37 protein-coding genes and 1 pseudogene are annotated in these 41,838 nt (G+C 72.0%); 30 read left to right on the top strand and 8 right to left on the bottom strand.

Annotation, left to right across the window (positions count from 1 at the left end; all coding sequences use genetic code 11):
* Positions 1–144 precede the first annotated feature (144 nt).
* Positions 145–1,425 carry a DUF1015 domain-containing protein gene (locus ACZ4SA_RS33730; protein WP_468281727.1) on the bottom strand — a complete coding sequence of 427 codons (1,281 nt, stop codon included), beginning with the start codon at positions 1,423–1,425 and terminating at the stop codon, positions 145–147.
* Between the two features lie 72 nt (positions 1,426–1,497).
* Here ACZ4SA_RS33730 and ACZ4SA_RS33725 point away from each other — a divergent pair, with 72 nt between their 5' ends.
* From ACZ4SA_RS33725 to ACZ4SA_RS33710, 4 genes are all read left to right on the top strand, one after another.
* Positions 1,498–2,526, top strand: a complete 1,029-nt coding sequence (locus ACZ4SA_RS33725; RefSeq protein ID WP_468281725.1) for an HAD hydrolase-like protein — start codon at positions 1,498–1,500, stop codon at positions 2,524–2,526.
* A gap of 134 nt (positions 2,527–2,660) precedes the next feature.
* A complete protein-coding gene (locus ACZ4SA_RS33720; RefSeq protein ID WP_468281735.1) occupies positions 2,661–3,641 on the top strand; it encodes a FecCD family ABC transporter permease in 981 nt (326 codons plus the stop codon).
* Positions 3,642–3,649: 8 nt separating this feature from the next.
* The gene (locus ACZ4SA_RS33715; RefSeq protein ID WP_468281733.1) at positions 3,650–4,687 is read left to right on the top strand and encodes a FecCD family ABC transporter permease; all 1,038 of its coding nucleotides are present in this window, start codon (positions 3,650–3,652) and stop codon (positions 4,685–4,687) included.
* Positions 4,688–4,767: 80 nt separating this feature from the next.
* Positions 4,768–5,574, top strand: coding sequence for an ABC transporter ATP-binding protein (locus ACZ4SA_RS33710; RefSeq protein ID WP_468281723.1), 807 nt, complete (start codon positions 4,768–4,770; stop codon positions 5,572–5,574).
* A 331-nt stretch (positions 5,575–5,905) separates the two neighbouring features.
* Here ACZ4SA_RS33710 and ACZ4SA_RS33705 read toward each other — a convergent pair whose 3' ends face one another.
* A complete protein-coding gene (locus tag ACZ4SA_RS33705) occupies positions 5,906–6,253 on the bottom strand; it encodes an SCP2 sterol-binding domain-containing protein (RefSeq protein WP_468281721.1) in 348 nt (115 codons plus the stop codon).
* 44 nt (positions 6,254–6,297) lie between these two features.
* Here ACZ4SA_RS33705 and ACZ4SA_RS33700 point away from each other — a divergent pair, with 44 nt between their 5' ends.
* The 5 genes from ACZ4SA_RS33700 (at position 6,298) to ACZ4SA_RS33680 (ending at position 11,344) form a co-directional block, all read left to right on the top strand.
* Positions 6,298–6,543: a hypothetical protein gene (locus ACZ4SA_RS33700; protein WP_468281719.1), complete on the top strand. Its 246-nt coding sequence runs from the start codon at positions 6,298–6,300 to the stop codon at positions 6,541–6,543.
* Between the two features lie 7 nt (positions 6,544–6,550).
* Positions 6,551–7,366 (top strand): TlyA family RNA methyltransferase, encoded by an 816-nt coding sequence (locus ACZ4SA_RS33695; protein ID WP_468281717.1) that lies wholly within the window; start codon positions 6,551–6,553, stop codon positions 7,364–7,366.
* Positions 7,363–8,292, top strand: coding sequence for an NAD kinase (locus ACZ4SA_RS33690; RefSeq protein ID WP_468281715.1), 930 nt, complete (start codon positions 7,363–7,365; stop codon positions 8,290–8,292). The genes ACZ4SA_RS33695 and ACZ4SA_RS33690 overlap by 4 nt, the downstream gene beginning before the upstream one ends.
* 88 nt (positions 8,293–8,380) lie before the next feature.
* Entirely contained in the window at positions 8,381–10,123 is a 1,743-nt protein-coding gene (recN, locus tag ACZ4SA_RS33685; protein ID WP_468281713.1) for a DNA repair protein RecN, read from the top strand.
* A 138-nt stretch (positions 10,124–10,261) separates the two neighbouring features.
* A complete protein-coding gene (locus ACZ4SA_RS33680; RefSeq protein WP_468281711.1) occupies positions 10,262–11,344 on the top strand; it encodes a glycosyltransferase family 4 protein in 1,083 nt (360 codons plus the stop codon).
* A gap of 387 nt (positions 11,345–11,731) precedes the next feature.
* On the opposite strand, the gene ACZ4SA_RS33675 is transcribed toward ACZ4SA_RS33680, so the two are convergent.
* Both ACZ4SA_RS33675 and ACZ4SA_RS33670 read right to left on the bottom strand, forming a co-directional pair.
* On the bottom strand, positions 11,732–13,354 hold the full coding sequence (locus tag ACZ4SA_RS33675) for a PucR family transcriptional regulator (RefSeq protein WP_468281708.1): 1,623 nt from the start codon (positions 13,352–13,354) through the stop codon (positions 11,732–11,734).
* Between the two features lie 48 nt (positions 13,355–13,402).
* Positions 13,403–15,205: a glycoside hydrolase family 15 protein gene (locus ACZ4SA_RS33670; RefSeq protein WP_468281731.1), complete on the bottom strand. Its 1,803-nt coding sequence runs from the start codon at positions 15,203–15,205 to the stop codon at positions 13,403–13,405.
* A gap of 501 nt (positions 15,206–15,706) precedes the next feature.
* Between ACZ4SA_RS33670 and ACZ4SA_RS33665 the strand changes: the two genes are divergently transcribed.
* The 13 genes and pseudogenes from ACZ4SA_RS33665 (at position 15,707) to ACZ4SA_RS33605 (ending at position 31,112) form a co-directional block, all read left to right on the top strand.
* Positions 15,707–17,359: a CTP synthase gene (locus ACZ4SA_RS33665; protein WP_468281706.1), complete on the top strand. Its 1,653-nt coding sequence runs from the start codon at positions 15,707–15,709 to the stop codon at positions 17,357–17,359.
* Between the two features lie 88 nt (positions 17,360–17,447).
* Positions 17,448–18,074, top strand: coding sequence for an NUDIX domain-containing protein (locus tag ACZ4SA_RS33660; protein ID WP_468281705.1), 627 nt, complete (start codon positions 17,448–17,450; stop codon positions 18,072–18,074).
* A gap of 844 nt (positions 18,075–18,918) precedes the next feature.
* Positions 18,919–20,895: pseudogene (locus ACZ4SA_RS33655) on the top strand (tetratricopeptide repeat protein); the annotation flags it as partial.
* 144 nt (positions 20,896–21,039) lie between these two features.
* The gene (gene ald, locus ACZ4SA_RS33650; protein ID WP_468281729.1) at positions 21,040–22,152 is read left to right on the top strand and encodes an alanine dehydrogenase; all 1,113 of its coding nucleotides are present in this window, start codon (positions 21,040–21,042) and stop codon (positions 22,150–22,152) included.
* Positions 22,153–22,491: 339 nt separating this feature from the next.
* Positions 22,492–23,706: a ParA family protein gene (locus ACZ4SA_RS33645; protein ID WP_468281704.1), complete on the top strand. Its 1,215-nt coding sequence runs from the start codon at positions 22,492–22,494 to the stop codon at positions 23,704–23,706.
* A complete protein-coding gene (locus tag ACZ4SA_RS33640; RefSeq protein ID WP_468281703.1) occupies positions 23,691–24,293 on the top strand; it encodes a hypothetical protein in 603 nt (200 codons plus the stop codon). The genes ACZ4SA_RS33645 and ACZ4SA_RS33640 overlap by 16 nt, the downstream gene beginning before the upstream one ends.
* Positions 24,294–24,340: 47 nt before the next feature.
* Complete coding sequence (locus ACZ4SA_RS33635) at positions 24,341–25,669, top strand: segregation and condensation protein A (RefSeq protein ID WP_468281702.1); 1,329 nt, start codon at positions 24,341–24,343, stop codon at positions 25,667–25,669.
* On the top strand, positions 25,666–26,286 hold the full coding sequence (gene scpB / locus ACZ4SA_RS33630; protein WP_468281701.1) for an SMC-Scp complex subunit ScpB: 621 nt from the start codon (positions 25,666–25,668) through the stop codon (positions 26,284–26,286). The genes ACZ4SA_RS33635 and scpB overlap by 4 nt, the downstream gene beginning before the upstream one ends.
* A complete protein-coding gene (locus ACZ4SA_RS33625; RefSeq protein ID WP_468281700.1) occupies positions 26,286–27,389 on the top strand; it encodes a pseudouridine synthase in 1,104 nt (367 codons plus the stop codon). Before scpB ends, ACZ4SA_RS33625 begins: the two co-directional genes overlap by 1 nt.
* A gap of 204 nt (positions 27,390–27,593) precedes the next feature.
* The gene (gene pnuC, locus ACZ4SA_RS33620; protein ID WP_468281699.1) at positions 27,594–28,247 is read left to right on the top strand and encodes a nicotinamide riboside transporter PnuC; all 654 of its coding nucleotides are present in this window, start codon (positions 27,594–27,596) and stop codon (positions 28,245–28,247) included.
* On the top strand, positions 28,244–29,314 hold the full coding sequence (locus ACZ4SA_RS33615) for an AAA family ATPase (RefSeq protein WP_468281698.1): 1,071 nt from the start codon (positions 28,244–28,246) through the stop codon (positions 29,312–29,314). Before pnuC ends, ACZ4SA_RS33615 begins: the two co-directional genes overlap by 4 nt.
* A complete protein-coding gene (locus ACZ4SA_RS33610; protein ID WP_468281697.1) occupies positions 29,311–30,084 on the top strand; it encodes an NUDIX hydrolase in 774 nt (257 codons plus the stop codon). Before ACZ4SA_RS33615 ends, ACZ4SA_RS33610 begins: the two co-directional genes overlap by 4 nt.
* The gene (locus tag ACZ4SA_RS33605) at positions 30,081–31,112 is read left to right on the top strand and encodes an ADP-ribosylglycohydrolase family protein (protein ID WP_468281696.1); all 1,032 of its coding nucleotides are present in this window, start codon (positions 30,081–30,083) and stop codon (positions 31,110–31,112) included. The genes ACZ4SA_RS33610 and ACZ4SA_RS33605 overlap by 4 nt, the downstream gene beginning before the upstream one ends.
* Positions 31,113–31,145: 33 nt before the next feature.
* On the opposite strand, the gene ACZ4SA_RS33600 is transcribed toward ACZ4SA_RS33605, so the two are convergent.
* Positions 31,146–31,559 (bottom strand): Rieske (2Fe-2S) protein, encoded by a 414-nt coding sequence (locus tag ACZ4SA_RS33600; RefSeq protein WP_468281695.1) that lies wholly within the window; start codon positions 31,557–31,559, stop codon positions 31,146–31,148.
* Positions 31,560–31,674: 115 nt separating this feature from the next.
* Complete coding sequence (locus ACZ4SA_RS33595; RefSeq protein WP_468281694.1) at positions 31,675–32,004, bottom strand: DUF952 domain-containing protein; 330 nt, start codon at positions 32,002–32,004, stop codon at positions 31,675–31,677.
* A 135-nt stretch (positions 32,005–32,139) separates the two neighbouring features.
* On the opposite strand from ACZ4SA_RS33595, the gene aroH reads away from it, so the two are divergent.
* The 5 genes from aroH to der all read left to right on the top strand — a co-directional run bounded on the left by aroH (position 32,140) and on the right by der (position 36,650).
* Positions 32,140–32,502 (top strand): chorismate mutase, encoded by a 363-nt coding sequence (gene aroH / locus ACZ4SA_RS33590; RefSeq protein ID WP_468281693.1) that lies wholly within the window; start codon positions 32,140–32,142, stop codon positions 32,500–32,502.
* Positions 32,499–33,584, top strand: coding sequence for a prephenate dehydrogenase (locus tag ACZ4SA_RS33585; RefSeq protein ID WP_468281692.1), 1,086 nt, complete (start codon positions 32,499–32,501; stop codon positions 33,582–33,584). The genes aroH and ACZ4SA_RS33585 overlap by 4 nt, the downstream gene beginning before the upstream one ends.
* Positions 33,585–33,810: 226 nt before the next feature.
* Positions 33,811–34,494, top strand: a complete 684-nt coding sequence (cmk, locus tag ACZ4SA_RS33580) for a (d)CMP kinase (RefSeq protein WP_468281691.1) — start codon at positions 33,811–33,813, stop codon at positions 34,492–34,494.
* The gene (locus ACZ4SA_RS33575) at positions 34,491–35,150 is read left to right on the top strand and encodes a lysophospholipid acyltransferase family protein (RefSeq protein ID WP_468281690.1); all 660 of its coding nucleotides are present in this window, start codon (positions 34,491–34,493) and stop codon (positions 35,148–35,150) included. The genes cmk and ACZ4SA_RS33575 overlap by 4 nt, the downstream gene beginning before the upstream one ends.
* Positions 35,151–35,198: 48 nt before the next feature.
* Positions 35,199–36,650 (top strand): ribosome biogenesis GTPase Der, encoded by a 1,452-nt coding sequence (der, locus tag ACZ4SA_RS33570; protein WP_468281689.1) that lies wholly within the window; start codon positions 35,199–35,201, stop codon positions 36,648–36,650.
* Positions 36,651–36,744: 94 nt separating this feature from the next.
* Here the strand turns inward: der and ACZ4SA_RS33565 are convergent, their stop codons facing one another.
* Together ACZ4SA_RS33565 and ACZ4SA_RS33560 are read right to left on the bottom strand one after the other, a co-directional pair.
* Positions 36,745–37,104, bottom strand: a complete 360-nt coding sequence (locus ACZ4SA_RS33565) for a hypothetical protein (protein WP_468281688.1) — start codon at positions 37,102–37,104, stop codon at positions 36,745–36,747.
* A gap of 353 nt (positions 37,105–37,457) precedes the next feature.
* A complete protein-coding gene (locus ACZ4SA_RS33560) occupies positions 37,458–38,237 on the bottom strand; it encodes a hypothetical protein (protein WP_468281687.1) in 780 nt (259 codons plus the stop codon).
* A gap of 337 nt (positions 38,238–38,574) precedes the next feature.
* Here ACZ4SA_RS33560 and ACZ4SA_RS33555 point away from each other — a divergent pair, with 337 nt between their 5' ends.
* The 3 genes from ACZ4SA_RS33555 to ACZ4SA_RS33545 all read left to right on the top strand — a co-directional run bounded on the left by ACZ4SA_RS33555 (position 38,575) and on the right by ACZ4SA_RS33545 (position 41,715).
* Positions 38,575–39,861: a glycosyltransferase family 4 protein gene (locus tag ACZ4SA_RS33555; protein WP_468281686.1), complete on the top strand. Its 1,287-nt coding sequence runs from the start codon at positions 38,575–38,577 to the stop codon at positions 39,859–39,861.
* Positions 39,858–40,658 carry a hypothetical protein gene (locus ACZ4SA_RS33550; RefSeq protein ID WP_468281685.1) on the top strand — a complete coding sequence of 267 codons (801 nt, stop codon included), beginning with the start codon at positions 39,858–39,860 and terminating at the stop codon, positions 40,656–40,658. The genes ACZ4SA_RS33555 and ACZ4SA_RS33550 overlap by 4 nt, the downstream gene beginning before the upstream one ends.
* Before the next feature lie 97 nt (positions 40,659–40,755).
* Positions 40,756–41,715: a helix-turn-helix transcriptional regulator gene (locus tag ACZ4SA_RS33545; protein ID WP_468281684.1), complete on the top strand. Its 960-nt coding sequence runs from the start codon at positions 40,756–40,758 to the stop codon at positions 41,713–41,715.
* The last annotated feature ends 123 nt before the right edge of the window (positions 41,716–41,838 follow it).

Raw genomic sequence — 41,838 nt, 5'->3', positions numbered from 1 at the left:
AGAGGAGAACCCACTACATAAAAACACATACCGACTAGTGGTACTCCCTCCCCGCCCCCGAGGGGGGGGGGGGGGGGGGGACCCCCCCCCCCCCCCCCCCCCCCCCCCCCCCACTCATGTCCGCTCGCGTGGCGGCCGGCGCCCTCAGTCCAGCGTGAGGCTGCGCAGGACCAGTCCCGTCGCCGGCTTCGGCCCGAACGACGTCGACTTCCGTGGCATCGTGACACCTGCGATCGCCAGCTTCCTGACAATCTCCTCCTGCACGGGATGCATGAGCACGGCCGTGCCGCCGACGCGTTCGGCCTGGGTGGCGGCTGCCTCGGCGTCGTGGATGTAGGAGATGTGCTCGGGAGCGTCGGGGATCTGCCAGATGTGCTCCAGCAGCGTGGAGTGCAGCACCGTCGCGTCGAGCGTGCGCCATGCCTCCGGACGGTCCTCAGGCACCGTGCGGCTCAGCAGCCCCGCGTCGGGACGGTCGACGAGATGGAAGCGGCCGTCGCCGGCAAGGAGGAACGCGTTGCCCTCGGTGACCGCCTCGGCCAGTGCGTCCAGGGCCTGCGGCAGCGGCACGTCGAGGTGCCGGACGCGGAAGGAGCCGGTCAGGGCGTCGAGCGCGTCCGCCACCGGAAGGCGGCGCAGCAGGCGGTGGATCGCCCGGACCTGCAAGGGGTAGCGGGCGGTGTCGATCAGCAGCACCAGGCCGTAGTTCCAAGGGCCGGGCGACGTGTGTTCGCCCCGCAGCCGGAGGTACGTCGCCCATCGGTGGTGACCGTCCGCGATCATCGCCTGGTGGCGCCGTAGGTCGTCGTGGATCTCGGCCAGTTCGCCGGCGTCCGTGACACACCACAGGCGGTGGCTGAAGCCGTCCTCCGTGGTGGTGGACAGCAACGGCGAGCGCTGGCTGGTGCGTTCGATGACGGCGGTCGCGCCGACGGCGTTGCCGGTGCTGCGATAGGTCAGCAGCAGCGGCTCCAGGTTCGCCGCGGTGGTCCGCATCAGGGCGGCGCGGTCCGCGACGATGTCCGGCATCACGTCCTCGTGCGGCAGGACGACGCCGTCGGACGGCTCGGTGAGAGCCAGCGCCCCGATGACGCCGCGCTGCAGGATGTCGCCCTTGCGCTGCTCGTACACGTACAACGCGGGCTCGTCGTCCGCCGCGAGGATGCCCTCGGACAGCCAGCGGGACAGCGTCCGGGCGGCCTGGCTGTGGCGGTCCTCCGCGGTGGTCGCCTGCGGCAGGATCAGCCGCACGATGTTGTGCGGGTCCGCCGACTCCAGGTGGTGCAGGCCGTCGGGCCTGACGATGACGTCGTAGGGCGGCGAGGTCACGGCTGCGAGACTGCCCACCCGCTCGGGGACGTAGCGCAGCCCACGGAACGGGATCAGATGCAGACCGCCATTGGCCGCAGGACCTTCGTTGTTCATCAGGGCATCGTATGCGTCCGAGGGCCATGCGCGATGATCGGGGGAGTGGACCCGAGCGAGGAGCGGAAGCGGATGAGCCAGCAGGGTATGAACCGGCCGGGCGGGAGCGCGCGGGCGCTGAGCGAGACGTACGACACGGCCCTGCTCGACCTCGACGGTGTGGTGTACGCCGGCGGGCGGGCGATCGTGCACGCCGTCGAGTCGCTGGCCACGGCCCGCGAGCAGGGCATGCATCTCGCGTACGTGACGAACAACGCGCTGCGCACCCCCGAGGTCGTCGCCGGCCACCTGACCGAGCTCGGCATTCCGACCGAGGCCAGGGATGTGATCAACTCTGCGCAGGCCGTTGCCCGGCTGATCTCGGAACAGGTGCCCGCCGGGTCGCGGGTGCTGGTGATCGGTGGAGACGGGCTGAAGGTCGCCCTGCGAGAGCGCGGTCTCGAGCCGGTGGAGTCGGCGGACGACGATCCGGCAGCGGTCGTCCAGGGCTACGGCGGCCCGGGCCTGGCATGGGGCCGGTTCGCGGAGGCCTGCTACGCGATCGCGCGCGGTGTGCCGTGGTTCGCGTCCAACACCGACCTGACGATCCCCGGCGCCCGGGGCATCGCGCCGGGCAACGGCGCGGCGGTCGAGGTCGTACGGATCGCCACTGGGGCGGAGCCGCAGATCGCGGGCAAGCCGCTGCCGCCGATGCACAAGGAGACGATCCTGCGGACCGGGGCCGAGCGGCCGCTGGTCGTCGGGGACCGGCTGGACACCGACATCGAGGGCGCCGTCAACGGCGGTGTCGACTCACTGCTCGTGCTGACCGGTGTGACGGACGCGGCGCAGCTGCTGGCGGCCGTGCCGCAGCACCGGCCGACGTATGTGGACGCGGATCTGCGGGGCATGCTCACCGGGCAGCCCGAAGTGGTCGAGGCGGACGGTGCGTTCCGGTGCGCAGGATGGACCGCTGCCGCGCAGGGCCAGGAGCTGACGCTGGACGGTGAGGGCGAGCCGATGGACGGACTGCGGGCGTTGTGCGGGGCGGCGTGGACGAGCGCGGGGGAAGGTTCCTGCACGCTCGACGCCGGGAAGGTGCTGGCCAGGCTGGGGTTGTAGTTCGGCCGCGTCTCATGGGCGCCCGGCCGAGAGGTGATGCGAGGGTAGGCTAACCTAACCGCGTGTTGGTCGACAGTCCCCCGAAACGGAGCGCGGAGTCCACATCCGCACCCGCGAGCCCGAAGCGCCACACCCTGCGTGCCACCGGGCTGCTGGTGTCGCTGGGCATCCTGCTGCTGATCTGCGTCGCGAGCATCGCCGTGGGCGCCAAGCCGATTCCGTTCTCCGGCGTCTGGGACGGGTTGTTCCACAACACGGGCACCGGCAACGACGTGATCATCAGGGACGTTCGCGTGCCGCGCACGCTGCTCGGCCTCATGGTCGGCGCGGCGCTCGGGGTCGCCGGCGCGGTGATGCAGGCGCTGACCCGCAACCCGCTGGCGGAACCGGGGCTGTTGGGAGTGAGCGCCGGCGCCTCGGCGTCCGTCGTGTCCGCCATCAGCTTCTTCGGGGTCACCTCGCTCACCGGCTACGTGTGGTTCGCGTTCCTGGGTGCCGCCGTCGTGTCGGCGGCCGTGTACGTCCTCGGCGGCAGCCGCGGCGCCACCCCGGTACGGCTCGCGCTCGCCGGCACCGCCGCGACGGCGGCACTGTACGGCTACATCAACGCCGTTCAGCTGCTGGACGCGGCAGCGCTGGACCGTCTGCGTTTCTGGACGGTCGGCTCGCTCGCCTCCGCGGACATGGAGACCATCCGCAAGATTGTTCCGTTCATCGCCGTCGGCCTGGTGCTCGCACTCCTGCTGGCCCGGCCGCTGAACGCCATGGAGATGGGCGACGACACCGCCCGCTCCCTCGGCGCGCATCTGACCCGCACCCGCATCCTGTCGATGGCCGCGATCACCCTGCTGTGCGGGGCCGCGACCGCGGCCTGCGGACCGATCGTCTTCATCGGACTGATGATTCCGCACGTCGTCCGCGCCATCACCGGGCCCGACATGCGCTGGATCCTGCCGTACGCGGCGGTGCTCTCGCCCGGCCTGCTGCTCGGCGCGGACGTCGTCGGCCGGGTCGTCACCCGCCCGTCCGAGCTGCAGGTCGGCATCGTGACCGCGCTGATCGGCGGGCCCGTCTTCATCCAACTCGTACGCCGCAAGAGGATGGCCCAGCTGTGACGAGGCCTGTGAAGTCCGTGCGGGCAATACGCACGCCCGGCGGGGCGTCCGTGCGGGTCGACCCCCGCGCGGCCGTCGTCTTCCTGCTGCTCGCGGCCGCCGCCGCGGCCGCCTCGGTCGTGCTCATCGGCAGCGGTGACTTCCCGATGTCGTCCGGCGAGGTGGTCGACACACTGCTCGGGAACGGCACCGCGGTGCAGGAGTTCATCGTCCAGGACGTCCGGATGCCGCGCGTGCTGGTGGCGATTCTCGTCGGCGCGTCACTCGCGCTGAGCGGCGCGATCTTCCAGTCCCTGTCACGCAACCCGCTCGGCAGCCCCGACGTGATCGGCTTCTCGCAGGGGGCGACGGTCGGCGCGCTCAGTGTGATCCTGCTCTTCCAGGGCGGGCCGCTCGCCGTCGCGGGCGGCGCAGTCCTCGGCGGAGTCGTCACCGGCATCGCCGTCTACACGCTGGCGTGGAACCGCGGCGTGCACGGTTTCCGGCTGGTGCTCGTCGGCATCGGCGTCGCCGCCATGCTCACCGCGCTGATCCACTACCTGATCACCAAGGACAACCTGGTGGACGCCACCAGGGCCACGCTCTGGATGACCGGGTCGCTCGACGGCCGCGACTGGGCACAGGTGTGGCCGCTCGCCGGCGTGTGCGCCGTGCTGATGCCGCTCGTGTTCGCACACGGCCGGCCGCTGCGGATGCTGGAGATGGGCGACGACGCGGCGTACGCACTGGGCGTGCCGGTGGAACGCACCCGTGTCGTGCTCATGGGCTCCGGTGTGCTGTTCATCGCCGTCGCCACGGCCGCCGCCGGCCCCATCGCCTTCGTGGCGCTCAGCGCCCCGCAGTTGGCGCGCCGGCTGACCCGCTCGCCGGGGCCGAACCTGGCCGCGGCCGCCGTCATGGGCGCGGCCCTGCTGCTGGTCGCCGACTGGATCGCCACCAACGCCTTCGGTGACCGCATGCTGCCGGTCGGCGTGGTCACCGCGGTGCTCGGCGGCGGCTATCTGCTCTGGCTGCTCGTCACCGAGCGCAAGGCGGGCCGGATATGACGCCGCCGACGGCTGCGCGGCCTGCCGCCGACCGTGCCGCCGCCACTTCAACCACCGGGAATTCCAGGAGTAGGACGACGATGCAGCGCCTCACCGCCGAATCGGTCACCCTCGGCTACGACCAGCGGGTCATTGCGGAGAACCTGTCGGTGGAGATACCAGACAACTCCTTCACGGTGATCGTCGGCCCCAACGCCTGCGGCAAGTCGACGCTGCTGCGCGCCCTTTCCCGGATGCTCAAGCCCTCACAGGGCAGGGTGCTCCTCGACGGCCAGGCCATCCACTCCCTGCCCGCGAAGAAGGTCGCCAGGACGCTCGGGCTGCTCCCTCAGTCGTCGATCGCCCCCGGAGGCATCACGGTCGCCGACCTCGTGGCACGTGGCCGCTATCCGCACCAGGGGCTGCTGCGGCAGTGGTCGCCGGAGGACGAGCGGATTGTCGAGGAGTCGATGGCTGCGACGCGGGTCGGCGAACTGGCGGACCGCCATGTCGACGAACTGTCCGGCGGACAGCGTCAGCGGGTCTGGATCGCGATGGCGCTCGCTCAGCAGACGCCGCTGCTGCTGCTCGACGAGCCGACCACGTACCTCGACATACAGCACCAGCTGGAGGTGCTCGACCTCTGCGCCGAACTGCACGAGTCGCAGGGGCGGACGCTGGTGGCGGTGCTCCACGACCTCAACCAGGCCGCCCGCTACGCCACGCACCTTGTCGCGCTGCGCGATGGCGAGGTCGTCGCGGAGGGGGCGCCGGCGGAGGTGGTGACGGCGGAGCTGGTGGAGCGGGTCTTCGGGGTACGGAGCCAGATCATCGACGATCCGGAGTCGGGGACGCCACTGGTGATTCCGGCGTCGCGGAGGGGGCGCGTGGCGGTGCGGGTGGCGTAGGGGGCGTGGCGCCTGGGGCGGGCGTGTTCCCTTCCCCTCCCCCTACGGCCTGGCGGTCGTGGGGGCCCACTTCCCGGAACCGGGGCAAGCCCCGGACCCCGGTACCGCGCTCCGGGGCTCCGCCCCGGGCCTCCGTGCCATAAACGCCGCGGGGCGCGTGTGACGCCAGGCGCCGGCGCGGCTCGGTGTTGCGGCGTTGTCAGGGCTCCGCCCCCGAGCTCCCCGGCGCCTCAAACGCCGGCGCGGCGGGGTGTGCGCCAAGCGTCCGCGGGGCGGGAGATGACAGGCGCAGGGCGGAGGACTCCGTCACGTGGCGGAGCCGCGCCCGCCGCTACAGCAGCGTGCGGAGGCGGAGGAGGTCGCGGACGCCTGCCTCCAGGCGGACACGGCCCGACGCCCACGCCTTCGCGAAGTTCAGCTCGCCGACGACCATCGCCACCAGATCGTCGCCGGTCATCGCCAGGCGGATCTGGGCCTTCTCCCGTGGCGGGCCCGGCAGCGTGTCGGCCACCTTGATGCGGCCGGAGTCGAGGCGGCCGGTGAAGGTGACGTCGAGGTCCGTGATGTGGCAGCTGAGGGAACGGTCCAGGGCGGCAGCGCCCCGTACGTCGCCGTCCGCCTTCGCCAGATTGTCCGAGAGTCTGTCGAGTGCGCTGCGGCACTCCTGCGTGGTGGCCATCGGCAGCGACGGTACCGCAGGGCTTTCGCGGTAGCGTCTGGGCCATGAGTGACTCGATGCTCGTGCCCGGTCCGCAGGAACCCGACGGCGGCGCGCCGGATCCCGCGCCCCTGGGTGTGCCGCGCGTGCCCACCGGCAATGCCGGGGTCGACGTGCTGCTCGAGCGGCTGGCCGATGTCGACCACCTCGCTGCGGACGGACACCTCGAGGTGTACGAGGATGTACACCGGGGCCTGCGGGACGCGCTGACCTCGCTCGACACTCATGAATCGCACAACCACAGGAGCTGAACCGAACGTGGCAGGAGTGGCCCGCCGCCGTCTCGACGCAGAGCTGGTACGCCGGAAGCTTGCTCGTTCACGCGAGCACGCGAGCCAGCTGATCGCGGCGGGCCGGGTGACCGTCGGGCGCAACACGGCGACCAAGTCCGCCACACAGGTCGAGACGAGCGCCGCCATCGTCGTCGCCTCCGACGAGAGCGACCCCGACTACGTCTCGCGCGGCGGGCACAAGCTCGCGGGCGCGATCGCCGCGTTCGTACCGCTCGGGCTGAAGGTCGAGGGGAGGCGGGCGCTGGATGCCGGTGCGTCGACCGGCGGGTTCACCGACGTGCTGCTGCGGGCCGGCGCCGCGCATGTCGTCGCCGTGGACGTCGGCTACGGGCAACTGGCCTGGTCCCTGCAGAGCGATGAACGCGTCACCGTCAAGGACCGTACCAACGTGCGTGAACTGACGTTGGAGATGATCGACGGAGTGCCGGTGGACCTTGTGGTGGGGGACCTCTCCTTCATTCCGCTCGGGCTCGTGCTGCCCGCCCTGGTGCGCTGCGGCGCGCCCGACGCGGACCTCGTGCTCATGGTCAAGCCGCAGTTCGAGGTCGGCAAGGAGCGTCTCGGCAGCGGGGGAGTGGTGCGCAGCCCCGAACTGCGTGCCGAAGCCGTACGGGCCGTGGCGCGCCGCGCGGGGGAGCTCGGGCTCGGAGTACGGGGCGTCACCGCCAGCCCACTACCGGGACCCTCCGGGAACGTCGAATACTTTCTGTGGCTTCGGGCCGGGGCGCCCGAGCTCGATCCGGCGGACGTCGACCGTGCAGTGGCGGAGGGACCTCGTTGACCACGACATCAGAAACGACACCGGGCACCACGTCGAGACGTACTGTTTTCCTGCTCGCGCACACAGGGCGGCCGGCGGCCATCCGAAGCGCCGAACTCGTCGTCCAGGGGCTGCTGCGCAGTGGCATCGGCGTGCGCGTGCTGGCGGCGGAGGCGGCCGACCTGCCGCTGCCGGACTTGGTGGAGACCGTCGCCGAGGCGACCCCCGAGGTCCTCGACGGCTGCGAACTGCTGATCGTCCTCGGCGGCGACGGGACGCTGCTGCGCGGCGCCGAGTTCGCGCGCGCGTCCGGGGTGCCGATGCTCGGCGTCAACCTGGGGCGCGTCGGCTTCCTCGCGGAAGCCGAGCGCGACGACCTCGACAAGGTCGTCGACCGGGTCGTCACCCGCGCGTACGAGGTCGAGGAACGCATGACCATCGACGTCGTCGTCCGCACCAACGGCGATGTGGTGCACCGTGACTGGGCGCTGAACGAGGCCGCTGTGCAGAAGGTCTCGCCCGAGCGGATGCTCGAGGTCGTCCTCGAGATCGACGGCCGCCCTGCCACCGGCTTCGGCTGTGACGGCATCGTGTGCGCCACCCCGACCGGCTCGACGGCGTACGCCTTCTCCGCCGGCGGCCCGGTGGTGTGGCCGGAGGTCGAGGCGCTGCTGATGGTGCCGATCAGCGCGCACGCGCTGTTCGCGAAGCCGCTGGTGACCTCCCCGACGTCGGTGCTGGCGGTCGAGGTGCAGCCGCACACCCCCCACGGGGTGCTGTGGTGCGACGGGCGCCGCACCGTCGAACTGCCCCACGCGGCGCGCGTGGAGGTTCGTCGGGGCGCCGTGCCCGTACGACTTGCCCGGCTGCACCACGCGTCGTTCACCGACCGGCTGGTGGCCAAGTTCGCCCTGCCCGTCGCCGGGTGGCGCGGAGCCCCTCACTAGGGCCTCCCGCCCGCGGGCGGGAGCGGGGAAAGCCCGGGAGAGTGAATCGGAGGCCGGGGCCCGTCGCACACCGGGCCCCGGACCTCGTATGGTCGTGTCCGTGTTGGAGGAGATGCGGATACGGTCACTCGGGGTCATCGACGACGCTGTTGTCGAGCTGTCGCCCGGATTCACCGCGGTGACCGGCGAGACGGGCGCCGGCAAGACCATGGTCGTCACCAGCCTGGGGCTGCTGCTCGGCGGGCGCGCCGACCCCGCCCTCGTGCGGATCGGCGCGAAGTCGGCCGTGGTGGAGGGCCGGATCAGCGTGTCCCCCGACGCGCCGGCCGCGCTGCGCGCCGAGGAGGCCGGGGCCGGGCTCGACGAGGGCACGCTGCTGATCAGCCGCACCGTCTCCGCCGAGGGGCGCTCGCGCGCCCACCTCGGCGGCCGTTCGGTGCCGGTCGGCATGCTGTCGGAACTCGCCGACGAGCTCGTCGCCGTCCACGGGCAGACCGACCAGCAGGGCCTGCTGCGGCCCGCACGACAGCGGGAGGCCCTCGACCGGTACGCGGGCGACGCCGTCAGCGGCCCGCACGCGAAGTACGCCGCCGCCTACCGGCGGCTGCGTGCGGTCGGCGCGGAACTCGAGGAGATCACCACCCGTGCGCGTGAACGGGCGCAGGAAGCGGATCTGCTGCGTTTCGGGCTGAACGAGGTCGCCTCCGTGGAGCCGCGGGCCGGCGAGGACGTGGAGCTCGCCGCGGAGGCGGAGCGACTCGGCCATGCGGAGGCGCTCGCGTCCGCCGCGTCCGTCGCGCACGCCGGGCTCGCGGGCAACCCGGAGGACCCGGAGGTCGTCGACGCCACGACCCTGGTCGCGGCCGCCGGGCGGGCGCTGGACGCCGTACGCTCCCACGACCCCGCGCTGGCGGCGCTGGCGGACCGGATCGGCGAGATCTCGATCCTGCTCGGCGACGTGGCGGGCGAGCTCGCCGGATACGCCGACAATCTGGACGCCGATCCGCTGCGGCTCGCGGCGGTGGAGGAGCGCCGGGCCGCGCTGACACAGCTGACGCGCAAGTACGGCGAGGACATCACCGCCGTGCTGGCGTGGGCGGAGGACGGCGCGAGCCGGCTCACCGAGCTGGACGGCGACGACGACCGCATCGACGAGCTGACGGCGGAGCGGGATGCGCTGCGCGAAGAACTGTCCGGCCTCGCCCAGGCCTTGACGGACGCCCGCACAGAGGCGGCGGCACGTTTCGCCGAGGCGGTGACCGAGGAACTGGCTTCGCTCGCGATGCCGCACGCCCGGGTGTCGTTCGCGATCCGTCAGACGGAGGATCCGGAGGGCGTCGAGGTCGGCGGGCGGCCGGTGGCGTACGGGCCCTCCGGCGTCGACGAGGTCGAACTGCTGCTGGCCCCGCACCCGGGCGCCCCGCCGCGGCCCATCGCCAAGGGCGCGTCGGGTGGCGAACTGTCGCGCGTGATGCTGGCGGTGGAGGTCGTCTTCGCCGGGACCGACCCGGTGCCGACGTATCTCTTCGACGAGGTCGACGCGGGCGTCGGCGGCAAGGCGGCGGTCGAGATCGGCCGGCGGCTCGCCAAGCTGGCGAAGTCGGCGCAGGTGGTGGTGGTGACGCATCTGCCGCAGGTGGCGGCGTTCGCGGACCGCCAGCTGCTGGTCGAGAAGACGAACGACGGGTCGGTCACCCGGAGCGGTGTCACGGTCCTCGAAGGCGAGGACCGGGTCCGGGAACTGTCCCGGATGCTGGCGGGCCAGGAGAACTCGGAGACGGCCCGCGCCCACGCGGAGGAGCTGCTGGCGACGGCACGGGCGGACGGTTAGGCCCGGCGGACCTTCTGAGCCAGGCCGCCCCCTGAACTCACCCGTGTGGGTGATCCGGGTGTGCCGGACCCGGCTCCGTGCACCGGCACGACACCGGGTGGGTGCCGGAACGTCCGTACGGACTGGCATCCTTGGCGGGTGACACAGCTGCATACGGTCCAGGTGCTGGGTGGCGGCAGTGCGGGCAGCAGCGCGCACGTCAGGTCGCTGGCCGCCGGGCTGGTGGCGCGGGGCGTGCGGGTGACGGTGTGCGCGCCCGCCGACATCGACCGCGCCTACGACTTCGCGGGCGCCGGCGCACACTTCGCCCCCGTCCCGCGCCGGAGCGACCCGGCGGCCGTCGCCGCGCTGCGCGCGGCGTACGCCGGGGCGGACGTGGTGCACGCACACGGACTGCACGCCGCCGTGCGCGCCGCGCTCGCCCTCGCCGGGCAGCGTCGCCGCGTCCCGCTCGTCGTCACCTGGCACACGAGGACCCACCCCGACGGCGCGCGGGCAGCGGTCCTGCGGCTGCTCGAGCGAAGAGCTGTACGCGCGGCGACGGTTGTCTTCGGTACGTGCTCCGAGCTCGTCGACCGGGCGCGCGCCTGCGGTGCGCGCGACGCCAGGCTCGCTCCCGCCGCCGCGCCCGCCCCACGCGCGCTGCCGGCCCGGCACGGCAAACTCCGGGCCGAACTGGGCGTGGTCGAACGCCCGTTGCTCATGGCCGTCGGCCGCCTCGAGCAGCACCGGGGCTGTGGAACGCTGCTGGACGCCGCACGGTCGTGGCGCGACCTCGACCCGGCGCCGATGCTGATGATCGTCGGGGAAGGGCCCGATCGGGGTGCGCTCCGGCGCCGTATCGCCGACGAGGGCCTGCAGGTCCGGCTGCTGGGGCGCCGCGACGACGTCACCGAGCTGCTGGCGGCGGCGGACGTCGCGGTCCTTCCCTCCCGATGGGAGTCCCGCTCGCTGCTCGCCCAAGAGGCGCTGCGGCTGGGCGTGCCGCTTGTCGCGACGGCGGTCGGCGGAATGGCCGAACTGGTCGGCGAGGCAGCGGAGTTGGTGCCGTACGGGGACGCGGCGGCGCTGTCATCGGCAGTGACCGGCCTGCTGTGCGACCCGGCGCGCCGGGCGTGGCTGGCGGAGGCGGGGCGTACACAGGCGGGGACGTGGCCGACGGAGGACGAGACGGTTGCGCAGGTACTGAGCGTGTACGACGAGCTGGTGGTGGGAACGTAGGCGCTGCGCCGTGCGTCTTTCGGGGCGCTGCCCCCGTGCGCCCGAGCCTCAAAAATCGGCGGGGCTGAAGCCGGCCGGTCCTGCCGGGCCGCTGCCCCGAACCCCGCGCCTCAAACGCCGACGAGGCTGAAGTTGCCGGTCCTGACGCCGCCGGGCTGGACGTGCCGACGGCCGGCGGGGCTGGGCATGCCGACGGCGGGCTGATTTCGCGGAGTGAAATTCAGCCCGTCCGGCGTTTGAGGACACCGCGCGGAGCGCCGTGCAGGGGTCCGGGGCTTGCCCCGGTTTCGGGAAGGGGAGGGTTGGGGGGAACAGCCCCGTGCCCCGGCCACCCCGCCACCGCGCCATCCCCGCCACCCCCGCCACCCCCGTCACGCGGCCACCCCGTCACAACGTGTGGCGTCGCGCCCGAAGCGCCAAGCTCAGCGCCAGGACCGTTTCCGGGTCCTCCAGGTCCGTACCGAGGAGGTCACCGATCCGGGCCAGGCGGTTGTACAGCGTCTGGCGGTTCAGGTGCAGTTCCCGTGCCGTCTCCGCCTTGCGGCCCGCGTGGGCCAGATACGTCTCCAACGTCGGCAGCAGCGGCGGGCGTGAGGCCGCGTCGTGGGCCCGCAGGGGGCCGATCGCACGGTCCACGAACGCCGCCAGGTCCGGGTGCTCGCGCAGGCGCCACAGCAGCAGGTCGATGTCGAGGCGGCGCGCGTCGTACCAGGGCCTGCCGCTGAGGCCCTGCGCGGCCGTTGCCGTCTCCGCCGCGTGGCGCAGCGCCGCGCTCGCCGCGGCCCAGCCGCCGGCGGCGGCGGCCACGACGACCGGCGGATGCGATCCCGCGCGTTCCAGCCCGGCCCGCTCCACGCCGGCGCGCAGCGCCTGAGCGACCCGGTCCGCGACAGCGGTCCGGTCGGTCTCCGTGCGCAGCCCGACGAGGAGCGGCACCCGGCCTTCCACCGGCCGTACGCCGAGCAGCACCGGCACCCCGAGGGACGACAATTCCTCCGACACGGCGCGCGCGAGCACCGCCCAGTTGCCGGTCGGGGTCAGCTCGGCCGTGAGCCGCATCACCACCGGCAGCAGCGGCCCCGTGCCCGGCTTGAAGCCGAGGACCCGAGCCTGGGCGGGAGCGTCCTCGGGGGCGATGCGGCCCTCCGCCAGGTCGGTCAGGAAGTCTCCGCGTCCGCGGGCCGCGAGCTCCTCCTCCTGGCGCGCCTGCATCAGGACCACGGCGAGGATGCCCGCCGCACGTTCCGCCGCCATCCGGTGCACGGGCAGCAGAGGGGAGGAGACCGCCAGCAGCACCAGCCGGGCGCGTACCGCGCCGGTGCCGCGGCCGCCGCCGGGCACGTCCACCAGGACGGCGTTCGCCGGTGGGCCGTCGAGGCGTCCGCCGCGCAGCCCTTCCCACACCTGCAGCGGGTCGGCGGGTGCGGACTCGGGGCCCGGCAGGTCCGCCGCGTAGAGCAGCTGCCCGTCGGGAGTCTCCAGGAAGACCGGGTCGCCGGTGAAGGACGCCAGGATGCCGAGCACCTGGGGGATTCCGCCACCGCCGAGCAGGGCCTCGGTGCAGCGGCGGTGCACTTCCTCGGCCTGCTGCAACAGCGCGTAGTGGCCGTTGACGATCTCGGTGTGGATCTCCTCGGTCACCGTCACGAACGGCACCTCGCGGTGCAGTTGCACCAGCGGCAGCCCGGCCGCGCGTGCGGCCTCGACGATCGTGGCCGGCAGCCGCGAGAAACGGGGCCCCAGTTCGACCACGAGCGCCGCGATGCCGCGTTCGGCCAGCCGGTGCACGAAGGCGCGCTGCTCCGCCGGGCGGGTGCCGAGGCCGAGACCGGTCGTCAGCAGCAGCTCGCCGCCCTTGAGCAGGGAGGCGATGTTCGGCACCTCGCCCGCGTGCACCCAGCGCACCGTGCGGTCCAGCCGGCCCGACCCGGCGAGCACCTCCGGCAGTCCACTGCGGAGCCCGGGCAGCTCCAGCGCCCGCTGCACGGTGATGCCGCCCTGCGTTTCCATGGCCGAGGACGCTACCGGGGCGACTGTTCCAAGGACAACCGCAGCCTCCTAGCCGCCGTAGGCGCCGGACGCGGTGAGCCGCAGCGCCGTGTCGATCAGCGGGACATGGCTGAAGGCCTGCGGGAAGTTCCCCACCTGCCGCTGCAGCCTCGGGTCCCACTCCTCCGCGAGCAGCCCGAGGTCGTTGCGCAGCCCCAGCAGCTTCTCGAACAGCCGCCGGGCCTCGTCCACCCGCCCGATCATCGCAAGGTCGTCCGCCATCCAGAACGAGCACGCCAGGAACGCGCCCTCGTCGCCGGGGAGACCGTCGACGCCCTCGTGGCTGCCCTCGGTCGGGTACCGAAGGATGAAGCCGTCGTCGGTGGACAGCTCGCGCTGGATCGCCTCGATGGTGCCGATGACGCGCTTGTCGTCGGGCGGCAGGAATCCCATCTGCGGGATCAGCAGCAGGGAGGCGTCCAGCTCCTTCGAGCCGTACGACTGGGTGAACGTGTTGCGCTCGGGGTCGTAGCCCTTCTCGCAGACGTCCCGGTGGATCTCGTCGCGCAGGTCCCGCCACCGCTCCAGCGGTCCGTCCGCGTCGCCGGACTCGATCAGCTTGATCGTGCGGTCGACGGCGACCCATGCCATCACTTTGGAATGCACGAAGTGCCGGCGCGGTCCCCGGACCTCCCAGATGCCCTCGTCGGGCTGGTCCCAGTGCTTCTCCAGGTAGCGGATCAGCTTCAGCTGGAGCAGCGAGGCGTAATCGTTGCGCGCCAGGCCCGTCATGTGGGCGAGGTGCAGGGCCTCGGTGACCTCGCCGTACACGTCGAGCTGGAGCTGGTGGGCCGCGCCGTTGCCGACGCGGACCGGGCCCGAGCTCTCGTAGCCGGGCAGCCAGTCGAGCTCGGCCTCGCCGAGCTCGCGCTCGCCCGCGATGCCGTACATGATCTGCAGGTTCTCGGGGTCGCCGGCGACCGCGCGCAGCAGCCACTCGCGCCAGGCGCGGGCTTCTTCGCGGTAGCCGGTGCGCAGCAGCGAGGAGAGGGTGATCGCCGCGTCGCGCAGCCAGGTGTACCGGTAGTCCCAGTTGCGGACGCCGCCGATCTCCTCCGGCAGCGATGTGGTGGGCGCGGCGACGATCCCGCCGGTCGGCGCGTACGTGAGGGCCTTCAGGGTGATCAGCGAGCGGACGACGGCCTCGCGGTACGGGCCGTGGTACGTGCAGTGCTCGACCCACTCGCGCCAGAACTCGGCGGTCGCCTCCAGCGAGCCCTCCGGGTCCGGGAGGGCCGGGGGCTCCTTGTGCGAGGGCTGCCAGCTGAGCGTGAAGGCGATGCGGTCGCCGGGGCCGACGGTGAAGTCCGAGTAGGTGGTGAGGTCCTTGCCGTAGGTGTCCACGTCGGTGTCCAGCCACACCGAGTCCGGCCCGGCGACGGCGACCGTGCGGCCGTCGACCTTGTGCACCCACGGCACCACGCGCCCGTAGCTGAACCGCATCCGCAGCGCGGAGCGCATCCGCACCCGCCCGGAGACGCCCTCGACGATCCTGATCACCTGCGGCGCCCCGTCACGGGGCGGCATGAAATCGGTCACACGCACCGTGCCGCGCGGGGTGTCCCACTCGGATTCGAGGACAAGGGAGTCGCCGCGGTAGTTGCGGCGCGTCGCGACCGGCGCGTGGGTGTGCGAGCCGTACGCGGGCCCCAGTCGCCAGAAGCCGTGTTCTTCGGTACCGAGCAGCCCGGCGAAGATGGCGTGCGAGTCGAAGCGGGGCAGGCACAGCCAGTCGACTGTGCCGTCCCGGCAGACCAGTGCTGCGGTCTGCATGTCTCCGATGAGTGCGTAATCCTCGATGCGCCCGGCCACGTGCATCTCCAGTCGAACGGCCACGTCCGCCCCGCGGGGCGCTTACTGCGGTTTATGCGGTCCAGGGTCGTTGACGAGCCGCGACGACCCCAAAAGCACCACGCGGGAGGCTGTGCCACTTGCCTGGTGGGGGCGCCGAATTCCGGGTGACGGTCTGGGGAAGACGCCGTTCACAGGTCCGACTCGGCAGCGAGTGTCCGAGCAGGATACGACGCACGTCAATCATCTGTATCGGTGTCCCGGCAACCCAGGTGCGCCGAACGGGTGAGCGGCAGGTGGGCCGCGTCGAGCGGTTCCCGAGTGTTGTCGTTACCGTACCTCCGGCACCAGCGGGGCGCGTGCGCTGGCGTGGCCGGAGGCGGGCCACCGCCGTCGCTGATACCCTGGTACCCCGTGGACCGGTGGCCGGAAAGCCCCGAAACCGCAGCGACGGCACCCCCGAATCCGGGTCGGCAGCCGGCACGCACCTCACTTCGCGACCACGGGAGCCCCCTCTTGGCGATGCCGCCCAAATCCATGACGACCAAGCACATCTTCGTCACCGGGGGTGTCGCCTCCTCCCTCGGCAAGGGCCTCACGGCCTCCAGCCTGGGCGCGCTGCTCAAGGCGCGGGGCCTGCGGGTCACGATGCAGAAGCTCGACCCGTACCTCAACGTCGACCCCGGCACGATGAACCCGTTCCAGCACGGTGAGGTGTTCGTCACAAACGACGGCGCCGAGACCGACCTGGACGTCGGCCACTACGAGCGCTTCCTCGACGTCGACCTCGACGGCTCCGCCAACGTCACCACCGGCCAGGTCTACTCGCAGGTCATCGCCAAGGAGCGGCGTGGCGAGTACCTGGGTGACACCGTGCAGGTCATCCCGCACATCACCAACGAGATCAAGTCCCGCATCCGCCGGATGGCGACCGACGACGTCGACGTCGTCATCACCGAGGTCGGCGGCACGGTCGGCGACATCGAGTCGCTGCCGTTCCTGGAGACCGTCCGCCAGGTCCGTCACGAGGTCGGCCGGGACAACGTCTTCGTCGTCCACATCTCGCTGCTCCCCTACATCGGCCCGTCCGGCGAGCTGAAGACCAAGCCGACGCAGCACTCGGTCGCCGCGCTGCGCAACATCGGTATCCAGCCGGACGCGATCGTGCTGCGCGCCGACCGCGACGTGCCCACCGCGATCAAACGCAAGATCTCGCTGATGTGTGACGTCGACGAGGCCGCGGTCGTCGCCGCCATCGACGCCAAGTCGATCTACGACATTCCGAAGGTCCTGCACACCGAGGGCCTCGACGCCTACGTCGTGCGCAAGCTCGACCTGCCGTTCCGCGACGTCGACTGGACGGTGTGGGAGGACCTGCTCGACCGGGTCCACAACCCCGACCACGAGGTCGACGTCGCGCTCGTCGGCAAGTACATCGACCTGCCCGACGCCTACCTCTCGGTCACGGAGGCGATGCGCGCCGGCGGCTTCGCCAACAAGGCCCGCGTCAAGGTCAAGTGGGTCACCTCCGACGACTGCAGGACCCCGGCGGGCGCGCAGAAGCAGCTCGCCGACGTCGACGCGATCGTCATCCCGGGCGGCTTCGGTGAGCGCGGCGTCGACGGCAAGGTCGGCGCGATCCAGTACGCCCGCGAGAACAAGATCCCGCTGCTCGGCCTCTGCCTGGGCCTGCAGTGCATCGTGATCGAGGCCGCGCGGAACCTCGCCGAGATCCCCGACGCCAACTCCACCGAGTTCGACGCGGCCACCTCCCACCCGGTGATCTCCACCATGGAGGAGCAACTGGCGTACGTCGAGGGCGCCGGCGACCTGGGCGGCACCATGCGGCTCGGCCTCTACCCGGCGAAGCTCGCGGAGGGCTCGATCGTGCGCGAGGTCTACGACGACCAGCCGTACGTGGAGGAGCGCCACCGTCACCGCTACGAGGTGAACAACGCCTACCGCGCGGAGCTGGAGAAGAAGGCGGGCATCCTCTTCTCGGGTACGTCCCCCGACAACAAGCTCGTCGAGTACGTCGAGTACCCGCGCGAAGTGCACCCCTACCTGGTCGCCACCCAGGCGCACCCGGAGCTCCGCTCCCGGCCGACCCGGCCGCACCCGCTCTTCGCCGGACTGGTGAAGGCGGCCGTGCAGCGGCAGCAGACGGGCTCGTAACGCTCAGGCGTTACGGTTGACCGGGGTACGGACCTGCGAAGGGTCCGTACCCCGGTTTCCGTTGTGTGTGGGTGGAAGGACGCTACCGATGGCCATCAAGGACATGCCCGAGCACTGGCAGGTCACCGCGACCGACACGCCGTTCCGGGGCAACAAGACCAGCGTCCGCACCGACGACGTCGTCATGCCCGACGGGACGGTCGTCAAGCGCGACTACCAGGTCCACCCCGGCTCCGTGGCGGTGCTCGCCCTCGACGACGAAGGCCGCGTCCTCGTGCTGCGCCAGTACCGGCACCCGGTCCGCCAGAAGCTGTGGGAGATCCCGGCCGGACTGCTGGACGTGCCCGGGGAGAACCCGTTGCATGCCGCACAGCGGGAGCTCTACGAGGAGGCGCACGTCAAGGCGGAGAACTGGCGGGTGCTGACCGACGTCTACACCACCCCGGGCGGCTGCGACGAGGCCGTACGGATCTTCCTCGCCCGCGATCTGTCTGCGGCGGAGGGCGAACGGTTCGAGGTCGCCGAGGAGGAAGCCGACATGGAGCTGGCACGGGTGCCGCTGGACGAGCTGGTACGGGGCGTGCTCGCCGGCGAACTCCACAACACCTGCCTGGTCGTCGGCGTCCTGTCGGCGGTCGCGGCGCGCGGCGGCGACGGCTTCGACGCGCTGCGTCCGGCCGAAGCGCCGTGGCCCGCGCGGCCGTTCGAGGCGTGAGCGCGCCGATGACCCGGATGGCGTACATGGTGTGACGATCTGCTGAACCGATCGGGCGATGGCGCCGCCGTGCTCCGCACGGATCGTCGCAGAGCGTGAACTACGCTCGAATCGCCCGCGCGGAGCCCCGCCGGGCTCGGCTCGTGCACGGCGGAGTGGAGCGTGGCCCGTGACGGATCAGGCGCTGGACTTGGACGGCCCCGACCGGCCGGCCCCACCCGAGCACACCGCCACCCTTCCCGCACCTGGGCGCGTGCGTCGCGACGGCTCCACGCCTGAAGCGTCCGTCCCGGACGACCAGGCCGCCGCTGACGACCGGTTCGCCCCGGGCGGCGCCTGTGGCGATGCAGCCTCGGCCGGGCGGGCCGACCGGGACCGGGACCGGGACCGGGCCGGCGCCCTCGAGCGGGCCGATGTCGCCGACCGGGCCCATGCCGATGCCGGCTCGCCCGACGGAGCCGGTGCCCGCGACCTGGCAGCCCTCGACCGGGTCGACGCCCACAACGGGGCTGAACCTGACGACCGGGTCGCCCCGGGCGACCGGGCCGGCGCCTGCGACCGGGTCGCCGCGGAAGAGCATGTCGACGCCCCCGACCTGGCCGAGTCGGACGACCCGGCCAGGTCGGACCGCGACGACGAGTCCGGCGGTCGACTGGACGGGACGGCCGTGCGCGGCATCGGGGTCGGTGACGGCTCGGGGGAGCCCTCCGGAGGGGACACCGAGGGCGGGCACGAGGGCCATCGAGGCCGGGGGGACGGCGGTGCGGACGGGGGCGCCTCGACCGGGCCCACCGGCGGCCCCTCCCGTTCGGATGGCCGGCCCGATGCACAGCCCCCGCATGGCGGGGGGCCGTTCTTCGGGCGGGAGCGGGAGCTCAAGGCTCTGCTCGACGACATCGAGTGTGCCGGGCTCGACACGCTCGCCGGGCGCAAGACGCCCCGCGCCCGCGTGCTGCTGATCGCCGGGCGCCCCGGCGCGGGGCGTACCGCGCTGGCGGAGCAACTGGTCCGCAGGCTCGGCGGGCGCTACCCCGATGGTGTGCTGCGGGTGCGGCTCACCGAGCCCGGCGGGCGGCCGGTACCGATGGAGGAGGCGGCTCGCGGGCTGCTCGACCGGCTGGGCATCGCCTCGCCGCCCGGCGCAGGCGACGACGAACTGACCGAAATGGTGCGCGAGGCACTCGCCGACCGCAGGGTGCTGCTGCTCATCGACGACGCTGCCGACGCCGAGCAGGTCGACCTGCTGCTGCCGCAGAATCCCGACTGCCTGGTCGTGGCGGTCTCCCGGGGCCCGCTCACCGGCATCCCCGGCGTACGGCCGTGCACGCTCGGCGGCATGGACGCGAAGTCCGCGATCGAGCTGCTCACCACCTTCACCGGGTCCGTGCGGATCACGGTGGACCCGCAGGCCGCGGAAGCGGTCGTCGAGGAGTGCGGCGGCCAGCCCGCCGCGTTGGTGCTGGTCGGCGGCTGGCTCGCGGCCCGCCCCAACGCCTCGGTCGCGGATGCGGCCAAGCAGCTCCGCGGTCTGCCGCCGGACGAGAAGGAGCCCGCCGGGGCCAGGCCGCTCGCGCGTGCGTTCCGGCTGGCGTACGAGTCCCTCCCGCAGTCCGCCGCGCGGGCCCTGCGGCTGCTGGCGCTCGCGCCTGCGGGACTGGCGGACGCGCACACCGCGTCCGCGCTGGCCGGCTGCTCCGTACCGGCTGGTCAGGAGGCACTTGAGCGCTTCGCCGATCTAGGGCTGGTCCGGCACCGCGAGGACTGCTTCGAGGTGCCGGGCGCGCTCGCGCCGCTGCTGCGGGCGCTGCTGGCGGCGTCCGATCGGCCCGCCGAGGTGCAGTTGGCGCGGGCGAGGATGCTGGAGCGGACCGTACGACGCCTTCAGGCGTGCCGGGCGGCCACCGAGCCGGAGGACTCCCCGGCCCGCAAGAAGCTCGCCGCGCTGCCCCGGGCGTTGCGCTTCACCTCGGCGTGGGCGGCCAGGCGGTGGCTGCGCGACCGGCAGGCCGAGCTGCTGGCGTCCGCGCGCCTCGCCGTCGAGGACGGCGAGCTGGACACCCTGGCGCGCAGGCTTGTCGCGGCCCTGGTCAGGGCGCTGGTCGCGCACTGGGGGACAGAGGCGGCGGCCCCCGAGCTGTACGGACTGCATCAGCTGGTCCTCGATGTCGCGGAGCGCCGCGGGCTGCACCGTGAGCAGGCCGCCGCGCTGCTCAATCTCGGGGACCTCGACGCACAGACCGGCCGCATCGGGGACGCGCTGGCCCGTTACCGGGCCGCGCTCGACGCGGGGCGTGCCGCGAACGACCCGTACGCGACCGGCCGCGCGATGGAATCCGTAGGCGGCGCGTACCAGGAGATCGGGGACTGGCAGCGGGCCTCCGACTGGTACGGCCGGGCCCTCGCCCAGCGTCAGGCGCGCGGCGAGCGCGCCGACGAGGCGCGGCTGTGCGGCCGGCTCGGCACCGTGCACACATACGCGGGCCAGTACGGCGAGGCGCTGCGCAACTGGCGGGCGGCGGTCGCGGGCCACCGCAAGGTCGGCGATCTGCCCTCCCAGGCACGCTCGTTGAGCGAGGCGGCTCGTGTCCAGGAGTACGCCGGCCGGCACGAGGATTCGCTGCGCACGTGCCGGGAGGCGGTGGAGTGGGCGTGCCGGGCCGGTGACGTACGGCTGCAGGCAGCGCTGCAGCTCAGGCTGGCCGACACCCTCGACAGGCTCGGCGACCCGGCGGCTGCGGGGCTGCACCGGATGGCCGCCAAAGGACTGCTGGAAACAGAGGATTCAACCTACGAAATCCGTGGCAGTTCACTCGAAGATTAATGCTTTGCAAGGCTAGACAGCGAGAAATCCTTCATTAGACTGGCTGCACCACGTCCTCTCGTGGTGTGTCCCGGTATGCCTGTGCGTAGCTGGGTACGCGTGTCATCGACCGATATATCCCCTGAGTCAAGGACCGTGATCGACGTGAAGGTCGGCATCCCCCGCGAGGTCAAGAACAACGAGTTCCGGGTGGCCATCACCCCCGCCGGCGTGAACGAGCTCGTGCGCCATGGTCACCAGGTCTTCATCGAGCAGAACGCCGGTGTCGGTTCCTCGATCACGGACGACGAGTTCATCGCCGCAGGCGCGCAGATCCTGCCCACGGCAGACGAGGTCTGGGCCACCGCCGACCTGCTGCTGAAGGTCAAGGAGCCCATCGCGGAGGAGTACCACCGCCTCCGCAAGGACCAGACGCTCTTCACCTACCTGCACCTCGCCGCTTCCCGCGAGTGCACCGACGCCCTGCTGGAGTCCGGCACCACGGCGATCGCCTACGAGACCGTCGAGGTGAACCGCACGCTGCCGCTGCTCGCCCCGATGTCCGAGGTGGCGGGCCGGCTGGCCCCGCAGGTCGGCGCGTACCACCTCATGCGCTCGGTCGGCGGCCGCGGTGTGCTCCCCGGCGGCGTCTCCGGCACCCAGGCCGGCAGGGCCGTCGTCATCGGCGGCGGCGTCTCCGGCTGGAACGCCACGCAGATCGCCGTCGGTATGGGCTTCCACGTGACCCTGCTCGACAAGGACATCAACAAGCTGCGCGAGGCGGACAAGGTCTTCGGCACCAAGGTGCAGACGATCGTCTCCAACGCCTTCGAGCTCGAGAAGGCCGTCCTCGACGCCGACCTCGTCATCGGCGCCGTTCTGATCCCCGGTGCCAAGGCGCCGAAGCTGGTCACCAACGAGCTCGTCGCCAGGATGAAGCCCGGAAGTGTACTTGTCGACATTGCAATCGATCAGGGCGGCTGCTTCGAGGACTCGCGTCCCACCACGCACGCCGAGCCGACCTTCCCGGTGCACAACTCGGTCTTCTACTGCGTGGCCAACATGCCGGGCGCGGTGCCGAACACCTCCACCTACGCTCTGACCAACGCCACGCTGCCCTACATCGTGTCGCTGGCCAACAACGGCTGGGTCGAGGCGCTGCGCCGTGACCCCGCGCTCGCCAGGGGCCTCAACACCCATGACGGCAAGGTGGTTTACCGCGAGGTCGCGGAGGCGCACGGCCTCGAGAACGTCGAACTGCTGACGCTGCTCGGCTGACCGGTCAACCCGCGCCGTCAACATCACGAGTCCGGCCGGACCTTGCCCAGCAAGGTCCGGCCGGACTCGTCTCCGCCCGCTTTACGGCTCTCGGTCAACTCGCGTCGAACGTAACCCTTTAACCGTTTCGCGTGCCCCTGAAACGTGTGGGCGGAGGCACGCGAAGAAGGCTGTGCGCCCTTGACAGGGGGGTGTTCGATTGCCGACACATCGGGCCGGGTCCGGCGGATTGTGTTGCTGCGGACCGGTGACACGCCATAGAGTCGCCAATCGTCGGCATGGTGCCACGCTGACCTATCGATAAGTTTCCTGGTCACATCCAAGGAGGTAAGACGACTTGTGAATGAGTCGACATTTACTCCCGGGCGTGCCCGACCAGGAACTCCCCCCCTACGCCCCGGGGGCGTGGGGGAGGTGCCCCCAGCGGCGGGCCAGGGCCCGTCGTCCGGTCTCGAGGCTGTCGGCTCCGTCGCTGTCCGCCCCTTCGCGACGCACCAGCACACGACGCACATGACGACAGCCCACACGATGAAGACGATGGACGGCCAACACGTGAACGCCACGGCCGGCAACGAGAGTGGCCGAGAGTCCACCCACTTCGCCGCCTACGAGGAAGTCCCCGAGGGGCACTTCTACGACCCCGATGCCGAGTACGAGCCCGATCCCGAGTACGCGGCCACCCTCGCGCCCGACGCTGCCCGCCAGCGCCGCGAGCGGATCGGCCCCACCGGACGCCCGCTGCCGTACTTCCCGATCCCGGGCCCGCTGACCGACCACGGCCCCGCGAAGATCATCGCGATGTGCAACCAGAAGGGCGGCGTCGGCAAGACGACGTCGACCATCAACCTGGGCGCCGCACTCGCCGAGTACGGACGACGCGTGCTGCTCGTCGACTTCGACCCGCAGGGCGCGCTGTCCGTAGGTCTCGGCGTGAACCCCATGGAGCTGGACCTGACGGTCTACAACCTCCTCATGGAACGCGGCATGTCGGCCGACGAGGTTCTCCTCAAGACCGCTGTGCCCAACATGGACCTGCTGCCGAGCAACATCGACCTCTCCGCCGCGGAAGTGCAGTTGGTGAGCGAGGTCGCGCGCGAGTCGACGCTGCAGCGCGCACTGAAGCCGCTGATGTCCGACTACGACTACATCGTGATCGACTGTCAGCCGTCGCTCGGCCTGCTCACCGTCAACGCGCTGACCGCGGCACACAAGGTCATAGTGCCGCTCGAGTGCGAGTTCTTCGCGCTGCGCGGAGTCGCGCTGCTGACCGAGACGATCGAGAAGGTCCAGGAGCGGCTCAACCCCGAGCTGGAGCTCGACGGCATCCTCGCCACCATGTACGACTCGCGTACCGTGCACAGCCGCGAGGTGCTGGCGCGGGTCGTCGAGGCGTTCGACGACCACGTGTACCACACCGTGATCGGGCGGACCGTCCGCTTCCCGGAGACCACGGTCGCCGGTGAGCCGATCACGACGTACGCCTCGAACTCCGTCGGCGCCGCCGCATACCGCCAGCTCGCCAGGGAGGTGCTCGCCCGGTGTCACGCCGAGTGAGTCTGCCCGGGGCCGACGAGCTGTTCCGTACGACCGGGGGCATGGCGCTGCAGGCGTCGTCCCCGCGCAAGCAGGCGAACGCGAACGGGAACGCGGGCGGTGAGCCGCGGGTGCCGACGCAGGGCGAGCCGGACGACTCGGCAGCCGCCGAGTCGTCGTCCCGGCCGTCCGCGTCGGGCGAGGCGTCCGCGCCCCCCGCGTCCGAGGAGCACTCCGCGGCGGACGCGGAATCCTCCGGGGAAGGCCGCAGCCGGTCCACTGACGCAGCGGCCGCCGCAGGCCGGTCCGGGTCCGCGACGCCGCCCCAGGCCCGTCGGGGCGCCGCCCAGGAGGCCGCGCCCCGACGGCGGGGCCGTGGCGCGAACCGCCGGCCCAGCGGACGGGAACGCCACGACGAGAAGATCACGGTCTACGTCTCCGCCGAGGAACTCATGGACCTCGAGCACGCGCGGCTCGTCCTCCGCGGCGAGCACGGCCTGGCCGTCGACCGCGGCCGGATCGTCCGCGAGGCGGTGGCGGTGGTCCTCGCGGACCTGGAGCAGCGGGGCGACGCGAGCATCCTCGTGAGACGCCTGCGGGGGCGCTGACCGGATAGCCTGCGGGCGCGCCTGTTCCTCCCGCTCCCTGGACCCACATGCCCCCGAACGACGACCCGCCCCGCCCCTCCCGCCGCCGCGCCCTGGGCCGGGGCCCGGGCACGTCGCCCCCGTCGGAGCCCGCCCCTGCGCCTGCGCCCGTCGGCGCCTCGGGCGAAACCGGGGGCGAGCCCCCTGCCCCCGAGGACCGTGCGCCCGGGGCACGGCCCCCGGGCCCCGAGCCTCGCGCGCTGCGCGGTGTCGGGGTGGACCAGGCTTCTGAGACCGGCGCGGCCGGCGCGGAGGACTGCGCGTCCGGGGCGGAGCCCCCGGGTCACGAGGGCTACGCGCTGCGCGGCGGCGAGGGCGACGTGGAGGCGGCCCTGGTCGTTGAGCCGGGTGCGGCACGCGCCGAGGATCGTGCGCTGGGCGGTGTCGGGGTGGGCCCGGTCGCCGAGCCTGGCGTGCCCGGTGTCGAGGATCGCGCGCTGCGCGCCGGCGGGGCGGCCGTGGCCGTTGAGCCGGGTGCGGCATGCGCCGAGGACGCGTCGGGGGGCGGCGCGAGCGAGCCGGGTGCGGGTGGGGCCCCGGAGGGGGACGGGCGGTTCACCGTGCGGCTGGCGAACTTCGAAGGGCCCTTCGATCTGCTGCTGCAGCTCATCTCCAAGCACAAGCTCGACGTCACCGAGGTCGCGCTCTCCAAGGTCACCGACGAGTTCATGGCGTACATCCGCGCCATGGGGCCGGACTGGGATCTCGACCAGACGACCGAGTTCCTCGTCGTCGCCGCGACGCTGCTCGACCTCAAGGCCGCCCGGCTGCTCCCCGCCGCCGAGGTGGAGGACGAGGCCGACCTCGCACTTCTCGAGGCGCGGGACCTGCTCTTCGCGCGGCTGCTCCAGTACCGCGCGTACAAGCAGATCGCCGAGATCTTCGACGGGCGGCTGGCCGAGGAGGCCAGGCGGTTCCCGCGTACCGTCGGGCTCGAGCCCCATCACGCCGAGCTGCTGCCCGACGTTGTCATCAGCATCGGGGCGGAGGGCTTCGCCAGGCTCGCGGTGAAGGCCATGCAGCCCAAGCCGAAACCCCAGGTGTACGTGGACCACATCCATGCGCCCCTCGTCAGCGTCCGCGAGCAGGCCGAGGTCGTCGTCGGACTGCTGAGGGCGCGCGGCCGGGCCACCTTCCGGGAGCTGACGGACGGCGTCGACGACACCCTGACCGTCGTCGCCCGGTTCCTCGCCCTGCTGGAGCTCTACCGCGAGAAGGCCGTCGCGCTGGACCAGGAGGAGGCCCTGGGGGAGCTGACGGTGGTCTGGGCCGGTGCCGAAGCCGAGTCGGTGACGGTGACGGACGAATTCGATCAAGTCGTGGAGGAGAAGCCATGAGCGAGGACCTCAAGCCCGCACTCGAGGCCGTTCTCATGGTCGTCGACGAGCCGGCCACCGAGGAGCACCTCGCCAAGGTGCTGGAGCGCCCGAGACGGCAGGTGTCGGACGCGCTGCGCGAGCTCGCCGACGAGTACACCGTGCAGGGCCGGGGCTTCGAGCTGCGGCTCGTCGCGGGCGGCTGGCGGTTCTACAGCCGCCCGGAGCACGCCGCCGCCGTCGAGCGCTTCGTGCTCGACGGGCAGCAGGCACGGCTCACCCAGGCCGCCCTGGAGACTCTCGCGGTCGTCGCGTACCGGCAGCCCGTGAGCCGGGCACGGGTCTCCGCGGTGCGCGGAGTGAACTGCGACGGCGTCATGCGCACCCTCCTTCAGCGAGGTCTCGTCGAGGAGGCGGGAGCGGAACCCGAAACAGGTGCGATCCTGTACAGGACGACGAACTACTTTCTGGAGCGGATGGGCCTGCGCGGCCTGGACGAGCTTCCGGAGCTCGCCCCCTTCCTACCGGAGGCGGACGCGATCGAGGCCGAGACGCAGGAAGGCGTTCCGTCGTTCGATCCGGACGCTCCGGAGACAGACGACGCAGCCAGACACTCAAACAATCAGACGGAATTTTGATGCGAAGCAGCAGCGGCAGGAACAGCAGCGGAAACAACGGCGGGAGCCGTGGTGGCAACAGCGGCGGCCGCGGCAACAGCGGCGGGCGCGGCAACTACAGGGGTGCCGGCAACAGCCGCGACGACCAGCAGAAGCGTGCGGGCAAGCCCCGTCCCGAGGAGCGCCGCTACGACGTGGGCGGCTCGCCGGAGGCGCCGAAGAAGGGGCGCGGTGGCGCGGCCCGCGGCGGGGCCAAGGGCGGCCCCAGGCAGTCGCCCCAGCGCGGCGGCGGCCGCACCGCTCCCGCGCGTTCGCGTGAGTACGACGCCCGGACCGAGGAGCGCAACCGGGAGCGTTACGCGAACAAGCCGGAGATCAAGACTCCCAAGACCTTCGGTGACCAGGAGGGGGAGCGGCTGCAGAAGGTGCTCGCCCGCGCCGGCATGGGTTCGCGCCGGGCCTGCGAGGAGCTGATCGACGCCGGCCGGGTCGAGGTCAACGGCAAGATCGTGATCGAGCAGGGCGTCCGCGTCGACCCCGAGAAGGACGAGATCAAGGTCGACGGCCTGACCGTCGCGACCCAGTCGCATCTCTTCTTCGCTCTGAACAAACCCGCCGGTGTCGTCTCCACCATGGAGGACCCCGACGGCCGCCAGTGCCTCGGTGACTACGTCACCAACCGCGAGACCCGGCTGTTCCACGTCGGCCGGCTCGACACGGAGACCGAGGGCATCATCCTGCTCACCAACCACGGCGAGCTGGCCCACCGCCTCACCCACCCCAAGTACGGCGTGAAGAAGACGTACCTCGCCGCCATCCAGGGGCCGCTGCCGCGCGAACTGGGCAAGCGGCTCAAGGACGGCATCCCGCTCGAGGACGGCTATGCCAGGGCCGACCACTTCCGGGTGGTCGAGAACACCGGGAAGAACTACCTCGTCGAGGTCACGCTCCACGAGGGCCGCAAGCACATCGTGCGCCGCATGCTCGCCGAGGCGGGCTTCCCGGTCGACAAGCTGGTGCGGACCTCCTTCGGTCCCATCTCGCTGGGCGACCAGAAGTCCGGCTGGCTGCGCCGGCTGACCAACACCGAGGTCGGCATGCTGATGAAGGAAGTCGGCCTGTAGGAAGTGCAGGGTGCCGGCCTGTAGGTGGTCGGGCCGTCCAGAAGTCGGCCGTCCAGAAGTCGGCCGCCGGGAAGCCGACCCGTAATTGAACAAAAGCACACAAAGGGCCCGTGACCTCCCAGGTCGCGGGCTCTTCGCCGTCTTACGGGCTTGTGGCGACCGCCGCGGACGCTTTATAGTCAATATGACTATTAAGGAGCCGGCGTGAGCCTCGCGGAACTTCTTCTGCCCCTGCAGCAGCCCCTGTTCACCGTGCTCGAAACCCCGGTGAGCTGGACCGAGTTCCTCGGCTTCGGCAGCGGTGCCCTCTGCGTGTGGCTCGTCGCCCGCCAGCACATCGCCAACTGGCCGATCGGCATCGCGAACAACATCTTCTTCATCCTGCTCTTCACCCAGGCGGGCCTGTACGCCGACGCCGGCCTGCAGGTCGTCTTCATCACCCTCGCCGTGTACGGCTGGTGGACCTGGACCCACGGGGGTGGCCCAGGCTCTGCCGTTCTGCCGGTGCGACGCACGACCCGCACCGAGTGGACCTGGCTGCTCGCGGCGGGGGTGGTGGGGACTCTCGCGCTGACCGTTCTCCTCGACCGGGCCACCGACTCGACCGTCCCCTTCTGGGACGCGCTGACCACCGCCCTGTCCCTGATGGCGACCTACGGCCAGTGCCGCAAGCGCGTCGAGTCGTGGTGGCTGTGGATCGCCGCCGATGTGGTGTACGTGCCGCTGTACGCGTACAAGGAGCTCTATCTGACCTCCCTGCTCTACGTCGGCTTCATGACCCTGTGCGTCGTCGGCCTGCGCAACTGGTCCCGCGACGTGTCCGCACGGCAGCCGGACGCAGTGGGGGCGAGCGTATGAAGCGCTACGGACACGGCCTGGTCCTCGGCAAGTTCTATCCGCCGCACGCCGGCCACCACCATCTCGTACGGACCGCGGCCGACCGCTGTGAGCGCCTCACCGTCCTCGTGTGCGCCGCCTCCGTGGAGTCGCTGTCGCTCGACGACCGGGTGGCCTGGATGCGCGAAGTGCACCCGGGAGTACGGGTCGTCGGCGCGGTCGACGACATCCCCGTTGACGTGAACGACCCCGCCGTCTGGGACGCGCACATGGCCGTCTTCCGCGCCGCCGTGCCAGGACGCGTGGACGCCGTCTTCACCTCGGAGGCGTACGGAGTGGAGCTGGGCCGCCGCTTCGGCGCCGAGTCCGTCTGCGTCGACCCCGGCCGCAGTGTCTTCCCGGTCTCCGGGACCGCCGTGCGCAAGGACCCCGTCGGCTGCTGGGATTTCCTCGAGCCGCCGGTGCGCGCCGCACTGGCCCGCCGCGTGGTCGTCCTCGGCGCCGAGTCCACCGGCACCACCACGATGGCCTGGGCCCTCGCCGAGCACTACCGGCGGCGCGGCGGAGTGTGGACACGGACCCGCTGTGTGCCGGAGTACGGGCGGGAGTTCAGCGAGCACAAGCTGGCCGCACTGCGGACCCTGCGCCCGGGCGCGGGCTGGGAAGAGGTCACGTTCGCGTCGGAGGAGTTCCCGCTCATCGCACGGCGGCAGGCACAGCTGGAGGAGGAGGCGGCACGGGCCGGGTCGCCCGTCGTCTTCTGCGACACCGACGCCTTCGCCACCACCATCTGGCACGAGCGCTACATGGGCGGCCCCTGCCCCGCCGCGCCCGAACCGCGCAGACAGCACCTGTGGCTGCTCACCGACCACACCGGCGTCGGCTTCGAGGACGACGGCCTGCGCGACGGAGAGCACCTGCGGCCCTGGATGACAGACCGCTTCCGGGAGGAGCTGGCCCGCACCGGCCGCCGCACCGTCGAACTCACCGGACCGCACGAGCGGCGGCTCGCCACCGCCGTCGCAGCCGTCGACGCACTGATCGGCGAAGGCTGGGATCTCGCCGACCCTCTTCCGGAGACACCATGAGCGCCACACCCCCGGCGGGCTACGACCCGTACGCCTTCGAACCCTTCGCCGTCACCGTCGACCTCGCCGTCTTCACCGTCAGGGAAGGACGGCTGCAGGTCCTGCTCGTCGAACGCGGTCAGGAGCCCTACCAGGGCGTCTGGGCGCTGCCGGGCGGCTTCCTGCTGCCCAGGGAGTCCGCCGAGACGGCCGCCCGCCGTGAACTGGCAGAGGAGACCGGCCTGACGGAGCAGACCGCCGCCGACCTCCACCTCGAACAGCTGCGCACGTACAGCGACCCCGACCGCGACCCCAGGATGCGTGTCGTCTCCGTCGCCTACACCGCGCTCGTACCGGACCTGCCGGAGCCGCGCGGTGGAGGCGACGCTGCGCGTGCCCGGTGGACCCCGATGCCGAAGGCCGCGTCTCCCCCGGCCTTCGACCGGGGGGACCATCTCGCTCCGCTCGCCTTCGACCACGACCGGATCCTCGCCGACGCGCTGCGACGCATCGGCGCCAAGCTCGAATACACCTGTCTCGCCACCGCCTTCTGCCCGCGCGAGTTCACGCTCGGCGAGCTTCAGCAGGTGTACGAGACCGTCTGGGGCGTCGAACTCGACCGTCCCAACTTCCGGCGCAAGGTCCTCGCCACCCCCGGCTTCGTCGAGGCCGTCGAGGGCGAGCCGCGCCGCACCGGCGGCCGCGGGAAACCCGCCGCGCTCTACCGGGCGGGATCCGCGTCCGCCCTGCACCCACCACTCCTGCGACCGGAGGGACGGCAGCAGACATGACCACCACGAGGAGCACCAGGACCATCACCAAGCAGGCAGCCACCGGCTCGCTGACCGGGCTCGCGCTCGGCGACGCGCTCGGCTTCCCGACCGAGTTCAACGACGTGCCGTCGATCCTGGCGAAGTGCGGGCCGTGGCGGCAGATGGAGCTGCCCACGCCGGCGATCGTCACCGACGACACCCAGATGACGCTCGCCCTCGCACGCGGCATCCGCACGGCGATGTCCCGCGGCCTGCTCGTCGCGTCCCGGCTCGTCCAGCCGGTGCGCGACGAGTTCGTCGCCTGGTACCACTCGCCGGAGAACAACCGGGCCCCCGGCCGCACCTGCCTCGTCGCCTGCCAGAAGCTCGACAGCGACCGGCCCTGGCAGGAAGCCAGCCAGATCGACTCCAAGGGCTGCGGAGCCAACATGCGCGTCGCGCCCGTCGGCCTCGTACCGGGCCTGAGCGAGGAACAGCGCGCCGGCGCGGCGCAGTTGCAGGCCGCACTCACCCACGGCCACCCGACGGCGCTCGCCGCGAGCGACCTCACGGCCCGCGCGGTGTACCTGCTGGCGCAGGGCGCCGAGCCGACCGGTCTGGCGGGCCAGCTTCGCTCGTACGCGTACGAGAACCGCAGCCGCTATCTGCACCGCTGGCTCGGCGACCTGTGGACGTACGCGCACGACCCGACGCCGGAGGCGTTCATCGCACGCGGCTGGGACGAGTGCCTGCAGATCCTGGAGCGGCTGGCCGCGGCGCTGCGCACGCCGGAGCCGGAGCTCGATCCCTGCCTCGCCACCGGCGACGGCTGGATCGCGGAGGAGGCGCTCGCCACGGGCCTGCTGTGCTTCCTGATGTTCCCCGAGGCACCCCTGACGGCCCTGCGCCGTGCCGCGTGCACCAAGGGCGACTCCGACTCCATCGCCTGCCTCGCCGGCGCCTTCGCGGGCGCCCACCTGGGAGCCCGCGCATGGCCCAGCCAGTGGGCGGACCGCATCGAGTACCGGGGGGAGCTCGTGACGCTGGGGGCGCTCTGGGACGCGTGATCCATGACCCGAACAGCCCTGGGGCTCCTCGGGCTACGCCAGCCGGATCGAGTCCCCGGCGACCGTGATCTGCTCCGGTGACAGCGGCTTCGTGGCCGGACCGTCGGCGACGGAGGCGTCGGCGATGCGGAACTTGCTGCCGTGGCACGTGCAGTTGATCATGCCGTCGGTCACGCTCGCGACCGTGCACCCCTGGTGTCTGCAGACCGCGGAGAACGCTTTGAAGTGGCCGGCCTCCGGCTGGGTGACGACGATTTTCCTGTCGGCGAAGACCTTTCCGCCGCCGACCGGGATGTCGGCGGTGCTGGCGAGTTCCTCACCCGCGGGCGTGCCCGGCGGCTGCGTGGCAGGGGCGTCCCCGCCGCCGTCCCCGCCCCCGCAGCCCGTCACCAGGGTGGCGGCGCCCGCCGCGCCCGTCGCCAGGACCGTCCGTCGGCGAGTGTCCATGACAGTCTCCTCAGCTCGTGGCCCGATCCGCTCGGGGTCACGAGCATCCTGACCTCAGAAGCGGCGGGAAGAAAGCACCCGGGCAGCGTGTCCACCCGCCGGCCCGGTGTGCTGCTCATCCCCAGTGGGCGAGCTGACGAGGGTGGCCGTCCGCGCACCGGCGGACCGCCATCACGGCCTGGACCGCCGACCGCTCCACGGGCCCGTACACATGGGGGAACCGCCCCCCGGTCCCCTCACGGCGGACCTCGGCTCCCAGCCGCGTCTCGTCGATGACCAGGACCAGCAGCTCCGACACCTCGCGGTAGTGCGCGTCCGCGACGGCCAGCGCCGTGGATTCGTCGGCGGAGCAGTGCACAAAGCCCTCGGCGGCCAGCGATGCGGGGGCGTACGGGTGCCCGGGGTCGGCGGTCCATTCGGCCGCGGGCACGACATGGAAGATCATGCGCCAGTTGTAGCGCAGAGAGGCCCGCGGTCCGTCTCGCAGGGCGGTCGCCGCGGCCGTCCCGCCGCACGCTGACTACGCTGAAACCCGGAGCACCCGCGCAGGCAGGCACTGGCAAGCACTAAGGAGCACGACGTGGCGGTACGAGCGGTCCGTGGAGCCGTCCAGCTGGAACGGGACGACGCCGGACACATGGACGAGCAGGTCAGCGAGCTGCTCACCGCCATCCTGGAGCGCAACGGTCTGGTCCCCGACGATCTGATCAGCGTCTGGTTCACGGCGACCCCCGACCTCCACAGCGACTTCCCGGCCGCCGCGGCGCGCAAGCTCGGCATCGTCGACGTGCCGCTGATCTGCGCGCAGGAGCTGGACATCGTCGGAGCCATGCCGCGTGTGGTGCGCGTACTCGCCCATGTCGAGTCCGACCTGCCCAAGTCGGAGATCGCCCACGTCTACCTCGGCGCCGCAGCCGCCCTTCGCAAGGACATCGCCCAGTGAGAACCGCGCTCGTCATCGGAACCGGACTGATCGGCACGTCCGCGGCGCTGGCCCTCGCGGGCCGAGGGGTCGCCGTGCACCTGACGGACCACGACCCGGAGCGGGCCCGTACGGCTGCCGCGCTCGGCGCGGGAACGGAGGAGCCTCCGGAGGGGCGCGTCGATCTGGCTGTCGTCGCCGTGCCGCCGGCGCACGTCGCCACCGCGCTGGCCGACGCCATGCGGTCCGGCGTCGCCCGCGGCTACCTCGACGTCGCCAGCGTCAAGGGCGGCCCGCGGCGGGAGCTCGAGGCGCTCGGCATCGACCTGTCCGGCTACATCGGTACGCATCCGATGTCCGGCAAGGAACGTTCCGGTCCCCTGGCGGCCACCGCGGACCTCTTCGAGGGCAGGCCGTGGGTGCTGACGCCCACCCGCGACACCGACACCGAGGTCCTCAACCTCGCGCTGGAACTCGTCGCGCTGTGCCGGGCCGTCCCCGTCGTCATGGACGCGGACGCCCACGACAAGGCGGTCGCGCTCGTCTCCCACACTCCGCAGCTCATCTCCTCGATGGTCGCGGCGCGGCTCGAGGAGGCCGACGACACCGCGGTACGGCTCTGCGGGCAGGGCATCCGGGATGTGACCCGTATCGCGGCCTCCGACCCGCGGATGTGGGTGGAGATCCTGTCCGCCAATCCCGGCCCGGTGGCCGATGTGCTGGCCGGGGTGGCGGCCGACCTCGACGAGACGGTCCGTGCGCTGCGGTCCCTGCAGTCCTCCGACGAGTCCAAGCGTCAGGATGGCGCCGAGGGCATCGAGGACGTCCTCCGCCGTGGCAATGCGGGCCGGGTGCGGGTGCCCGGCAAGCACGGCGCGGCGCCGGCCGTGTACGAGGTCGTCGCGGTGCTGATCAGCGACCAGCCGGGCGAGCTGGCCCGCATCTTCGCGGACGCCGGTCGCGCCGGCGTGAACATCGAGGACGTCCGCATCGAGCACGCGACGGGGCAGCAGGCGGGCCTGGTCCAGCTCATGGTCGAACCCACGGCGGCGACGCTCCTGACGGCGGCCCTGCGGGAGCGGGGCTGGTCGATCCGCCAGTAGCCGAGGCTGCCAGCAGCCGCCGCCACCAGTAGCCGACGGTCGGGCACCATCCACGCACAGTGCCCGACCGGCCCCTCGCAGGGCCCCGAACCCGCCCTGTGACAGGGGCCCGAGGGGCCCCTGGGGCCGGCCCCGGTGGAGGGGTGCAGAAGCGGTGGTCAGCACTCGGTAACCTTGTGCTGGGTGATTCGGCGCTCCCGCCCGCCCACTCCCACCGACCTGGAAGGTGTCCGACACCGTGGAATCCGTGATCGTCGCCATCGATGGCCCCTCCGGCACGGGCAAGTCGAGCACCTCCAAGGCCGTCGCGTCCGCGCTGGGGCTGAGCTACCTCGACACCGGCGCGCAGTACCGAGCGATCACCTGGTGGATGATCAGCAACGGCATCGACGTGTCCGACCCCGCCGCGATCGCGAGCGCTGCCGGCAAGCCCGTGATCGAGTCGGGCACCGACCCGGCCAGGCCGACGATCACCGTCGACGGTCTCGACGCCTCCGGGCCCATCCGCGAGCAGGACGTCACCTCCAAGGTCAGCGCCGTCAGCGCCGTGCCCGAGGTGCGCACCCTGATCACCGAGCTGCAGCGGTCCATCGCCGCGGCGGCCGAGAAGGGGATCGTCGTCGAGGGCCGGGACATCGGCACCACCGTGCTACCCGACGCCGACCTGAAGATCTTCCTGACCGCGTCCCCCGAGGCCCGTGCCGCCCGCCGCAGCGGCGAACTCAAGGGCTCGGACGTCTCGGCCACCCGCGAGGCCCTGATCAAGCGGGACGCGGCCGACTCCAGCCGTAAGACGTCGCCGCTCGCGAAGGCGGACGACGCGGTCGAGGTCGACACCACCGATCTCACCCTTCAGCAGGTCATCGAGTGCGTCGTGACCCTCGTTGAGGAGAAGCGGGCCGCCAAGTGACCGTACCCTCGCAGAAGGGCGCGGCTGTCGGGCGGGGCATCGGCATCGGGCTGATGTACGGGCTGTGGAAGCCGCGTGTACTGGGCGCATGGCGGGTCCCGGCAACCGGGCCGGTCATCCTTGCGGTGAACCACTCGCACAACATCGACGGGCCGATGCTCATGGGCACCGCGCCCCGGCCCGTGCACTTCCTGATCAAGAAGGAGGCGTTCGTCGGTCCTCTGGACCCGTTCCTCACCGGGATCGGGCAGCTCAAGGTGGACCGTATGACCGCCGACCGCGCCGCCATCACCAGCGCGCTCGGTGTGCTGGACAACGGCGGCGTCCTCGGCATCTTTCCCGAGGGCACCAGAGGAGAAGGCGACTTCGCCTCGCTGCGCGCCGGGCTCGCGTACTTCGCGGTGCGCGGCGGCGCCCCGATCGTCCCGGTCGCGGTGCTGGGAAGCACCGACCGCCGCGGACGGTTGATAAGGGGGCTGCCTCCGCTGCGCAGCAAGGTCGATGTCGTCTTCGGCGAGGCCTTCGAGGCCGGTGACGGCAGCGGACGCCGTACGCGCAAGGCGCTCGACGAAGCGACCGTGCGCATCCAGGAGCGGCTCACCGCCCACCTGGAAAACGCCAAGCGCCTCACAGGGCGCTGGGCCAGACTTGAGTAATGGACCGCCCAAGTGACGCGGTTCAGTGACGAACGAGGAACGGACTTCATGAACGACCAGCACGACCACGGAGCGCTCGGCGACGCCGAGTACGCGGAGTTCATGGAGCTCGCCGCGGAAGAGGGCTTCGACGCGGAGGACGTCGAAGGCGCGATCGAGGAGGCCGGGCACGGCCCGCTGCCCGTCCTCGCCGTCGTCGGCCGCCCGAATGTCGGCAAGTCGACCCTGGTGAACCGCATCATCGGCCGCCGCGAGGCCGTCGTCGAGGACAAGCCCGGCGTGACCCGCGACCGTGTCACCTACGAGGCCGAGTGGGCCGGCCGCCGCTTCAAGGTCGTCGACACCGGCGGCTGGGAGCAGGACGTCCTCGGCATCGACGCCTCCGTCGCCGCCCAGGCCGAGTACGCGATCGAGGCCGCCGACGCCGTCGTCTTCGTCGTCGACTCCACGGTCGGCGCGACCGACACCGACGAGGCCGTCGTCAAGCTGCTGCGCCGGGCCGGCAAGCCCGTCGTGCTCTGCGCCAACAAGGTCGACGGACCGAGCGGCGAGGCCGACGCCACGGCGCTCTGGTCACTGGGCCTCGGCGAGCCGCACCCCGTCTCCTCGCTGCACGGCCGCGGTACGGGCGACATGCTCGACGCCGTCCTCGAAGCGCTGCCCGAGGCGCCCGCCCAGACCTTCGGCACCGCCGTCGGCGGCCCGCGCCGCATCGCCCTGATCGGCCGTCCGAACGTCGGCAAGTCCTCGCTGCTGAACAAGGTGGCGCGCGAGGAGCGGGTCGTCGTCAACGAACTCGCCGGCACCACCCGCGACCCGGTCGACGAACTGATCGAGCTCGGCGGCGTCACCTGGAAGTTCGTCGACACCGCCGGTATCCGCAAGCGTGTCCACCTCCAGCAGGGCGCCGACTACTACGCCTCGCTGCGCACGGCCGCCGCCGTCGAGAAGGCCGAGGTCGCTGTCATCCTGATCGACGCGACCGAGAACATCAGCGTCCAGGACCAGCGCATCATCACCATGGCCGTCGAGGCGGGCCGCGCGATCGTCGTCGCCTACAACAAGTGGGACGACCTCGACGAGGAACGCCGCTACTACCTCGAGCGCGAGATCGAGACCGAGATGCAGCAGGTCGCCTGGGCGCCGCGGGTGAACGTCTCGGCGCTCACCGGCCGCCACATGGAGAAGCTGGTCCCGGCGATCGAGACGGCCCTCGCGGGCTGGGAGACACGCGTCCCGACCGGCCGGCTGAACGCCTTCCTCGGCGAGATCGTCGCCGCCCACCCGCACCCGATCCGCGGCGGCAAGCAGCCCCGTATCCTCTTCGGCACGCAGGCCGGCACGAAGCCGCCGCGGTTCGTGCTCTTCGCGTCCGGGTTCCTGGAGCACGGTTACCGGCGCTTCGTCGAGCGCCGGCTGCGCGAGGAGTTCGGCTTCGAGGGCACCCCGATCCACATCTCGGTGCGGGTGCGGGAGAAGCGCGGCCGCACCAAGAAGTAGTCGGCAGGCCGTCGTCAACGGCGCTGTCCCCGGACCGTGTTCGACGGTCCGAGGACAGCGCCGTTCGGCGTTCTGCGCGGGTCGGATCCCCTGGTCAGATTCCCTTACGGGGGGCCGGCGGCAGCGCCGCGGGTTGGTGCGCCGAGTGCCTGCCTGTTGAATGGGAGTGCCAACCGCCCTGGTGGCCGGTGGAGTTCGAGTGGCTCCCCGGATGGGCCGAGTGAGCCCCGTAGCCCCCGTGGCTTTGGTGAACGGCAGGGCTCACATGGCTTCCGTAGCCGTAGAAGCCGCCCCGACCGGTGTGCAGCCCCGTCCCGAACGCCTTGAAGCCGAGGTCCTCCTCTCCGCTGCGGTCGCCCGGCAGCGTCCTGAACGCCCTGAGGTACTCGGAGTACAGCGCGTCGTAGATCGGCGTGGCCGAGTGGCCCGCCGACCCGTCGCGCGCGGAGCGCATGGAAGGGATCTGGCTCTGGAACGGCTGGGGGGAGGGGTCGTATGAGTGCACGTACGTGCAACGACGCCGCCGTCCCACGGATGCGGGCTGCGAGCAGCTGCATTCTTCCGGGGGACGGCCCGGAGCGCCGCCCGCGCGCGGGCCCGCGCACGACGTACGCCGGGGGAGCGCACTCCCCGGCGTACGTCGTGCGCGCCTGCCGGGCCGGTCGGCAGACACACCCCCGTGGTCCTGGGCGCGGCGGGTGGCAGTCCAGGTGGTCCCGGTTTCCGACGCGGGTCAGTCGTGGGCGGCGCTGCGGCCCCGTCGACGGCTCAGACCCCTCGTCGGCGGCGCTGCGGACCGGTGAGCGCTCAGGTACCCGCCAGCGGCATCGCGGCGGCGACCAGGCGCCCGCCGGCCGCCGCCTTCTCCAGCGCGTCGCGCAGCAGGTCCTCGCGCGGCTGCTGACCGATCGAGCCCACGGGAGCGGCGAAGACCAGGACCGTGCGCGTCCTGCTCGCGGCGGTCCGCCAGCCCTCCGTGACCTGGAGCGGCTGGTGCGCCTGCCACCAGGCCACCGGGCTGCCACCGCCCGTACCGGGCTGGAGAACGGCGTGCAGCTGCCCCATGGCGACCAGCACCGACCAGCCGGGCAGCTGGGGCGGACGCTGGTTCACATCGGTGACGGGCAGGAAGCCCTGCTCGATCAGGAGCGGCAGGAAGTCGTCGCCGCCGCTGCCGCTCGTGCCCGGCCGGGCGATCGGGGCGGTCGGCTCCACGACAAGAGCCGGGTGCACCTCGCCGTCCAACAGGATGAGGCCACTGGTGACGCCGAGTACGGCCTGCTGGGGGGCGGCGCCCGGGATCCGCTGCTCCTCGCCCGTGATGGAGCGGACGGCGCCCTGGAGCTGGTCCTCCGCGACCTGCACGACCTGCGACGGGATGCAGGTGGCGTGGGCGAAGGCCAGTACGGCGGTTTCGTCGCCCACGAACAGCACGGTGCTGGTCCGCTCCTGCTCGGAGTCGCCCGGGGTGCGGCAGGAGGTGCAGTCGTAGCTGCCCGGGGCGTTCAGGCCGGCGAGCAGCCGGTCGGCTTCTTCGTCGCCGATCTCGGCGCGTACGTCCTCGCTGACGTCGAGCATGCGCGGCACGGGTGGCTCCTCGGACTTGATCGTGTGTGCCGGGCGGTTCCCGGCTCGACAGGGTCAACGGGTGATCTGCGGCGGTGGTCACGCGTGAACGGGCAACGATTCATGGCGCGTGTCGTGGTGCGTGGCGAAGCCGAAGCCCGTTGATGCGCCGTCAGCCGGCCTTGTCGGGTGGCGGAGCAGGCAGTTCGTACGTCCGGCCGGTGTGCTGCCGCTCCTCTCGACGGGTCGCGACCGACCGCACATCAATTACCGGCCCCCGCAGGCAAGTAGAGTCAAGGCGTACACGCATGCCCTCCGACCAGGGGGCATCGGCAGGACCCGGGGGACGCGGCGAAGCATGCGCATTTCATTTCTGCTCCACAACGGCTACGGCATCGGCGGGACGATCCGGACGACGTTCACTCTCGCCCGCACGCTCGCCGAGCGGCACGACGTCGAGATCGTCTCCGTCTTCCGCCACCGCGACGAACCGGCGATGGGCGCGCCCCCCGGGGTCACCATGAAGCACCTGGTCGATCTCCGGAAGAAGAGCCCCGGCTACGACGGCGACGCCCCGCTCGCCAAGCGGCCCGCCAAGGTCTTCCCGCGCGGCGACGGCCGGCACAAGCAGTACAGCCGCCTCACCGACGCCCGGATCGCGGCTCATCTGGCGTCCCTCGACGCCGACATCGTCGTCGGCACCCGCCCCGGCCTGAACGTGCACATCGCCCGGCAGACACGGCGCGGCGTCGTGCGCGTCGGGCAGGAACACCTGACGCTCGACAGCCACAGCTACCGGCTGCGCCGTGAGGTCGGCCACCGCTACACCCTGCTCGACGCGATCACCACCGTCACGGAGGCCGACGCCCGCTCCTACCGCGAGCGGCTGAAACTTCCCGGCGTGCGGATCGAGGCGGTGCCCAACAGCGTGCCCGCCCCGTCCGTCGCGCCCGCGGCGGGCACCGCGAAGTGGGTTGTCGCGGCCGGCCGCCTCACCCGGGTCAAGCGGTACGACCTGCTCGTCAAGGCCTTCTCCAAGGTGGTCGCCGCCCGCCCCGACTGGCGACTGCGGATCTACGGCAGCGGTGACGCCACCGGCAACGAGAAGCAGGCGCTGCGCACCCTCATCGAGGAGCGGGGGCTCCACAACCATGTCTTCCTCATGGGCCCCGCGAACCCGCTGGAACCGGAGTGGGTCAAGGGCTCCGTCGCCGCGGTGACCTCCAGCCTGGAGTCGTTCGGCATGACCATCGTCGAGGCGATGCGCTGCGGCCTGCCCGTCGTCTCCACCGACTGCCCGCACGGCCCCCGCGAGATCATCGAGGACGGCGTGGACGGCCGGCTGATTCCCGTCGGCGACGTGGACGCGATTGCCGACGCGCTGCTCGGACTGATCGACGACGACGCACTGCGGCTCCGTATGGGAAGCGCGGCGCTGACCGCCTCCGCCCGTTTCGATCCCGTGCCGATCGCCCGACGCCACGAGGCGCTGTTCACCGAGCTCGTCGCGCGCGGCGAGGGCAGTCGCTCGCGCAGCGCGCTGCGCGAGGCGCTGCACCGGGGACGGAGCTCGCTCTATGACGCGGCCTATTCCCTGCGTTATGTTGCCGCGGATCTGATCCGCAGAAGGAAGAAGAGCTCATGAGCACGCCCACCACGTCTACGCGCCGCACGACGCCACGCGCCGACTGCGTCGCCGACGCGGCCGGCGGCATCACCTTCGACGTGGCCGGCGCCGGCGCGCACGACGCGGCCCTCGTCCTGAAAAGGCGCGGTGGCAACGGACCCGCGGACGAGCTGCGACTGCCGCTGACGGCGTCCGGCGAGGGCTTCCCGAGGGCCGGCCTGCCCAGCACGGTCGAGCTCGCCGAAGGGCGCTGGGACGTGTACACGGAGAGCGGCGAGGCCTTGGAACCGGGCATACGGGACCTGCGGGCCCTCGTCGACCAGGAACCCCACTCCGGCCGGATCGCCGTGCGCGTCCCCTATCCGACCGCCGACGGCCGGCTCGCGGTGCGCTGCTGGGTCCGCACCCCGCACGCGGAGGCCGGTGCGATCGGCTTCGCCCCCGAGCAGGGCGCGATGTCCGTCGAGGGCGTGCTGTACGGCACGGAGCTGGGGGAGGGCGCGGTCGTTGAGGCGCGCCTGCGGTCCGGCGAGCGGGTGCACGAGGTTCCCGTGAGCGGCGAGGGCAGGACGTTCGCCTTCACCCTGCCGTACGGACCGATCGCCGAGGGCGCCACGGGCGAGGAGCGGCTCTGGGAGCTGTGGCTGCGTCCCGCGTCGGACGCCCCCCGGGTACGGATCTCCCGCATCCTGGACGACGTCTGGGACAAGAAGTCCATTTTCGTCTATCCGAAGCAGCGCACAGCCACCTACCAGGCCGTGGCCTGCTACTCCGGGGACAACGACCTCTGCGTCCGTGTCACGGCGGCGGCCTGACACACAGGGGTCCGGCCCTGACAGCGGGGATCCGCTCCTGATGCCGGGATCCGGCTGAGGACAGAAACTGTCCTCAAGTCCTGGCAGACTCCCCGCCATGTTGGAAACCTCGGCACGACTGCTGCGTCTGCTCTCTCTACTGCAGGCACACCGGGAATGGTCCGGTGCCGACCTGGCCGACCGGCTCGGCGTCACTCCGCGCACGGTCCGCAGGGACGTGGACCGGCTGCGCGAGCTCGGCTACCCGGTCAACGCCAGCCCCGGAACGGGCGGCGGCTATCAGCTCGGCGCGGGTGCCGAGCTGCCGCCCCTGCTGCTGGACGACGAGGAGGCCGTGGCCGTCGCCGTGGGTCTGCGCACCGCGGCGGGGCAGGGCATCGAAGGCATCGGGGAGACCTCCGTACGCGCCCTGGCCAAGCTGGAACAGGTGCTGCCGAACCGGCTGCGACGGAGGGTGAGCGCGCTCAACTCCTTCACCGTGCCGATGCTGCGCGGGCAGCAGCGTTCGACCGTCGACGCGAGCGTGCTCACCGGGCTCGCCAATGCCTGCCGGGACAGCGAGCGGCTGCGCTTCGAGTACCGTGACCACGGCGGCTCCGCGACCCGCCGCACCGTCGAGCCGCACCGGCTGGTGTGCACCGAGCGCCGCTGGTATCTCGTCGCGTGGGACGTGGACCGCGGGGACTGGCGTACCTTCCGGGCCGACCGGATCACCCCCAAGCCACCGCACGGCCCCCGTTTCACCCCGCGCACCCCGCCTGCGGAGGACCTCGCCGCCTACGTCTCCAAGGGCGTCTCCATCGGGGCGTACGCGGCCAGGGCGGTCATCCGCCTGCACACCTCCGCGGACCGGGCGGCCCGGACGATCGGCCCGTCCGACGGCGTCCTGGAAGCGATCGACGACACCACCTGCCTGCTGCGCACGGGGGCCGCGAGCCTGGACGTCATGGTGATCCACGTGCTGCTCCTGGGAGTCGAGTTCGAGGTGGTGGAGCCGCCGGAACTGACGGACCGCATCAGGGATCTGCGCGACCGCCTGACCCGCGCGCTGCCGTAGCGGCGGCGGGCTCTTGGCCCCACGGCAGCCAGGGTGATTGCAAAGTCTGAGGTTCTGGGGGCGGTGCTGGTCAGCTGAGTCCGAGGAGGGCCAGTGGCCGTTCGAAAGGGCGGAGAGACATCT

The organism is Streptomyces sp. NPDC027962 (assembly GCF_055566095.1).
Note: the sequence above shows the minus strand (reverse complement) of the source record. Positions and strands in the feature narration are given on the sequence as shown.

Coding starts and splice junctions, on each gene's coding strand:
- ACZ4SA_RS33565 (WP_468281688.1), bottom strand. CDS start 37,104: ATGCGCTCCGCGCGCGACGGGTCGGCGGGCCACTCGGCCACGCCGATC.
- ACZ4SA_RS33605 (WP_468281696.1), top strand. CDS start 30,081: ATGACCACCACGAGGAGCACCAGGACCATCACCAAGCAGGCAGCCACC.
- ACZ4SA_RS33700 (WP_468281719.1), top strand. CDS start 6,298: ATGAGTGACTCGATGCTCGTGCCCGGTCCGCAGGAACCCGACGGCGGC.
- ACZ4SA_RS33710 (WP_468281723.1), top strand. CDS start 4,768: ATGCAGCGCCTCACCGCCGAATCGGTCACCCTCGGCTACGACCAGCGG.
- scpB (WP_468281701.1), top strand. CDS start 25,666: ATGAGCGAGGACCTCAAGCCCGCACTCGAGGCCGTTCTCATGGTCGTC.
- ACZ4SA_RS33600 (WP_468281695.1), bottom strand. CDS start 31,559: ATGGACACTCGCCGACGGACGGTCCTGGCGACGGGCGCGGCGGGCGCC.
- ACZ4SA_RS33550 (WP_468281685.1), top strand. CDS start 39,858: ATGAGCACGCCCACCACGTCTACGCGCCGCACGACGCCACGCGCCGAC.
- ACZ4SA_RS33595 (WP_468281694.1), bottom strand. CDS start 32,004: ATGATCTTCCATGTCGTGCCCGCGGCCGAATGGACCGCCGACCCCGGG.
- ACZ4SA_RS33610 (WP_468281697.1), top strand. CDS start 29,311: ATGAGCGCCACACCCCCGGCGGGCTACGACCCGTACGCCTTCGAACCC.
- recN (WP_468281713.1), top strand. CDS start 8,381: ATGGTCGTGTCCGTGTTGGAGGAGATGCGGATACGGTCACTCGGGGTC.
- ACZ4SA_RS33730 (WP_468281727.1), bottom strand. CDS start 1,425: ATGAACAACGAAGGTCCTGCGGCCAATGGCGGTCTGCATCTGATCCCG.
- ACZ4SA_RS33635 (WP_468281702.1), top strand. CDS start 24,341: ATGCCCCCGAACGACGACCCGCCCCGCCCCTCCCGCCGCCGCGCCCTG.
- ACZ4SA_RS33545 (WP_468281684.1), top strand. CDS start 40,756: ATGTTGGAAACCTCGGCACGACTGCTGCGTCTGCTCTCTCTACTGCAG.
- ACZ4SA_RS33615 (WP_468281698.1), top strand. CDS start 28,244: ATGAAGCGCTACGGACACGGCCTGGTCCTCGGCAAGTTCTATCCGCCG.
- ACZ4SA_RS33725 (WP_468281725.1), top strand. CDS start 1,498: ATGAGCCAGCAGGGTATGAACCGGCCGGGCGGGAGCGCGCGGGCGCTG.
- der (WP_468281689.1), top strand. CDS start 35,199: ATGAACGACCAGCACGACCACGGAGCGCTCGGCGACGCCGAGTACGCG.
- ACZ4SA_RS33660 (WP_468281705.1), top strand. CDS start 17,448: ATGGCCATCAAGGACATGCCCGAGCACTGGCAGGTCACCGCGACCGAC.
- ACZ4SA_RS33675 (WP_468281708.1), bottom strand. CDS start 13,354: ATGGAAACGCAGGGCGGCATCACCGTGCAGCGGGCGCTGGAGCTGCCC.
- ACZ4SA_RS33555 (WP_468281686.1), top strand. CDS start 38,575: ATGCGCATTTCATTTCTGCTCCACAACGGCTACGGCATCGGCGGGACG.
- ACZ4SA_RS33625 (WP_468281700.1), top strand. CDS start 26,286: ATGCGAAGCAGCAGCGGCAGGAACAGCAGCGGAAACAACGGCGGGAGC.
- ACZ4SA_RS33665 (WP_468281706.1), top strand. CDS start 15,707: ATGCCGCCCAAATCCATGACGACCAAGCACATCTTCGTCACCGGGGGT.
- ACZ4SA_RS33705 (WP_468281721.1), bottom strand. CDS start 6,253: ATGGCCACCACGCAGGAGTGCCGCAGCGCACTCGACAGACTCTCGGAC.